This window comes from Hydrogenophaga sp. UC242_50 (assembly GCF_042697355.1).
GTDB lineage: Bacteria > Pseudomonadota > Gammaproteobacteria > Burkholderiales > Burkholderiaceae_C > Hydrogenophaga.
Genome location: NZ_CP170553.1, coordinates 2203237 through 2259635, shown reverse-complemented (window position 1 = coordinate 2259635; position 56399 = coordinate 2203237). Strand labels below are relative to the sequence as shown.

The following is a 56399-nucleotide window of genomic DNA, read 5'->3' as shown; positions in this document are numbered from 1 at the left end:
ACCTTCTGGCCGACCAGCGCGTTGAGCAAGGTGGACTTGCCCACATTGGGCTTGCCGACGATGGCGACATAACCACAGCGTTGCTCCGCCGGGTCCACGGGTTCCGCCGCTGGTGGTTCATCCGCCGCCGGATCACCGGTTGGAGCGGCGGCGTCGGCCGTGTCTTTGCCCAGGACCCTGGCCAGCATGGCGTCCAGATCGGGGTTGGAGGAAGGGGGGGTGGCAGGGGCGGACATGGATCAGGAAGGCTGGGTGGTGCGGCTCACCACGGGGGACTCGGTGGACGCGGCGGCGGCGCCCGGGCTGGCGGTCAGGTGCTGCAACATGGCCGCGGCGGCGGCCTGCTCGCCCGCACGGCGGGAAGCGCCAATGCCGCGCTCGCTGCGACCAGTTTCCGTCACGGTGCACTCCACATCAAAGGTCTGCTTGTGCGCTTCGCCGAGCGTCGGCCACGACGCGGTAGACCGGGAGTTTCATTTTGCGCGCCTGCAGCCACTCCTGCAATTCGGTTTTGGGGTCCTTGCCCATCGCACTCATCTGGGCGCTGAGCTCAACCCCGCTGTAGAGCCGGTGCACCAGCGCCGCGGCGACTTCGAAGCCCGCGTCGAGGTAGACGGCACCGATCACGGCCTCCAGGGCATCGGCCAGGATCGAGGGTCGCTTGTGCCCCCCCGAGCGTTTTTCGCCATCGCCCAGGCGCAGGCAGGCCGAAAGCCCCAGGCTGGAAGCGATCTGGAACAGGGTGTCCTGCTTGACCAGGTTGGCGCGCACCCGGGACAGGTCGCCTTCGGGCAGCTGGTTGAGCTTCTCGAACAGCAGGCCGGAAATCGCCAGGCTCAGCACCGAGTCCCCCAGAAACTCCAGGCGTTCGTTGTGATCGGCGGTGAAGCTGCGGTGGGTCAGCGCGCGCTCGAGCAGGCGCGGGTTGGCAAACGGGTGTTGAAGGCGCTTCTGCAGCGCCAGCAGTTCGGGGCTCAATGGGACCAGCGCCCGCCGGGACGCTGCCGGTCCGTCATGTTCTTCACTTCGAGCGACCTTCGTATTTCATCACCAGGTGCGCCGGCCCCACCAGGGGGATTTCGCGCGCGTAAGCGAAGGAGACCACGACGCGATCCCCCTCCTTGCCCACCGTGAGGTCCTTGCCGGCCACGGCGCGGATGTCGTCGATCTGCGCCGCCTTGTCGAAGATGCTGCGCACCTCGGCCACCGTGCTGCCAGCGGCAGCCTTGTCCACCGCCTTCTTCACGGCGAGGTATTCGATGTAGGTGGGGGCCACCTGCGCGAGGATGACACCCGTGTACGCCAGCAAGACACCGACGATGAGCAGGCCGAAAAAGGTCAAACCCTGTTGTTGTCGCTTCAGCTTCATGTGTTCATCCCCTTGAAACCAACCAGCAGGCTCACTCGAACGACCCGATGCGGCCGAGGTCCCCGAAGTTCATCCAGACAAAAAAGGCCTTGCCCACGATGTTCGCGTCCGGCACGAAGCCCCAGTAGCGCGAGTCCAGGGAGTTGTCGCGATTGTCACCCATCATGAAATAGTGGCCCTGGGGCACCTTGCAGGTAACGCCCTCGACGGTGTACCTGCAGGCGTTGCTGAAGGGAAACTCCGTGGTGCCCTGGATGAAGGCCGGACGGTCGTCGTCGTTGAGGGTGTTGTAGCTGCGCGCGTCCAGGGTCTCGCGGAACTGGCGCGCATAGCGCATGGTCTCGCTGTCGAAGAACTCGGGCTGCGCCACGCGCGGCACCGGCTTGCCATTCACCGTGAGCTGCTTGTTCAGGTAGGCCACCTCGTCGCCCGGCACCCCGATCACCCGCTTGATGTAGTCCAGGCTGGGTTGCGGCGGATAACGGAACACCATCACATCGCCCCGTTGGGGGGTGTGGTTCTCCATGATCTTGGTGTTGAAGACCGGCAAGCGCACTCCGTAGTGGAATTTGTTCACCAGTATGAGATCGCCCACGCGCAAGGTGGGGATCATGGAGCCAGACGGTATCTTGAAGGGCTCGAACAGAAAGGAACGCAGGACGAAGACTGCCAGGATCACGGGGAACAGGCCGGCCGTCCAGTCCAGCCACCAGGGCTGGGCCAGCAGCTTCTGCCGCGCGTTGTCCACGTCGCCTTCGATGTGCGTGAAGCCTTGCTTGAGCAGCGCCTCCTTGCGCGTGTTGTGCTCGAGCAGCAATTGCTGCGCCGCACGGCGGCGGCGGGGCAGGAAAATCAGCTTTTCGGCGATCCAGTAGACCCCTGTCACCGCCGTTGCCAGCATCAGCAGCACGGCGAAGTTGCCCTCCACCACACCGGTGTACCAGGCGACCGCGTAAGCGGCGAACGCCGCCAGGATCACCGCGGTGATCGATGCCATGGCCGCCGGCATCAGTCCTGCACCTGCAAAATGGCGAGAAAGGCCTCTTGGGGCACTTCGACCGAGCCGATCTGTTCATGCGCTTCTTGCCTGCTTTCTGTTTTTCGAGGAGTTTGCGTTTGCGGGTGATGTCACCGCCGTAGCATTTTGCCAGCACGTTCTTGCGCAGCGCCTTGATGGTTTCGCGGGCGATCACGTTGCCTCCGATGGCCGCCTGGATGGCCACGTCGAACATCTGGCGGCTGATGATCTCACGCATCTTCGCGGCCACCGCACGGCCCCGGTACTGGGCCTGGGTGCGGTGCACGATGATGGACAGGGCGTCGACCTTCTCGCCGTTGAGCAGGATGTCGACCTTCACCACGTCGGAGGCGCGGTACTCCTTGAATTCGTAGTCCATGGAGGCATAGCCCCGGCTGACCGACTTCAGCTTGTCGAAGAAGTCCAGCACGATCTCGCCCAAGGGCATGTCGTAGGTCAGCATGACCTGCTTGCCGTGGTAGGCCATGTTGATCTGCAAACCGCGCTTCTGGTTGGCCAGCGTCATGACCGCGCCCACGTACTCCTGGGGCATATAAAGATGCACCGTGACGATAGGCTCGCGGATTTCCTCGATCCGGCCCTGGTCGGGCATCTTGGACGGGTTCTCCACCATCAGGACCTCGCCATCGGGCTTGACCACCTGGTAGACCACGCTGGGCGCGGTGGTGATCAGGTCCTGGTCGAACTCGCGCTCCAGGCGCTCCTGCACGATCTCCATGTGCAGCAGGCCCAGGAAACCGCAGCGGAAGCCGAAGCCCAGCGCCTGCGACACTTCCGGCTCGTAGTGCAGCGACGCGTCGTTGAGCTTGAGCTTCTCCAACGCGTCACGCAAGGCGTCGTACTGGTTGGCCTCGGTCGGGTACAGACCGGCGAACACCTGGGGCTGCACTTCCTTGAAGCCCGGCAAGGCTTCGGTGGCCGGGCCGGCGTTGTTGGGCAGCTTCTTCTCCAGCGTGATGGTGTCGCCCACCTTCGCCGCCTGCAGCTCCTTGATGCCGGCGATGATGTACCCCACCTCCCCCGCTTCCAGGGCCTCGCGCGGCTCGTTGGCCGGCGTGAACACACCGAGGTTGTCGGCGTTGTAGACGGTGTTGGTCGCCATCATCTTGAAGCGCTCGCCCTTCTGCAGGCGACCGTCGACCACGCGCACCAGCATCACCACGCCCACGTAGGCGTCGTACCAGCTGTCCACGATCATCGCGCGCAGCGGCGCATCGGGCCGCCCCTTGGGCGCCGGAATGCGCGCGACCACCGCTTCCAGAATGTCTTCCACGCCCATGCCGGTCTTGGCCGAACAGGGAATTGCATCGGTGGCATCGATGCCGATCACGTCCTCGATCTCGCTCTTGGCGTTCTCCGGGTCGGCGTTGGGCAGGTCCATCTTGTTGAGCACCGGCACCACCTCCACACCCAGGTCGAGCGCGGTGTAGCAATTGGCCACGGTCTGGGCCTCGACCCCCTGGCTGGCATCGACCACCAGCAACGCGCCTTCGCAAGCCGAGAGCGAACGAGACACCTCGTAGGAGAAGTCCACGTGGCCCGGGGTGTCGATCAAATTGAGGTTGTAGACCTGACCGTCGCGGGCCTTGTACTTGAGCGCGGCGGTCTGCGCCTTGATGGTGATGCCGCGCTCCTTCTCGATGTCCATCGAGTCGAGCACCTGCTCGCTCATCTCACGATCGGACAGCCCCCCGCACAGGGAAATGATGCGGTCAGCGAGCGTGGACTTGCCATGATCGATGTGCGCGATGATCGAAAAATTGCGGATGTGATTCATCAGGAAAGCGGCTCAGGCACGAGAAAAACCGCAGGTTCACACAGGAACGGGCGGCCATAAAAAAGGGCGCGTCAGCTGCTGACGCGCCCGTAACCAACAATCAATGGCAACTGCGATAGTTGGGGTTTCATTGTAGGCAAAAAGCCTGGAATGCACACCTCCGAACCACCGCCGTTACCCTGTTGCAGCGCAGCAACGTCAAAGTTATGCACAGCTCATTCACAGGAAAACGGGACAACGTGTGAGGCAGCTGTGGATGACTTGGGAACATCCTGCCGGCACTTCCACATCGTGGATCGACGTGGCGCATGGGCACAGGAATCTGTTCAGAACAGGGGCTATTTTAGCGAATTCAGTCATGAGACCGACAAGTGTTGTAAGCGTTCACTAACAAAAAGAAAATTTTGGGTGCTGCGTACTGTGGAAAACCCCGTGTGGCGAATCGGCCACCGAAAAAAATAACCCCCAATCCCAATCGGGACAGGGGGTTATTGGCCGGAGGACGCGGCTCAGCGTGCTGCGCGGATCACCGCATACTGGGCCCACTCCCCGCGGCGGAACAGCACGTTGATCGGCTTGCTCTTCTCGACCTTGCCCAGGGCAGCTTCGACTTCCTTGACGCTGGCGGTCTCGGTGTTGGCGATCGCCACGATCACGTCGCCTTCGCGCAGCCCCGCACGCGCAGCGGGGCCTTCGGCCGAGGCCACACGCACACCGCCCTTGAGAGTGAGTTCCTTCTTCTCGGCCGCAGTGAGTTCTGCCAGGCTCAGGCCCAGCGCCTGCAGGGCATTGCTGGACTGAGGCTTGGTCGGCTCCGGTGCTGCGGCCTTGGCCTCCGGGCGCTCCGGTTCGAGCTCGGCCACGATGATCGAGAGCTCGCGCTGGCTGCCCCGGCGAAACACCGTCATGCTGCTCTTGTTGCCCGGCTTGGTGTTGCCCACGAGGCGCGGCAAATCCACGGACTTGTCGATCTCCTTGCCGTCGAACTTGACGATGATGTCGCCCGGCTCCACGCCGGCCTTGGCCGCTGGCGAGTTCGGCTCCACCCCGCGCACCAGCGCCCCCTTGGGCTGGCCCAAGCCGATGGACTCGGCCACGTCCTTGCTCACCTGATCGATCTGCACGCCGATGCGGCCACGCGTCACGCGCCCGGTGGCCCGGAGCTGATCGGAGACGCGCACCGCCTCATCGATGGGGATCGCGAACGAGATGCCCTGGAAACCACCCGAGCGCGAATAGATCTGGCTGTTGATGCCCACCACCTCGCCGCGCATGTTGATCAGCGGGCCGCCCGAGTTGCCCGGGTTGATGGCCACGTCGGTCTGGATGAACGGCAGGAAATCCCCCGTGTCGCGCTGCTTGGCACTCACGATGCCGGCGGTGACCGTGTTTTCCAGGCCGAAGGGGGAGCCGATCGCCATGACCCATTCACCGACGCGCAGGCGATTGATGTCGCCGATCTTGACGGCCGTCAATCCCGATGCCTCGATCTTCACCACGGCCACGTCGGTGCGTTTGTCCGCCCCCACGAGCTTGGCCTTGAACTCGCGCTTGTCGGGCAGGGTGACGATGAGTTCGTCGGCGCCATCGACCACGTGCGCGTTCGTCATGATGAGACCGTCCGCGCTCAGGATGAAACCCGAGCCCACGCCCCGGGGTTGCGCCTCTTCGGACGGTGGCCGCTCCTGGCGGGGGCCGCGCGGCGTCATGCCGGGAGGAATGGGAATGCCGAAGCGGCGGAAAAACTCCAGCATCTGCTCGTCCGGCGCCGAGCCGCCTGGGCCTTCCTTGCTGGCGCGCTCCAGGGTGCGGATGTTGACCACCGACGGCCCCACGAGGTCCACGAGGTCCGTGAAATCAGGCAGCCCACGCACGCTGGCCGCCGGTGGCACAGTGGGAACCTGGGCTGCCGCGGTGGACGAGGTCGCCAAGCCTGCAGCGCCGCTCACCACCAGCGCGGCCGTGGTCAGCATGCTCAGGAGCGGGATTCGCACGGTGTCGGAGCGCGTCATGGAAATCCTTTACAGGTACGCAAAAAAAGAGGATATGCCGAAAAACAAAAGGCCGCCGGGAACAAGGCCGGCCGCCGACGCGAAGCAGGCCATCTCCGGGCGGCCAGGCGACGCATCTACCGGGTTCGCTCCAAGGCGATGGCGAATCGGCGCAAGGTGGCCGCGGGCGCTTCCCCCATCACGGTCAACCAATGGTCGCCCACCCGGCGGTTGACCGAATTCGTGGCGCCCACCGTGGCGGAGGTCTCCTGCGTGTGGCGCTGCGCATCGAACGGCTCGACAAACAGGGACACCGACGCCAGGCCATCCGAGAACACCCATTGCATGGAGGCCTGGCCAGGACCTTGCGCCGCGGCTCCGGGCGTCTCGCGCGTGTGACAGCTCATGGCGGTGAAGCCAGGCACCGGCTCTTTCAGACGCCAGCCCTCCGCCTCCGCGGTGGTCTTTTTCAAGGTGGGCTTGTGGACCTCATAGCCTCGGGTGTCTTTCATGAGCTTCGAGAGCTTGTCCATGCTCACCGGGGCATCGAGCTGCAGCTCGGAGAAGGCCACCTGCTCCAGCACCGCGCCCTGCTCGCCCAGGGTCTGCAGCTTCACCACCAGCCCCGTCTGGCGCTCGGACCAGATGCGGTAGCCGAAGCGAAGGTCGTCGCGCGGCAGAATTTCCACCATGTCGGCCAGATGCCCGGCCACCCGCTGCACACCCACTTCCCGCGCGCTGTAGAACTGCGGGATCAGGTTGCTTGGCGTGCGCAGCAGCTCGGGGAACATGCCCAGCGAATCGCGTTTCTCGACGAACGCGGTTTTCGCCTCTGGCACAAAAGTGATGACCTCCTTGTTGCGGCGAATGGTCGTTCGCGGCGCGCCAGTCAGGGTATCGACCCGCTCCATCTGCTGCGCGCCATCGCACACATGCCAGATCTTCGAGGCCGACATGGCGCTTCCTGCGGACACCACCAGGGTACCGATGTAGGAGCGCTGGTTCGAGGCTTCGTGCATGCGCGTCAGCCATTCGTTGACACTTCGCACATGGGCCGAGGCCGGTGCGTTCTGCGCATGCACCGGCGCCATGAAGCCCGAAACCAGGGCGACAAGCGCAGCCGCACCCCAGCGCCGGATGACGGGCCTTCCATGTTGAAACCGCATCACGCTCACATCACCACGAAAAGGCAGGGTCAGGACTAGCGCCATGGTGCCTCAGCGTCCTGCGGCGTCGTAAGTGGCATTGCGGATGAAGCCGGTGGGCATCTGTAGCGCCGACATGCCGCCATTCTGGCGGTGTTCGGCCAACAACTCTTCCAGACGCGCGTCGCGGATCAAGGGGCCTTGCCCGGTGTTCACCACCACCGCGTTGGACGGAGCAGCCGCCGCGCTGACCGCCACGGGAGCCGCGGCTTGTTGCGTTGGCACTGGAGCCGAGGCCAGTTGAGGGCCTGCTGCACCGCCCGGGCCCGAGGGCGCACCGCTCAACACCGTCCAGCTCACGGCCATGACGGCCGCCAGCGAGGCCAGCCCGGCCACCATCTTCCAGCGAAAAACCGCGTCATTGGCCGCAGGCACCTGCACCAGCGCTGCGGGCGGGTTTTGCACCAGCAACCGCCCCTCGCCCACGGGCGCCGACTCCGATCGCAGCCGTTCACGCACCCCGGCCAGAAAGTCGCCGGGTGCCTGGGGCGGTGCGCAGCCACGCGGTTGCCACGCAACACATCGCCGATCACCTGGTAGGTGTGCCAACTCGCGAACACCTCCGCGCGGCCTTCATCGGCTGCGAGCAGCCCTTCGAGCAATGCGGCATCGAGCTCGCCATCCACCAGCGCGGACAAAGCCTGCTCCGGGGCAACGAGATCGATCTCTTTCTGAGGCCGAAGGTTCAAATTGACTTGTGCGGCATTCATGATGAATTTCCTGAAATTCCCTACTCGCGGGGCGATGGACAAGCTTTCAATGGCCTGCCCCGCCTCTTCTACCAGCGTTTGCCTGTCTGACGCTCCAGCATTGGCTTGATGCGCCCTGAAATGGCCTCGCGCGCCCGGAAAATCCGGGATCGCACTGTGCCGATGGGGCATTCCAGCGCTGCGGCAATCTCTTCATAGCTCATGCCCTCGATTTCCCGCAGGGTGATCGCCATGCGCAACTCTTCGGGCAGCGCGTCCATGGCGGCGTTGACCGCCTCGGCGATTTCCTTGCTGGCCAGCACCGCTTCGGGCGTTTCGGTGTCGGCCACTCCCGAATTTAGTTCGCGTTCCGGAGCGGAAGTTTCATCGTCTTCCCCGGATTTCATCTGAGACTGGAAGACCAGCGGATCGCGCTTGAGTTCCATGAGCTGTTTTTTGGCCGTATTGACCGCAATGCGGTACAGCCAGGTGTAGAACTGCGCGTCACCCCGAAACTGAGCGAGCGCGCGGTAAGCCCGGATGAAGGTCTCCTGGGCAATGTCCTGGACCAGGTCGGTGTCGCGGACCATGCGCCCGATCAGCCGCTCCACGCGGCGCTGGTACTTGATGACCAGCATCTCGAAGGCACGCTGCTCCCCCGCGAGCGTGCGCTGCACCAGCATGACGTCGCTGTCGGGTGGTGGTGGAGCGGTGTGGTCTTCGAGAGTCATGCGCGCGGAAATATAACCCAGGCCATTCGCCGGCTCATGCGCGGGCCGATATCAGCGCCCGGCGCAGGTCGTTCCAGAGCGCTGGATTGCGACCACGCTCCGCCCAGATCCAGCGCGCGGGCGCGTCTGCGGAACACAGGCGCAACAGCACAGCGCCCTGCCAGTCCATCACCCGCTCCACGCGCTGCAACGGCACGCCCTCGGGGCACGATTCGCTGTACCAGTGCCAGACACCTGCCGGCGTTTCGGGATCGCGCCTTTCCAGCGCACTCCATTTCAGCCGCCCCACGGGAGACCGTCGCCAGGTCCACAGGGCGCCCATCACCCATATGGACCACAGCGTGCCCCCCACCACGCCCGACCAGGAAGCACCGCGGGTCGGGTCGAGCCCATACCACAGGCCCAGGACAGCGGCACCCAGCACGGCCAGAAGCGCGAGCAGGACGCCATACAAACCACAACGCCCCACCGGAAACATCACCGATGGGGCGTTGTGCATGCGGATTCTTCGTGAAGATAGGCGCGATCAGAGCGTTCAGGCGCGCCGGAAAACCAGCGTTCCATTGGTGCCGCCGAAACCGAAGTTGTTTTTCACGGCCACGTCGATCTTCACGTCCCGCGCCGTATTGGCGCAGTAGTCCAGGTCACACTCCGGGTCCTGGTTGAAGATGTTGATGGTCGGTGGCACCTTCTGGTGGTGCAGCGACAGCACGGTGAACACCGACTCGATGCCCCCGGCGCCCCCCAGCAGGTGGCCGGTCATGGACTTGGTCGAGCTGACCACCATGTTCTTGGCATGGTCACCCAGGGCCGCCTTGATGGCGTTCGTCTCGTTGATGTCACCCAGCGGCGTGGAGGTGCCGTGGGCATTCAGGTAATCCACCTGATCGGCGTTGACCCCCGCGTTGCGCAAGGCTCCCAGCATCGCACGGCGTGGGCCGTCCATGTTGGGCGCCGTCATGTGACCCGCATCGGCGCTCATGCCGAAACCGGCCAACTCGGCGTAGATCTTCGCGCCGCGTGCCTTGGCGTGCTCGTACTCTTCGAGCACCATCACGCCCGCGCCCTCGCCCAGCACAAAGCCATCGCGGTCCTTGTCCCAGGGACGGGACGCGGTCTTGGGATCGTCGTTGCGGGTCGACAGCGCGCGCATGGCGGCAAAACCGCCAATGCCCAGCGGCGACACGGTGGCTTCGGAACCACCGGCGATCATCACGTCGGCGTCGCCGTACTCGATCATGCGGCCGGCCTCACCGATGCAATGCAGGCCCGTGGTGCAGGCCGTGACGATGGCGATGTTCGGCCCCTTGAAGCCGAACTTCATCGACACGTGTCCCGAGATCATGTTGATGATCGAGGCCGGCACGAAGAAGGGAGTGATGCGCCGTGGACCGCGGTTGGTCAGCTCGGTGTGCGTGTCCTCGATCAGCGGCAAACCGCCGATGCCCGAGCCAATCACGCAACCGATGCGCGTGGCCTGCTCCTCACTGAGCTGGTCACCCGTCAGGAGGCCCGAATCCGCCACCGCCTGCATCGACGCAGCCACGCCGTAATGGATGAAGGTGTCCATCGTCCGCGCTTCCTTGGCGGTGATGTACTCATCCAGGTTGAACCCCTTGACCTCTCCTGCAAATTTGCAGGCGAAGTTCGACGCGTCGAACCTCGTGATGAAATCAATGCCGGATTGTCCAGCCAGGAGGTTGGCCCAGGAATCGGCCACCGTGTTGCCCACGGGGCTGATGCAACCCAGACCGGTCACGACGACGCGGCGACGGCTCATCTGTGCTTCAGGCCTTCTGGTTGGCCAACGCGTAGTCGATGGCTTTCTGAACCGTGGTGATCTTTTCGGCTTCTTCGTCGGGGATTTCGATACCGAACTCGTCTTCCAGCGCCATCACCAGTTCAACCGTGTCCAGAGAATCGGCGCCCAGGTCGGCCACGAAGGCCTTTTCGTTGGTGACCTGTCCCTCTTCCACACCGAGTTGTTCGGCAATGATTTTCTTAACACGTGCTTCGATATCGCTCATAGGTCCCTCTGAGGGTGGTTGAAATACAGTCCGCCATTTTAGCCGTGCCGGGAAAGTGATCCCGGGTGGCCCGCCGGGCGGCTGACGCGGCGAGGAAAAGGGGTGAATGCTCCGGACTCAGGACATGAACATGCCGCCGTTGACGTGCAGTTCCTGTCCCGTGACATAGGCCGCCTGAGGGCTGCTCAGGTAAGCCACCGCGTGCGCGATGTCGGCGGGTTTGCCCAGATGCCCCAGAGGGATCTGGCCCAACAAGGCTTTTTGCTGTTCTTCGGGCAAGGCCGCGGTCATGTCGGTCTCGATGAAACCCGGTGCCACACAGTTGACCGTGATGTTGCGGCTGCCCAGTTCGCGCGCCAAGGCGCGCGTCATGCCCGCCACGCCGGCCTTGGCAGCAGCGTAGTTGGCTTGGCCGGCGTTGCCCGACGCACCCACCACGCTGGTGATGCTGACGATGCGGCCATAGCGCTGCTTCATCATCGGGCGAATGACGGCGCGGCTCATGCGGAAGACGGCCTTGAGGTTGGTGTCCAGCACCGCGTCCCAGTCGTCGTCCTTGAGGCGCATGGCCAGCATGTCGCGCGTGATGCCGGCGTTGTTCACCAGCACCTGCAGACCGCCGTGGGCCTTGACGATCTCGTCGATCAAAGCCTCGGCCGCAGCCGCGTCATTCACATCCAGCTTCGCGCCCCGGCAACCGGTAGTAGCGCCAGGCGCGGCCGACAGCGCCGCACCGATGCGCGCCGCGCCTTCGTCGCTGGTCGCGGTACCGATCACGATCAGGCCACGCGTCGCCAGTTCCTGCGCGATGGCCGCGCCAATGCCCCGCGAGGCGCCCGTGACCAGGGCCACCTGGCCCGCAAATTTGATTTCAGACATGGGAGTTCTCCAGACTTCAGGCCAGCAAGGCCTTGACCTCGGCCAGCGTGGCGGGGTCGAACAGGGCCGCACCGGTCAAGGACGGATCCACGCGCTTGACCATCGCGGCCAGCACCTTGCGCGGCCCGCATTCGACCAGGGTGTCGATGCCGCGGGCCTTGATCGCACCCACGCACTCGACCCAGCGCACCGGCCCGAAAGCCTGCCGGTACAGGGCTTCGCGGATGCGATCGGGGTCGGACTCCACCGCAACATCGATGTTGTTGATCACGGGAATCTGCGGCGCCGCAAACGGCGTCGCGGCAAGCTTTTCCTTCAATTTCTCGGCGGCCGGCTTCATCAGGCTCGAGTGGAAAGGCGCGGACACCGGCAAGGGCAGCGTGCGCTTGGCACCATGTGCCTTGAGCACCTCACACGCCTTGTCGACGGCGGCCTTGCTGCCCGCGATGACGGTCTGCACCGGGTCGTTGTAGTTCACGGCCTCCACCACTTCGGCGCTGCCGGCACCAAAACTGGACTGTGCCTCCAGGCAACCCGCCACCACGGCCGCGGCGCTCAGGCCCAGCACGGCCGCCATGGCCCCCGTGCCCGGTGGCACCGCCTCCTGCATGGCCTGCGCACGAAAGCGCACCAGCGGAGCGGCCTGTGCGAGGGTCAAGGACCCCGCAGCCACCAGCGCGGAATACTCGCCCAGCGAATGCCCCGCGACCGCCATGGGCAAAGCGCCACCTTCGGCGCGCCAGACGCGCCAGGCCGCCACGCCCGCCACCAGCATCACAGGCTGGGTGTTCACGGGTCATCGGCCAGCACATCGGCCGGGCCTTCGTGGATCAGCTTGCCCAGGTCTTCACCCATGGCATCCGAAGCTTCCTTCAGCGTCTCCTGAACGGCGGGGTGATCGCCCCACGCATCGAGCATGCCCACGGCCTGAGAGCCCTGGCCCGGAAACACAAACGCAAAATTCTTCATGGAGATATTCAGTTCAGACGAAAGCAGAGAAGGCGGTGCTCAGAAATCGAGCAGCACCGAGCCCCAGGTGAATCCGCCGCCAACGCCTTCGAGCATCAGCGTGTCGCCTTTTTTGACTTGTCCCTGTCGCACCGCGTGGTCCAGCGCCAACGGGATGGAGGCCGCCGAGGTGTTGCCGTGCTGGTCGACGGTTACAACCACCTTGTCCAGCGGCAGTTTGAGCTTGCGCGCCGTGCTGTGCATGATGCGGATGTTCGCCTGGTGCGGGATCAGCCAGTCGATGTCTTCCGTGGTCTTGCCGGCCTTGATGAGCGTGGCCCGCGCGGTGTCTTCCAGCACGCCCACTGCCAGCTTGAAGACCGCCTGGCCATCCATCTTGAGCAGTGGGTCGCCGAGGATCTGCCCGCCGGAGACGTGGCCCGGCACACACAGAATGCCCGTGTGCTTGCCGTCTGCATGGATGTCGGTGGCCAGAATGCCCGGCGTGTCCGAGGCCTCCAGCACCACGGCACCGGCGCCATCGCCAAACAGCACGCAGGTGGTGCGGTCGCTGAAATCGAGCAGGCGGCTGAAGATCTCGGTACCGACCACCAGGGCCTTGCGCGAGGTGCCCGAGCGGATCAATGAATCCGCGACGGTCAGGGCATAGATGAAACCTGTGCACACCGCCTGCACGTCGAAGGCCGGGCACCCGGCGATGCCCAGCTTGCGCTGCACGATGGTCGCGGTCGAAGGAAAGACCATGTCCGGCGTGGACGTGGCCACGATGATCAGGTCGATGTCGCCCGGCGCCACCTGGGCCGCGGCCAAGGCCTGTTGGCAGGCCTCGACGGCCAGATCACTGGCATAGACCCCGTCGGCCACGAAGTGACGCGCCCGGATGCCGGTGCGTTCGACGATCCAGTCGTCGCTCGTTTCCACGCCGCGCGGTGCCAGCAGCTCGACCATGTCGGCGTTGGTCAGGCGCTGGGGCGGCAGGCTGCTGCCAGTGCCGGTGATGCGGGCGTAGCGTGTCATGCGGGTGAGAGGCGAAATTTCAAAGGGTCGGAATGCTCTTGAGCTCGCTGGGCACGGACTCCGGAGCAATCAGCGGCTTGGCGTGGGCGATGCGCTCCCGCACGTTGTCCAGCAATTTGTTGTGGGCCGCATCATAAGCCCGGCTCAGCGCATGTTCGAACGCAAAGGCATCCGCCGATCCGTGGCTCTTGAACACCAGCCCTTTCAGGCCGAGCAGCGCCGCACCGTTGTACCGGCGGTGATCAACGCGATTTTTAAACGACTTTAAAACCGGATAGGCGACGATGGCCGCCATTTTTCGAAAAATGTTCTTCGAGAATTCTTCCCGGATGAAGCCACTGATCATCGAAGCCAGGCCCTCGCTGGCCTTGAGCGCCACGTTGCCGACGAAACCATCACAGACCACGATGTCCGTCGTGCCTTTGAAAACGTCGTCGCCCTCGATGTTTCCGAAGAAATTCAGATCGCCGGTGTTGGACGCATTTCGCAGCAGAACACCGGCTTGTTTGATGACTTCGCTGCCTTTGATGACTTCTTCACCCACGTTGAGCAGCCCCACTGTCGGCTCCTGCCGACCCGTGACCGCCGCCACCAGAGCCGAGCCCATCACGGCGAATTGCAGCAGGTGCTCGGCCGAACAATCGACGTTGGCGCCCAAGTCCAGCACCGTGGTCGCACCACCCCGGGCGTTGGGCATCTGGGTGGCGATGGCCGGGCGATCGATGCCATCCATGGTCTTCAACACATAGCGGGCGATCGCCATGAGCGCCCCGGTGTTGCCGGCCGAGACGGCCGCCTGCGCGGCACCGTCCTTGACCTGGTTGATCGCGCCCGCATCGAAGAGTCCTTCTTGCGGCGAAGCGCCACCTCCACCGGATCCTCCATGGTCACGACCTCGCTGGCCGGCACCACCTTGCAACGCACGTTGTTGAGCAGTTGGGGCCAGGCGCGAAACACCTCGGGCTTGCCCACGAGCAGAAGTTGCGCCTGGGGATGAGCAGCCAGAAAGGCCGTGCAGGCAGGCATGGTGACGGCCGGCCCGACATCCCCGCCCATGCAATCCACAGCGATGGTGATCATGACAACACCCCGGATCGAGCGCTTTGTGCACCCCAAGAACAAAAAAAGCCCGCATGCAGCATGCGGGCCTGTGCCTCACTGGCGAACCGGACCCCGTTCGCGACACCGCGGCGAGGCCCGTGGCGGCCCGCCATCAGGCTTCGGACTTGTTTTTCAGCACTTGGCGACCACGGTAGAAGCCGTTGGGGCTGATGTGGTGGCGCAGATGGGTTTCGCCGGTGGTGGGTTCCACGGCGATGCCGGGCACGTTCAGCGCATTGTGCGAACGGTGCATGCCGCGCTTGGAGGGGGACTTTTTGTTTTGCTGAACAGCCATGGTGGGCTCCTGAAATCGGTAGGGTCAAACGGAGTGGCACAAACGGAGACCTGAAATCGCTCCGTTCAACCGGTTGCGCGCCTGACCCGGGCACGTCAACGTGCGAATGGATACCAGCGCAAAGCCAAGCATTATAGCCCGAAGGCGGCAATGCCGCCAGCCCCGGGGCCATGGCGCGCCAGAGGCTCACTTTTTGAGCTTCGCCAGTTCGGCAAAGGGGTTCTTGCGGGGCGCCGCGGCCTCGGGAGCGTCCCCGGCCCCCGCCGTGCGCAGGGACACCGGCTCAGGGCAGGTGTCGTGCATGGGCACCAGGGGCAGTTCCATCAACAGCTCATCCTCCAGCACGTCGTGCAGATCGGGCCTGGGCTCCAGGGCCAGCAAGTCCTCTTCGCAGTCGTCATCCTGGGCTTCGGCCGTGGCCTCATCGGCCACGAAACGGAACCAGCGGTCCACGGTCAAGGGCGTGTCCACAGGCGCGAGGCAGCGCTGGCAAGTCAGCGGCACCCGGGCATCGGCCTGCAAATGCAGCCAGACATCGGGCGTGCCGCCGCTGGCCGCCGGCCGCATTTCGCCCTGCGCCCGCCAGCGCACGGGCGTGAGCGTCGCGCCATCGTCCAGGGCCGCTTCGGCCTGGACGCGGGGGAATGCCGAAAGCGGCTCTTCGTCCTGCAGGCTGGCGGCCGCCTGGGCGAAGGCACGCACGTCCAGGCGCCGAGGGTTCCAGGCCGTCTTGGGGGTGTCTTTCATCCGGGCAGTGTAAAAGAATGCGGGGAGAATACCGGGATGACCACCGCTTCCGATCCGTCATCCGACACCCCGTCCCGAGCCCTCATTCTGGGTTCCACATCGCGGTACCGCCATGAACTGCTGTCCCGGCTGGGCGTGCCCTTCGAAGCGATCGCCCCCAACGTGGACGAAACACCCCGGGCCGGGGAAAAGCCGGCGGATCTGGCACTTCGCCTGGCCATTGAAAAAGCCCGGAATGTCGCGCAACGACACCCCCAAGCCGTGGTGATCGGCAGCGACCAGGTCGCTGACCTGGCTGGCGAACCGCTTGGCAAGCCAGGCACCCATGAGCGGGCCGTGGCCCAGCTGAGGCGCATGCGCGGCCAGACCGTGGTGTTCCAGACCGCGCTGGCGGTGGTGTGCCAGGCCACGGGCTTCGAACACAGCGACATCGCTGCGGTGCGGGTGGTGTTCCGTGACCTGAGCGACGGCGAAATCGAGCGTTACCTGCGCGCGGAGCAACCCTACGATTGCGCCGGCAGCGCCAAGAGCGAGGGCCTGGGCATCGCGCTGCTGGAGCGCATCGACAACGACGACCCGACGGCCCTGGTGGGTCTTCCGATGATCCGCACCTGCCGACTGATTCGCGCGGCGGGGGTGAAGTTGTTGTGAGCGCCCACTCCGAATCACGCGGCACGCTCTACCTCGTGCCCACCCCCCTGGATTTCGGCGTGGCGCAGGCCACGCCCGTGGCGCCCTCCGAGTGGCTCCCCGCCGAGACGCTGGGCACCGCCCGGCGCCTGACTCACTGGATCACCGAAAACGCCAAGAGCACGCGCGCCTTTCTCAAGCGGGTGGACGCCCTCGCCAGCCTGGCCGCACCCTTGCAGGCGCAGCAGATCACCGAGCTGCCCAGAGCGGCCCACAAGAAGGGGGACCATGCCCCGCAGGCCGAAGGCGACGCACAGGCCCGTGAACTGCTGGCCCCCGCCCTGCTCGGGCACGACATCGGCCTCGTCAGCGAAGCCGGCATGCCCGCCATCGCGGATCCGGGAAGCTCCATCGTGCGCGCCGCGCACGCGATGGGCCTGCGCGTGGTGCCGCTCACCGGCCCCATCTCGCTCATGCTGGCGCTGGCCGCCAGCGGGCTGAATGGACAGAGCTTCGCGTTCGTCGGCTGACGTGCCCCAGGACGCCACCGAGCGCGCCAAACGGTTGCGGGAACTGGAAGCCCTGGCCCTGAAGACCGGGCAGACGCAGATCCTCATCGAAACGCCCTACCGCAACACCGCCCTCTTGCAGGCGCTGCTGCAAACGCTGCATCCGCACACTCGCCTGGCCGTGTGCGGGGCACTCACCTTGCCGCAGCAGGTCTGCCGCAGCGCGCTGGTGCAGGAGTGGAAGCGCAACCCCCAGACCCTGTCCGGCGAGTTGCCGCTGGACGCGCCCTGCGTCTTCCTGCTGGGCCGCTGAAGTCCGGGCTCAGACGCCCAGACGCTTCAGGTGCGCGCGCACCGAAGCGCTGAGTTCGGTGTTCGCCAAGGCCAGATCGATCGTGGCCTCCAGGAAGCCTTCCTTGCTGCCACAGTCGTAGCGCTTGCCGGCGTAGCGGAAGGCCTGCACCTTTTCCTTGCCGATCAGGGCCGCGATGCCGTCGGTGAGCTGGATTTCGCCCCCCGCGCCACGCGGTTGCTGGCGGATGCTCTCGAACACCGCCGGCGTGAGGATGTAGCGACCGGCCACAGCCAGGGTCGAGGGGGCCACGTCGGGCGCCGGCTTCTCCACCATCGCGAACACCTCGGCCAGCGCCTGGTTGGCGCCGTGCACGTCGACGACGCCATAACGGCGCGTCTCGGCGCGCGGCACGTCCTGCACCGCGAGCACCGTACCCGGGCTGGACTCGTAGGCCTGCACCATCTGCTGCAGCACGGTGGCACCGCCCTGCGCCTGGTCCTGGCCCATCATCAGGTCGTCGGCCAGCAGCACCGCGAACGGCTCGTTGCCCACCAAGCGCTCGGCGCAGAGCACCGCATGGCCCAGACCCAGCGCGCGAGGCTGGCGCACATAGACGCAGTCCATGTCGTCGGGTTTGATGGAATGCACCAGCTGGAGCAGGGCGGACTTGCCCGCGGCCTCCAACTCCATCTCCAGTTCGTAGGCGGTGTCGAAGTGGTCCTCGATGGCGCGCTTGTGGCGCCCGGTCACGAAGATCATTTCGCGGATGCCGGCGGCGTAGGCCTCCTCCACCGCGTACTGCATCAGCGGCTTGTCCACCACCGGCAACATCTCCTTGGGGATCGCCTTGGTGGCCGGCAGGAAACGGGTGCCCAGGCCACCCACGGGAAATACGGCTTTGCGGATCGTCATCTTGGTTTGGCTCGCATGTTCGTGAAGAAAGGCTCACCATGTTAACGGCGCACACGCCGACGTCCATCGAAAGGCTACACTGCAGCGGATTGAAAGCGGGGTTCCCCCCACTGGTTCAACCCACTCCCATCCGGCATGAGCATCACCCCCGTCATCCTTTGCGGAGGCTCCGGCACCCGTCTGTGGCCTCTGAGCCGCCAGAGTTTTCCCAAGCAGTTCGTGCCTCTGGTGGGCGACAAGAGCCTGCTGCAGCTGACCCTGGACCGCTTGGCCTGGTGCGACAACCCGGTGATCTGCGTGGCCGCCGAAGACCACCGTTTCCTGGTGGCCGATGCGATCGAAGCGGAAAACGTGCCCGGGCAGGTGCTGCTCGAACCGGCGGCGCGCAACACCGCCGCGGCCATGGCGCTGGCCGCCCTGCTCGCCCGCTCGAAGGACAACGCCGATCCCCTGCTGCTGTTCTGCCCCTCCGACCACCACATTCCCGATGCTTCGGCCTTCGCCCAGACCATCCGCCAGGGTGTCCCGGCCGCCAAGGCCGGCGCCATCGTCACCTTCGGCGTGATGCCCAGCTTCCCGAGCAGCGCCTACGGCTACATCCAGCAGGGCGATGAGCGCGCCGATGGCAGCCGCAAGGTGGCCCGCTTCATCGAAAAACCCGCACCGGCCGCCGCCCAGGCCTTGCTGCTGCAAGGCAACGTGCTGTGGAACGCGGGCATCTTTCTCGCGCGCGCCAGCACGCTGCTGGCCGCGCTCGCCCAGCACGCCGCCGACATCCTGCAGGCCTGCGAAAAGGCCATGGCCAGGACGCGCCAGGACCGGGTGGGCCAGATCCAGTTCGTTCGCCCCGACGCCGAATCCTTCCTCGCCTGCCGCTCGCAGAGCATCGACTACGCGGTGATGGAGCCGCACGACGACGTGGCCGTCGTGCCCTTCCAGGGCCAGTGGAGCGATGTCGGCAGCTGGAACGCGGTGGCCGAACTGAGCGACGCCGATGGCGAAGGCAACCGCATCACCGGGCAGGGCCACGCGCTGAACGCGCGAAACACCTTCATCCACGCGCCGGGCCGCACCGTGGTGGCGCTGGGCACACAGGACCTGCTGATCATCGACACCCCCGACGCCTTGCTGGTGGCCCAGCGGGACCACGCCGAGCAGGTGAAGGACGTGGTGGCCCACCTCTCGCAGCGCAAGGTGCCGCAGGCCGCGATGCACCGCCGCGTGGCGCGCCCCTGGGGCTGGTACGACAGCGTCGACATGGGCGAGCGCTTCCAGGTCAAGCGCATCGGCGTGAAGCCGGGCGCCTCGCTCAGCCTGCAGAAACACCACCACCGCGCCGAACACTGGATCATCGTCAAGGGCACGGCCGAAGTCACGCGTGGGCAGGAGGTGTACCTGCTGTCGGAGAACCAGTCGACCTACATCCCCATTGGCGAAGTGCACCGGCTGCACAACCCCGGCAAGATGGTGCTGGAGATGATCGAGGTCCAGTCGGGCAGCTACCTCGGCGAGGACGACATCGTTCGGCTGGAAGACATCTACGGCCGCCAACCCGACCCCGCCACCAAGAAGTAAAAAAATGAAAGTTCTGCTCACCGGCGGCGCCGGCTACATCGGCAGCCACACCGCCGTGGCCCTCATCGAAGCCGGCTTTGAACCGGTGTTGCTGGACAACTTCGCCAACAGCCACCCCGTGGTGTTGGACCGCCTCGCGCGCATCACAGGGCAGACGATGCCGTTCGAAGAAGGCGATGTGCTGGACACGCCCTGGGTTGAAGACGTGCTGCGCCGCCACCGTCCTGTGGGTGTGATCCATTTCGCGGGCGACAAGGCGGTGGGCGAAAGCGTGGCGTTGCCCCTGAAGTACTTCCACAACAACATCGGCGGCGCGGTCAGCCTGCTGCGCGCCATGGAGACCGTGCACGCGGAAGACCCTTCAATCGCGCCCACGCTGGTGTTCTCCAGCAGCGCGACGGTGTACGGCGATCCGGCCACCGTGCCGATCACCGAGGACTTCCCGCGCAGCCACACCAACCCCTATGCGCCACAGCAAACTGGTCATCGAAGACATGCTCACCGCCCTGTGCGCGGCCCGTCCGGCCTGGCGCGTGGGCACGCTGCGCTATTTCAACCCGGTCGGTGCCCACCCCAGCGGCCTGATCGGCGAGGACCCGGCGGGCATTCCCAACAACCTGATGCCCTACGTGGCGCAGGTGGCCGTGGGCCAGCGCGAACACCTCAACGTGTATGGCAACGACTACCCCACGCCCGATGGCACGGGTGTGCGCGACTACATCCACGTGCAGGACCTGGCCGCCGGCCACGTCGCCGCCATCAAGGCCCTGCTGAGCCGGGGCGAGAGCTTCACGGTGAACCTGGGCACGGGCAGCGGCCACAGCGTGCTGGACGTGGTGCGCGCCTTCGAACAGGCCAGCGGCCGCCCGGTGCCCTACCAGATTGCCCCACGCCGCGCGGGTGACGTGGCCCAGTGCTGGGCCGACCCGGCGCTGGCCTTGCGCCTGCTGGGCTGGCAGGCGAAGCACACGCTGGATCAGATGTGCGCCGATGCCTGGCGCTGGCAGAGCGGCAACCCCAACGGCTACAAGGGCTGAACCCGCCCCGGGGCCCTCACTTCAGCTGCACGCCGGCCGCACGGGCCGCCAGGAACATCCCTTCGCCCATGCTGGCGCCAAAGCGCTTGGCCAGGCGCAGGCCCACGTTCTCGCGGCGCGTGTAGTCCACGATCTCCTCGGCCTTGACGATCTCGCGCGCCACGTAGTCGAGGTTGCCCAGGCCGTCGGCCAGGCCGAGCGCCACCGCCTGCTGGCCATTCCAGACCAGGCCGCTGAAGGTGTCGCCGTTCTCCTTCAGGCGATCGCCACGGCCCTTTTTCACCACCTCGATGAACTGGGCGTGGATCTGGCCCAGCATGGTCTGGATGTAGGCCTTCTGCGCCTCGTCCTGCGGGCTGAACGGGTCCAGCATGGCCTTGTTGGCCCCGGCGGTCATGAGACGGCGCTCGATGCCGAGCTTGTCCATCAGGCCGGTGAAACCGAAGCCGTCCATCAACACGCCGATGCTGCCGACCAGGCTGGCCTTGTCCACGTAGATGTCGTCCGTCGCCGCGGCGATGTAGTAGGCGGCCGAGGCACAGGTTTCTTCCACCACCGCATAGACCTTCTTGTCGTGCAGGCCCTTGAGGCGGGTGATCTCGTCGTTGATGATGCCGGCCTGCACCGGGCTGCCGCCGGGTGAGTTGATCAGCAGCACCACGGCCTGCGCGCCCTCGTCCTCGAACGCGGAGCGCAGCGAGGCCACCACGTATTCGGCGCTGGCTTCGGCCCCGCTGGCGATCTCACCCTTGATGTCCACCACCGCCGTGTGCGGGGTGCTCACCGTGGTGGTGGTGTTGCTGGTGTAGGCGAACCAGGCAATGGCGCCGAACACCGCCAGCCAGAGCAGCCGGCTGAACATCTTCCAGCGGCGCGCGGACTGCTGCTCGCGGATGGTCGCGAAAACCAGTTTTTCCAGGGTGGCGCGCTCCCAGGCCACGCCCGGCGTGCGGTCGCTGGAGGCGTTGGCGGACGGGCCGGGGAAATCGTCGTTCATGGTCGAAGGCTCTCAGAATTCAAGGGGTTTGAGGTGGTATTGTGACCGCCAGTGGACCACCCCGTCGTGCTCCACCAGTTCGATCTTGACCAGCCCGCCCCGGCATGGCCCACCCTGGCAGGCACCGGTGTCGGGCTCGTACACCGCGCCGTGCGTGGCGCACAGCAACCAGCGGCCGCTGTCGTCGAAAAACCGATCGGGCTGCCAGTCCATTTCCATCGCCACGTGGGTGCAGCGGTTCAGGTAGGCGTGCGGCTGGCCGCGGTAGCGGATCGCGAACGCGCGGCAGGTCTGGCCCGCGTACACCACGTCGAACGACACGGCACGCCCCCCATCGACCAGATCCCGGCTGTTGCACAGCGCGTAGACCGGATCGTCGGAGGGGATGCTCATGGCCGGCTCAGGCGTGGGCGTTCAGCCAGTCGTGCAGTTCGCGCACCGAATGCGCCACGTGCAAGGGGTTGAGCACCGCGAAGCTGGCCGGCTCGTGCGCACCGTAGCTCACGCCCACGCTCGCGCAGCCGGCGTTGACGGCCATCTGCAGATCGTGCGTGGTGTCGCCGACCATCAGGGTGCGCTCGGGCGCCACGCCAAACTCGCGCATCAGCTCGTGCAGCATGCGGGGGTTGGGCTTGCCCGCGGTCTCGTCGGCGGTCCGTGAGCCATCGAACACGCCCTGCAGCTCCACCGTGTGCAGCACCTCGTTGAGGCCCGCCCGGCTCTTGCCGGTGCGCACCGTCAGCCAGTGGTGGCGGCGCTTGAGCTCGGCCAGCAGCGGCAACACCCCTTCGAACAGGCTCAGCTCGTGCTGCGCCGCCATGTAGTGGTGGCGGTAGCGCTGCCCGAGCTCTGGGTAGCGGTCGGGTGGCACGTCGGGCGCGGCGTGGGCCAGGGCCTGCATGAGGCCCATGCCGATCACGTAGCTGGCCGCCTCGCGGGTGGGCGCCACACCCCCGACATCCACCACCGCCGACTGGATGCAACGGGTGATGAGCGCGGTGGAATCGAACAGGGTGCCGTCCCAGTCGAAGGCGATGAGATCGAATTGGCGCGGGCGCATGGGGTCAGGCACAAAGGGTTTGCGCATGGTGGCGCAAGTGGTCTTCGATGAAACTGGCGATGAAGTAATAACCGTGGTCATACCCCTCGTGCCGGCGCAGCGTGAGCGGCTGGCCGGCCTGCGCGCAGGCCGCCTCGAACAGGTGGGGGTGCAGCTGGGCGGCCAGGAAATTGTCCGCCAGCCCCTGGTCGATCAGCAAGGGAGGCGCCTTGCGCCCGGCCTTCACGAGTTCGGTGGCGTCGTGCGCGGCCCAGCTGGCGCGGTCGTCACCCAGGTAGCCACCGAAAGCCTTCTCGCCCCACGGGCACTGCGTGGGCGCGGCGATCGGCGCAAACGCCGACACGCTCTGGTACAGCCCGGGGTGGCGCAAGGCCAGCGTGAGCGCTCCGTGCGCACCCATGGAGTCGCGAAAGAGGCCGACGCGGTCGTCCCGCGCGGGAAACTGCGACAGCACGAGCCCGCGCAACTCTTTCGTGACCCAGCTTTCCATGCGGAAGTGCGCCGCCCAGGGCGCTTGCGTGGCATCGAGGTAGAAGCCCGCGCCGTGGCCGAAGTCCCAGGCCGCGCTCGCGCCCTCGATGCCGGTGTCGCGCGGGCTGGTGTCGGGCGAGACCAGCATCAGGCCCAGCTCGGCCGCCACACGCTGCGCGCCGGCCTTGATGGCGAAAGTCTCCTCGGTGCAGGTCAGCCCCGCCAGGTAGAACAGCACCGGCACCGGGCCCTGCGCGGCCTGCGGCGGCACGAACACGCCGAACTTCATCGGCAGGCCGATCCCGGCCGAGGCGTGGCGGTAAAAGCCCTGCACGCCGCCGAAGCAGCGGTGCTCGCTCAAGGTCTCCAGCACCATCAGAACTCCACGACAGCGCGGATGGACTCGCCGCGCTTCATCAGCGCGAAGCCCTCGTTGATGTCGGCCAGCTTGAGCTTGTGGGTGATCAGGTCGTCGATGTTGATCTTGCCGTCCATGTACCAGTCGACGATCTTGGGCACATCGGTGCGGCCTCGCGCGCCGCCGAAGGCCGAGCCTTCCCATTTGCGGCCGGTGACCAGCTGGAACGGGCGCGTGCTGATCTCGGCACCGGCCTCGGCCACGCCGATGATGATGCTGCGGCCCCAGCCCTTGTGCGTGCACTCCAGCGCCTGTCGCATCACCTGCGTGTTGCCGATGCACTCGAAGCTGTAGTCGGCCCCACCGTCGGTCAGCTGCACGATGGCATCGACCACGTTCTCCACCTCCTTCGGGTTGATGAAGTGCGTCATGCCGAACTTGCGCGCCATCTCCTGGCGGGCGGGGTTGAGGTCCACACCGATGATCTTGTCCGCGCCCACCATCTTCGCGCCCTGGATCACGTTCAGGCCAATGCCACCCAGGCCGAACACCACCACGTTGGCGCCCGCCTCCACCTTGGCGGTGAAGATCACCGCGCCGATGCCGGTGGTCACGCCGCAGCCGATGTAGCAGACCTTGTCGAACGGGGCGTCCTCGCGGATCTTGGCCAGCGAGATCTCGGGCGCCACGGTGTAGTTGCTGAAGGTGCTGGTGCCCATGTAGTGGAAGATGGGCTTGCCGTCCAGGCTGAAGCGGCTGGTGGCATCGGGCATCAGGCCCTTGCCCTGCGTGCCGCGGATCAGCTGGCACAGGTTGGTCTTGCGGCTCAGGCAGAACTTGCACTGGCGGCATTCGGGCGTGTACAGCGGAATGACGTGGTCGCCCTTCTTGAGCGTGGTCACGCCCGGGCCCACGTCGACCACGATGCCCGCGCCTTCGTGGCCCAGGATGGCCGGGAAGATGCCTTCGGGGTCCGCGCCCGAGAGCGTGTAGTAGTCGGTGTGGCAGATGCCGGTGGCCTTGATCTCAACCAGCACCTCGCCGAATTTCGGCCCCTCCAGGTCCACGGTTTCAATGGTCAGGGGCTGGCCTGCTTTCCAGGCCACGGCGGCTTGCGTCTTCATGGTGTGCTCTGCTCGGAGGTTGTGAAATCGGTCACGAGGTTACCGCAGATCACACCCCCTCACCGGAGCGACATGACAAGACCCGAAACACCGCGGAACTGGCTTTGCCAGGCCGCAGGTGTTGCCCCCTGAGGGGGTAGCGCGAAGCGCTGCGGGGGGTCACTCTGTCTTCGCGCCGCCCTTGAACCATTGGCCGATCAAGGCGCGCTCTTCCTCGGTGAGCCCGGTCGCGTTGTTCATCGGCATCAGCCGCGTGACCACCGCCTGCTGGTACACCGCCTGCGCGTGCTGCTTGAGCGCATCGGGCGTGTCCAGCCGCACGTTCTTGGACTGCAGCGCCTCGCCATGGCACATCACGCAGCGCTGGTCGATCACCGGCTTGACCTGCGCATAGCTCACGGTGGCGGGCACCGCCACCGCCTGCACCGGCGCCGGCTTGAGCCAGACGATCAGCGCAATCAGCGCCACCACGCCAGCCACCGCATACGGCCAGGGGTGCTTGTTGCGGCCCAGCTTGTAACCGTGGCGCATCACGAAGAACTGGCGGATCGCCGCGCCGGCGAACATCATGCCGATGAGGATCAGCCAGTTCTGCGGGTGCGTGTAGGTGAAGCTGTAGTGGTTGCTCAGCATCGCGAACACCACCGGCAGCGTGAAGTAGGTGTTGTGCACGCTGCGCTGCTTGCCGCGCTTGCCGTGGATGGGGTCGACCGGTCGGCCGGCCTTGAGGTCGGCCACCACCGTGCGCTGGCCCGGGATGATCCAGAAGAACACGTTGGCGCTCATGGCGGTGGCAATCATCGCGCCCACCAGCAGGAAGGCCGCGCGCCCGGCGAACAGCTGCGTGGCGCAGCCAGGCCGCCACGCACACCAGCACCAGCACCAGCGCGCCCACCTTGGCGTCACCGTTCTCCTTCTGGCCCAGCGTGCGGCAGATCGCGTCGTACAGCAGCCAGAACACCACCAGGAAACCCAGTGCGGTGGCGATCGCCGCGGCCGGCGACCACTCGAACACCTTCGGGTCGATCAGGTAGACGCTCGGGCTCCAGAGGTAGGAGATGAGGAACAGCGCGAAGCCCGAGAGCCAGGTGGAGTAACTCTCCCAGTAGAACCAGTGCAGGTGGTCGGGCAGCTTGGGCGGCGAGACCGCGAACTTCACCGGGTGGTAGAAGCCGCCGCCGTGCAGGGCCCAGAGTTCGCCACTGACACCGTCCTTCTTGAGCTGCTCGTCCTCCGGCGGGGTGAGGCTGCTGTCAAGAAAGACGAAATAGAAAGATGAGCCAATCCAGGCAATGGCCACGATGACGTGCAGCCAGCGAAGCAGCAGATTGGCCCAGTCGAGCAGGTAAGTTTCCATGGCACCTCAAGGCAAGGTCAGGGCTTGCGACTCACCACCGCGGGCGCTCTGAGTCGTCTGAGGGCCGCGTTTGAGTGTTGTGGGAACACCCGCTCCGCTGCGACCGGTCGGCCAAAGTGTATACACTTTTTGAGAACATTCAAGAGGTCATGCGCGCATCGGCCGTGGTTTCGCAGACAAGCAACAACTGCGCCACCACCGAGGCGGCGATCACGGCCGGCGCCTTGCCCTGGATGCCCGGCAGGCCGATGGGGCAGGTGATTCGCGCCAGCTCCGCCTCGCTGAAACCGCGCTGGCGCAGGCGGCGCTGGAAGGTCGCCCACTTGGTCTTGCTGCCGATCAGCCCCACGAAGCCCAGATCGTCATGTTGCCGTTGCCGTTGCAGGCAAGCCGCCACGATGTCGAGGTCTTCGGCGTGCGAGAAGCTCATGATCAGCACGCTGGAGCGCGGCGCCAGGTCGCGCACCGCGAGCTGCACCGGTTCGGAGTACTCGGTGCGCACCCCGATCGGCAGGTCGTGCGGAAACACCTCGTCCCGGCTGTCGATCCACGTCACATCGAACGGCAGCGGCGCCAGCGCCTGCACCAGGGCGCGGCCCACGCTGCGCACCGCCGAACAGCGCCAGCGGCGCATGGCCAAAGGTCAGGCGCTGGCGCAGCGCCTCGCGGCAGGAGGCATCGACCAGTTCGAATTGCAGCACCAGGGCCCCGCCGCAGCACTGGCCCAGGCTGGGGCCCAGGGTGACCGCCTGCGACCAGGCGGCGGGCCGCTCGCTGGCCCCGCGCCCCAGCGCCTCGCGCGCATGCCGCATCGCGTCCCACTCCAGGTGCCCGCCACCGATGGTGCCGACCGCGCCACCCGCCGCGCCCGCGAACACCGCCATCCACGCACCGGTTTCGCGCGGCACGGATCCGCGCGTCGCGCCGACCGTCACCAGCACGGCGCGCTCCGTCGCCAGACGCAATAAAAAGGCTTCAAGGTCTGAGAGCATCTGTGGCGCCGCCGTCAAAAAAGAGGTATGGACACGCAATCGGAATCGAGGACACCCAGTATCCGCCCCTACTGTACCCACGCCCTACCGAAAACGCCCATACACTTCATCCGCCCCGCCATATGGTCCAGCCGAAGACCCCGCCCGACCCCCGATCCCTTTGCAGGTCAGCCACCATGAGAGACATCACCCCCGCTCCCCGTCCGGCCCCGCGCGCGGACGCCGCCGACCAGCCCCGCGCGCCCTGGGGCTGGCTCGGCCTGTGCACCGCCGCCCTGCTGGCCGCCTGTGCCGCGCCGCTGCCCCCACCGCCGCCACCGCCACCGCCCCCACCACCGGCTCCGGTGCCCGCACCGCCGCCGCCCGTGAGCGCCCTGCCCGCACCCGACTTCATTTCGCACGCCGCCTCGCCGCACGACTACCGCAAGGACGGCGCGCGCCACATCTACGAACGCAATGCCCACCGCATTTACAAGGGCCAGCTGCCGCCCCTGATGCATGCCGTGGGTGTGCTGCAGGTGCAGGTCGATGGCCGCGGCAATGTGCAGAACATCAACTGGATGCGCGCGCCCAGCCATGTGCCCGACGTGATGCGCGAGATCGAGCGCACCGTGCGCGCCGCCGCCCCCTTCCCCGCGCCCGTGCGCATGGGCAGCGTGACCTACACCGAGGTCTGGCTGTGGGACAAGAGCGGCAAATTCCAGCTCGACACGCTGACAGAAGGCCAGCGTGACAAGTAGGCCTCGATCCCTTCGAAAAAAAACCCGCCATCCGGCGGGTTTTTTTATGCCCGCTCAGCTGCCCCGGTAGGTGGAGTAACTCCAGGGGCTCACCAGCAGCGGCACGTGGTAGTGCTGGTCGGTGTGCGCCACGCCGAAGTCCAGCGACACGCGGTTGAGGAAATTGGGCTCGGGCAGCTTCACGCCCTTGGCCGCGAAATACCCCGTCACGTCGAACACCAGCCGGTAGGTGCCCACCTTCAGGCTGGCGTTGTCGTACAGCGGCCCGTCCGGGTTGCGCCCGTCCGCGTTCAGCGTGAAGCGTTTGACGAGCGTGGCCTTGTCGCCCTCGGTGGTGTGCAGTTCCACCACCATGCCGGCGGCAGGGCAGCCGTGCATCGTGTCCAGAACGTGTGTGCTCAAGCCCATGGTGTGTTGTCCTTCCAGTGTTTGATGGTCGACCGAAAGTGTATACACTTTTTGTTTTTCTGGATATGATGCGCCGCATGGAAACCTCCAGCACCCTGCACATCGTCGAGTCGCTCACGCGGGCCATCGTGGAGCACCGGTTGCACCCGGGCACCAAGCTGGCCGAGCAGAAGCTGGCCGACCACTTCGGCGTCTCGCGCACCCTGGTGCGCCAGGCCTTGTTCCAGCTCTCGCAGAACCGGCTGATCCGGCTCGAACCGGCGCGCGGGGCCTTCGTGGCGCACGCCCTCGGTGCAGGAGGCGCAGCAGGTGTTCGCCGTGCGCCGCATGCTCGAGGTGGAGATGACGCGCGCCTTCGTGAAGACCGTGACCAACGCCAAGATCAAGGCGCTGCGCGAACACGTGGCGCAGGAAAAGATGGCCGTCAACAACGAGGACGTGGCCGGTCGCACCGAGTTGCTGGGCGACTTCCACGTGCGCATGGCCGAGCTCATGGGCAACCAGGTGCTGTCCGAGCTGCTGCGCGAACTCATCTCGCGCTGCGCCCTGATCACCCTCATGTACCAGAGCAACCAGGCCGCCGAACACTCGAACGACGAACACGCCGACATCGTCAAGGCCCTGGCCGCGCGCGACGAGGAACTGGCGGTGCGCCTGATGAACGAACACCTGCTGCACGTGGAGGAAAACCTGACCTTCGACCGCAAGCTGCCGACCAACGACATCTCCATGGCCTTGTCATGACGCTTTACGACTCCACGCGCGATTACCCGCGCGATCTGGCCGGCCACGGCCGCGATGTGCCTCATGCCCGCTGGCCCAACGGCGCGCGCATCGCCGTGCAGTTCGTGCTGAACTACGAAGAAGGCGGCGAGAACAGCGTGCTGCATGGTGACGACGCGTCCGAGCAGTTCCTGTCCGAGATGTTCAATCCCGCGGCCTACACCGCGCGCCACATCAGCATGGAAGGCATCTACGAATACGGCTCGCGCGCCGGCGTCTGGCGCATCCTGCGCGAGTTCGAGCGGCGCGGCCTGCCGCTCACCGTGTTCGGCGCTGCGCCACCGCCCTGCAGCGCAGCCCGGACGTGACCGCCGCTTTCAAGGAGCTGGGTTACGACATCGCCTGCCACGGCCTCAAGTGGATCCACTACCAGAACGTGGACGAGGCCACCGAGCGCGCCCACATGGCGCAGGCCATGCAACTGATCGAACGCCTCACCGGCAGCCGGCCCCTGGGCTGGTACACCGGCCGCGACAGCCCCAACACGCGCCGCCTGGTGGCCGACTACGGCGGCTTCGAATACGACAGCGACTACTACGGCGACGACCTGCCGTTCTGGATGAAGGTGCGCAAGACCGACGGCAGCGACGCGCACCAGCTCATCGTGCCCTACACGCTGGACTGCAACGACATGCGCTTCGCGCTGCCCCAGGGCTACTCGCATGCCGACCCGTTCTTCCAGTACCTGAAGGACACCTTCGACGCGCTCTACGCCGAAGGCGACCCCGACGGCCTGGACCGGCCCAAGATGATGAGCATCGGCATGCACTGCCGCCTGCTCGGCCGGCCCGGCCGCATCACCGCGCTGCAGCGTTTCCTGGACCACATCCAGCAACACGACAAGGTCTGGGTCGCGCGGCGCCTGGACATCGCGCGCCACTGGACAGCCACCCACCCCTTGACGCCCCCTGAACATGCCGCCTGAGGCCGCCCCCATGCCCATCACCCTGGAACAACTCAACCGAGCGCCGCTGGCCGAAGCCACGCAGATGCTCGACGGCCTCTACGAACACTCGCCCTGGATCGCGGAACAGGCGCTGGCCCAACGCCCCTTCGCCTCGCTGGCCGCGCTCAAGCACGCCATGGTGACCGTGCTCAACCAGGCCGGCCGGGAGCCGCAGCTCGCGCTGATCCGCGCCCACCCGGAACTCGCGGGCAAGGCCATGGTGCGCGAGTCGCTCACCGCCGAGTCCACCAACGAGCAGACCAAGGCCGGCCTCACGAACTGCACGCCCGAGGAGTTCGCGCACATCCAGCAGCTCAACGCGCAATACAACGCGAAGTTCGGTTTCCCGTTCATCCTCGCGGTGCGCGGCCCGCGCGGCGTCGGCCTGAACAAGCGCGAGATCATCGCCACCTTCGAGCGCCGTCTGGGCCACCCGGTGGACTTCGAGCGCGCCGAGTGCCTGCGCAACATCCACCGCATCGCCGAGATCCGGCTGAACGACAAGTTCGGCTTCGAGCCCACCGTCGGCCACCGCGTGTGGGACTGGCACGAAGACCTCGCGCGCCACAGCGACCCCGGCTTCGCCGAACACGGCCAGCTCACCGTGACCTACCTGACCGACGCGCACCGCGCCTGCGCCGCCGACATCGCTGCCCGCATGCGCGACTGCGGTTTCGACGAGGTGCACATCGACGCCGTGGGCAACGTGGTCGGCCGCTACCACGGCAGCACGCCCGATGCCCCGGCCCTGCTCACGGGCAGCCACTACGACACCGTGCGCAACGGCGGCAAGTACGACGGCCGCCTGGGCATCTTCGTGCCCATGGCCTGCGTGCAGCAGCTGCACACTGCGGGCCGGCGCCTGCCGTTCGCCTTCGAGGTGATCGGCTTCGCCGAAGAGGAAGGCCAGCGCTACAAGGCCACCTTCCTGGGCTCGGGCGCGCTCACCGGCCACTTCAACCCCGCGTGGCTCGATCAGCTGGACGCCGATGGCGTGAGCATGCGCGACGCCATGCGGCACGCCGGCCTGCCCGCCACGCTGGAGGCCATCGGGGCGCTGGAGCGCGACCCCTCGAAGTACCTCGGCTTCGTGGAAGTGCACATCGAACAGGGCCCGGTGCTCAACGAGATGGATCTGCCGCTGGCCGTGGTCACCTCCATCAACGCCAGCGTGCGTTACCTGTGCGAAGCCGTCGGCATCGCCAGCCACGCCGGCACCACGCCCATGGACCGCCGGCGCGACGCCGCCAGCGCGGTGGCCGAACTCGCGCTCTACGCCGAGCAGCGTGCCGCCGCCGACGGCGACTCGGTCGCCACCATCGGCATGCTGCAGGTGCCCGGCGGATCGATCAACGTGGTGCCCGGCCGCTGCCTGTTCTCGCTCGATCTGCGCGCGCCCAGCAACGAACAGCGCGATGCGCTGGAGCGCGACATCCTCGCGCAGCTGCGCGGCATCTGCGAGCGCCGCGGCATCGGCCTGAAGACCGAAGAAACCATGCGCGCGGCGGCCGCGCCCAGCGCACCCGCCTGGCAGGCGCGCTGGGAAAAGGCCGTGGCCGCCCTGGGTGTGCCGCTGCACCGCATGCCCAGCGGTGCCGGCCACGACGCCATGAAACTGCACGAGGTCATGCCGCAGGCCATGCTCTTCGTGCGCGGCCTCAACAGCGGCATCAGCCACAACCCGCTGGAGTCCACCACCAGCGACGACATGGAACTGGGCGTGAACGCCTTCTCGCACCTGCTCGACCAACTCGCCACCGAACACCCGAACTGAACGCCATCATGACCACCGAACACCAACTGGATGCCTGGATCGACGCCCACTTCGACGAGGAGGTGCGCTTCCTGCAGGAACTCGTGCGCGTGCCCACCGACACGCCACCGGGCAACAACGCGCCGCACGCCGAGCGCACCGCCGAGCTGCTCGGCGCCATGGGCCTGAAGGCCGAACGGCACGCCGTGCCCGCCAACGAAGTGGAGGCCGCCGGCCTGCAGAGCATCACCAACCTGATCGTGCGCCGCCCCTACGGGCCGGGCAAGACCATCGCCCTCAACGCCCACGGCGACGTGGTGCCACCCGGCGAAGGCTGGACGCACGACCCCTACGGCGGCGAGGTGGTGGACGGCCGGATCTACGGCCGCGCCACGGCCGTGAGCAAGAGCGACATCGCCAGCTTCACCTTCGCGATCCGCGCGCTCGAATCGCTCAACGCGAAGCTGGCCGGCGGCGTGGAACTGCACGTGACCTACGACGAGGAATACGGCGGCGAGGTCGGCCCCGACTGGCTGCTGAACAAGGGCCTGACCAAGCCCGACCTGATGATCGCCGCCGGTTTCAGCTACCAGGTGGTGGTGGCCCACAACGGCTGCCTGCAGCTGGAGGTGACGGTGCATGGCGACATGGCGCACGCCGCCATTCCCGACAGCGGCACCGACGCGCTGCAAGGCGCCACCCACATCCTCAACGCGCTGTACGCGCTCAACGCCGACTACCTGAAGGTCACCTCCCAGGTCGAAGGCATCACCCACCCCTACCTCAACGTGGGCCAGATCAGCGGCGGCACCAACACCAACGTGATCCCCGGCAAGGTGGTGCTCAAGGTGGACCGCCGCATGATCCCCGAGGAAGACCCGGCCGAGGTGGAAGCATCGCTGCGCCGCACCATCGAACAGGCCGCGGCCAGCTTCCAGCCGCCGCGCGGCGGCCGTGAGCTCAAGGTGGACGTGCGCCGCATCCTGCTCGCGCGCGCCATGAAGCCGCTGCCCGGCAACCAGCCGCTGGTGCGGGCGATCCAGAAGCACGGCCAGGCCGTGTTCGGCGAAACCATCCCCGCCGTGGGCACGCCGCTCTACACCGACGTGCGCCTGTACGTGGAGCGCGGCATCCCCGGCGTGATCTACGGCGCGGGCCCGCGCACGGTGCGCGAATCGAACGCCAAGCGCGCCGACGAGCACCTGCAGCTCGACGACCTCAAGCGCGCCACCAAGGTGATCGCGCGCACCCTCTTCGAGCTGCTGCAACCCGCCTGAACCATCCATGAAACACCGCGCCCGGCGCGGTCTTGAGGGCTTGAACGCGTGACACAATGAACCCGCATTCAAGCTCTCTGGAGACAACATGACCCCTGCTGAACAAGCCCTGCGCGACGCCGCGTTCGAGTATCACCGCACGCCCTCGCGCGGCAAGATCGCCGTCACCCCCACCAAGCCCCTGTCCAACCAGCGCGACCTCTCGCTGGCCTACTCCCCCGGCGTGGCCTACCCCTGCCTGGCCGATCGAGGCCGACCCCGCGATGGCGGCCGAGTACACCTCGCGCGGCAACCTCGTGGGCGTGGTCACCAACGGCACGGCCGTGCTCGGCCTGGGCGACATCGGCCCGCTGGCCGCCAAGCCCGTGATGGAAGGCAAGGGCTGCCTGTTCAAGAAGTTCGCCGGCATCGACGTGTTCGACATCGAGCTCGACGAGAAGGACCCGGACAAGCTGGTCGAGATCATCGCCTCGCTCGAACCCACGCTGGGCGGCATCAACCTCGAGGACATCAAGGCACCCGAGTGCTTCTACATCGAGAAGAAGCTGCGCGAGCGCATGGGCATCCCGGTGTTCCACGACGACCAGCACGGCACAGCCATCATCTCGGCCGCCGCCCTGATCAACGGCCTGGAGCTGGTGGGCAAGGACATCGGCTCGGTCAAGCTCGCCGTCAGCGGCGCGGGCGCCGCCGCCATCGCCTGCCTGGACGTGATGGTGGGCCTGGGCGTGGCGCGCGACAACATCTTCGTCTGCGACTCCAAGGGCGTGGTCTACGAAGGCCGGCCCGGTGGCTACGACGAGTCGAAAGCGCGCTACGCGCAGAAGACCGACAAGCGCACGCTGGCCGACGCGGTCGACGGCGCCGACGTGTTCCTGGGCTGCTCGGCTCCGGGGGTGCTCACGGCCGAGATGATGAAGACCATGGGCCCCAAGCCCATCGTGCTCGCCCTGGCCAACCCCGAGCCGGAGATCCGGCCCGAGCTGGCCAAGGCCGTGCGGCCGGACTGCATCATCGCCACCGGCCGCAGCGACTACCCGAACCAGGTCAACAACGTCTTGTGCTTCCCGTACATCTTCCGCGGCGCGCTCGACTGCGGCGCCACGCGCATCACCGAAGAAATGAAGCTGGCCTGCGTGCGCCAGATCGCCGAGCTCGTGAAGAGCGAGACCAGCGAAGAAGTGGCGAACGCCTACGCCGGCCAGGACCTGAGCTTCGGCCCGGACTACATCATCCCCAAGCCGTTCGATTCGCGCCTGATCCTGCGCATCGCGCCGGCCGTGGCGCAGGCCGCCGCCGATTCCGGCGTCGCGACGCGGCCCATCACCGACATGGACGCCTACCGCCAGCAGCTGGGCCGTTTCGTGTACCAGACCGGCATCCTGATGCAGCCGATCTTCAACGCGGCCAAGGCCTTGCCGAAGAAGCAGCGCGTGGCGTATGCCGACGGTGAGGACGAGCGCGCGCTGCGCGCGGCGCAGATGGCGATCGACGACCAGCTCGCGCTGCCGATCCTGATCGGGCGCCCGGCGGTGATCGAGGCGCGCATCGCCAAGGCCGGCCTGCGCATGAAGCTCGGGCAGGACGTGCAGAACGTCAACCCGGAAGACGATCCGCGCTTCCGCCAGTACTGGGAGCACTACCACCAGATCATGGGCCGCCACGGCGCGACACCCGAGGTGCGCAAGGCCGCCGTGCGCCGGTCCAACACCATCATCGGTTCGCTGATGCTGTCGCTGGGGGATGCGGATGCGCTCATCTGCGGCCTGGTCGGCGGCTTCATGACGCACCTGGAGCGCATCGACAACGTGCTGGGCCGCCGCCAGGGCGCGGGCCTGTACGCCTCGGTCAACGCGCTGATGACGAACCGGGGCCCGGTCTTCATCGCCGACACGTACGTCAACGAAACGCCGTCGGCCGAGGAGCTGGCCGAGATCGCGTGGATGGCGGCGCAGGAAGTGCAGCGTTTCGGGCTGCCGCCCAAGGTGGCTTTCCTGTCGCACTCCAGCTATGGGTCGAGCAAGCGCGCTTCCGCTCGCAAGATGGCCGATGCGCGCGACCTGTTCGTGGCGGCGCACCCCGAGATCGAGTGCGACGGCGAGCTGCACGGGGACGCCGCGCTGCAGCCCGAGATCCGCGCCGCCTACCTGGCCGAGACCACGCTGACGGGTTCGGCGAATCTGCTGATCTGCCCGAACCTGGATGCGGCCAACATCCTCTACAACGTGATGAAGACGACCACCAGCGGCGGCGTCACCGTCGGCCCCATCCTCATGGGCGCGGCCGGCACGGTGCACATCCTCACGCCGGCGGCCACGGTGCGGCGGGTGCTCAACATGACGGCGCTGGCGGCGGCCAGTGGTGTGGTGAAGAACTGAGTCTTCTCGCTTGTGTTTGGGAAGGGGCGCCTCGGGCGCCCCTTTTTTCGCCTGCACCTCGCGGGCCCAGGGACGCCCGGCACTCTGCTCCGCGGGTGTCCCCCGCCCCGGCTTCGCCGGGGCTCCTCCTTTACCCCGCTGCGCAGAGCGCCGGGCATCCCTGGGCCGAAGTGATGTAGGCACACCCACCCTCGGTCTTTCAATCGCGAGCGCCTGGAGGTCGTTGGTGACGAGGGGGTGTGGCGCAGCGACGTAAAGGAGGAGGAGGACCGGCGCAGCCGGTCCGGGGGACAGTCGCGGAGCCACGCCCCCTCGGCGCCGGCGACCGGTGCCACAGGAAAGCGAATCACCCGTGAAACAAGCCAGCCGCCGGTCCGAAACCGGGTTTCCCCTAGGCCGAGCCCAATTCGACAGTACACATAATCTGTATACAGTTTTGCATGCATTGAAGCCGAACCACGCCCCTCAAGGAGACCCCCATGTCCACCTCCGTCCACCCGGTTGATGAAGTCCTGCCCCCCGGCAAACTCACCGCGCTCGGCCTGCAACACGTGCTCGTGATGTACGCCGGTGCCGTCGCGGTCCCCCTCATCGTGGGCCGCGCGCTCAAGCTCAGCCCCGAGCAGGTGGCGATGCTCATCTCCGCCGACCTCTTCTGCTGCGGCCTCGTCACGCTGATCCAGGCCCTGGGCGCCACCCAATGGTTCGGCATCAAGCTGCCCGTGATGATGGGCGTCACCTTCGCCTCCGTCGCCCCCATGGTCGCCATCGCCAACACCAACCCCGGCATCCAGGGCGCGGGCCTCATCTTCGGCTCCATCATCGGCGCGGGCATCGTCTCCATCCTCATCGCGCCCATCGTCAGCCGCATGCTGCGCTTCTTCCCACCCGTGGTCACCGGCACCATCATCGCGGTCATCGGCATCAGCCTCATGCGCGTGGGCATCAACTGGATCTTCGGCAACCCCGTCGGCGCCACCAGCCCCTTCGTCCCCAACACCGAGCACATCACCTGGCTGCACACCGTGAACGAGGCCACCGCCAAAGGCCTGGTGCCCGACATGCCCAAAGGCCTGTCCATCGCCAGCAGCGTGCCCAACCCCGCCTACGCACAGCCCGCCCACATCGCCATCGCCGCCATCGTGCTGGCCGCCATCCTGCTCATCGCCAAATACGCGCGCGGCTTCATCGCCAACATCTCGGTGCTGCTGGGCATCGTCGTCGGCGCCGTGGTCGCCGCCGCCACCGGCCTCATGACCTTCGAGAAAGTCAAACACGCCAACTGGTTCGATGTGGTGCTGCCGTTCGAGATTGCCATGCCCATCTTCGACCCCATCCTCATCCTGACCATGAGCCTGGTCATGATCGTGGTGATGATCGAATCCACCGGCATGTTCCTCGCGCTGGGCGACATGACCGACCGCAAGATCGACCAGAAGGCCCTGACCGCGGGCCTGCGCACCGATGGCCTGGGCACGCTCATCGGCGGCATCTTCAACACCTTCCCCTACACCAGCTTCTCGCAGAACGTGGGCCTGGTCGGCGTCACCGGCGTCAAGAGCCGCTTCGTCTGCGTGGCCGGCGGCGTCATCCTCATCGTGCTGGGCCTGCTGCCCAAGATGGCGGCGCTGGTCGAGTCCCTGCCCACCTTCGTGCTGGGTGGCGCGGGCCTGGTGATGTTCGGCATGGTGGCCGCCACCGGCATCCGCATCCTGGCCGGCGTGGACTACAAGGGCAACCGCAACAACCTCTTCATCGTGGCTGTCTCGATCGGCTTCGGCATGATCCCGCTGGTCGCACCCAACTTCAAGATGTGGATGCCGCACGCCATCCACCCCCTGATCGAGTCCGGCATCCTGCTGGCCTCCATCAGCGCGGTCGCGCTCAACCTGTACTTCAATGGCAGCCGGGGCGACACCAGCGCCGCCATCGAAGCGGCCAAACACGCCGAGGCGCACTGAGCGCTTCGCCCGCGCCCTTTCGACAAGGCCCCTTCGGGGGCCTTTTTCATGCGCGCACCGCGCCCGGACATGGTGCAAGCCCCGATGTGGTGCGCACCATTCAGGGTTAGTCTCGATGACGCACCGAACGTCTCGAACAAGAATCTGTATACAAATTCTGTGCTCAAAAGGCGCCCCGGCGCCTTTTTGCCGCCCACGCTTTGCTGGCACCTTTATTGCTGATGACAAGGCATGCCCGGGTGACAGCTGAGCAACCCCCTGCAACCCCGCCCATCACAGGAGAACCCATGAACAAGCGCCACCTCATCAAGATCACCGCTGCCCTGGCCGCGGCCGCCGCCTTCGGCAGCAGCGCCCACGCGCAGACGCCGATCAAGTTCCAGCTCGACTGGCGTTTCGAGGGTCCTGCCGCGCTGTTCCTGCAACCCGCCGCCAAGGGCTACTTCAAGGCCGCCGGCCTGGACGTGACGATCGACTCCGGCAACGGCTCGGGCGGCACCGTCACCCGCGTGGCCTCGGGCAGCTACGACCTGGGCTTCGCCGATCTGGCCGCGCTGATGGAATTCCACGCCAACAACCCGGAAGCGCCGAACAAGCCGGTGGCCGTGATGATGGTCTACAACAACACGCCGGCCGCGGTGCTCGCGCTCAAGAAGAGCGGCATCACCAAGCCCGCCGACCTCAACGGCAAGAAGCTCGGTGCCCCGGTGTTCGACGCCGGCCGCAAGGCCTACCCGATCTTCCAGAAGGCCAACAACCTCTCCAACGCGAACTGGACTTCGATGGACCCGCCGCTGCGCGAAACCATGCTGGTGCGCGGCGACATCGACGCCATCACGGGCTTCTCGTTCACCTCGCTGCTCAACCTCGAGGCGCGCGGCGTGAAGACCGAGGACGTGGTCATCATGCCCTTCGCCGATCACGGCGTGAAGCTGTACGGCAACGTGATCATTGCCTCGCCCAAGATCATCAAGGAGAACCCGGCTGCCGTGAAAGCCTTCCTGACCGCCTTCGCCAAGGGCGCCAAGGAAGTCATGGCCAACCCGGCCGCCAGCATCGATACCGTGAAGGCGCGCGACGGCATCATCAACGTGCCGCTGGAAACCCGCCGCCTGGTGCTGGCCATCGACTCCGTGGTCGCCAGCCCCGACGCGCGCAAGGAAGGCTTCGGCCAGGTCAACCCCGGCCGCCTCTCGCTGATGGCCTCCCAGGTGTCGGACGCCTACGGCACCAAGACCCGCATCGACCCGGCCACGATCTGGAACGGCTCCATGCTGCCCTCGGCCGCCGAACTCAACGTGCTGCCCCCCGCCAAGAAGTAAGAACGGCCACCGGCCGCCAGCCCGCGGCCCCGGCCAGCCACCCCACGGCGGCTGGCCTTTTTTTCAGGAAGACGACCCCATGCAAGACCCCTCCAGCGACCAGCCCTTCGTCGATTTCGACCAGGTCTGGCTGGCCTACAACGAAGACCTGCTGGCCCAGAACGTCTTCGCGGTGGAAGACATCAACCTCAAGGTCAAACGCGGCGAGTTCATCGCCATCGTCGGCCCCTCGGGTTGTGGCAAGTCCACCTTCATGAAGCTCACCACCGGGTTGAAGATGCCCAGCATGGGCAAGATCCGCATCGACGGCCAACCCGTCACCGGCCCGCTGAAGATCTCGGGCATGGCCTTCCAGGCGCCCTCGCTGCTGCCCTGGCGCACCACGCTGGACAACGTGCTGCTGCCGCTCGAAATCGTCGAGCCCTACCGCAGCCAGTTCAAGGACCGGCGCAAGGAATACGAGGAACGCGCGAAGAAGCTGCTGGCCAGCGTGGGCCTGGGCGGCATGGAGAAGAAGTTTCCCTGGGAGCTCTCGGGCGGCATGCAGCAGCGCGCCAGCATCTGCCGCGCGCTGATCCACGAGCCCAAGATGCTGCTGCTCGACGAGCCCTTCGGCGCGCTCGACGCCTTCACCCGCGAGGAACTCTGGTGCACGCTGCGCGACCTGTGGGAGGCGCAGCGTTTCAACGTGATCCTGGTCACGCACGACCTGCGCGAATCGGTCTTCCTGGCCGACACGGTGTACTGCATGAGCCGCAGCCCGGGCCGCTTCGTGGTGCAGCGTGAGATCCCGATCCCGCGCACGCGCGACCTGGAGGTGACCTACACCAAGGAGTTCTCCGACATCGTGCTCGAGCTGCGCGGCCACATTGGCGCCATGCGCAAGGCCGGCACCGTCATCAACCAATAAGGAAGCGGGAGTCAAAGAACATGCAACAAAAACACCTGGAACGATGGTCGCCGTTCCTGCTGCTGCTGGCCATCGTCATCCTCTGGGAAATCATCACCCGGGGTTTCGGCGTCTCGGAATTCATCTTTCCGAGCCCTTCACGCATCTGGGAGCAGACGCTGGAACACAAGGTCACCATCCTGGGCCACGCCTGGCGCACCTACTGGGTGACCATGGCCGGGTTCGGCATCGCCATCGTGGTCGGTGTGCTGCTGGGCTTCCTCATCGGCAGCTCGCGCCTGGCGTATGCGGCGGTCTATCCGCTGATGACGGCGTTCAACGCCCTGCCCAAGGCGGCCTTCGTGCCGATCCTGGTGGTGTGGTTCGGCATCGGCGTGGGCCCGGCGATTCTCACGGCCTTCCTGATCTCGTTCTTCCCCATCATGGTGAACATCGCCACCGGCCTGGCCACGCTGGAGCCTGAGCTGGAGGACGTGTTGCGCGTGCTGGGCGCCAAGCGCTGGGACGTGTTGACCAAGGTGGGCCTGCCGCGCTCGATGCCGTATTTCTTCGGTTCGCTGAAGGTGGCGATCACGCTGGCCTTCGTGGGCACGACGGTGTCGGAGATGACGGCGTCGAACGAGGGCATTGGTTATCTGCTGATCTCGGCGGGTTCGTCGATGCAGATGGGTCTGGCCTTCAGCGGTCTGCTGGTGGTGGGCGTGATGGCGATGGCCATGTACGAGCTGTTCAGTTTCATCGAGAAGCACACCACGGGTTGGGCGCACCGCGGCTCGCAGAGCGCATGAGTCCGGAACAGGTGGCGAAGCACCTGCGCCGCGCCAACGGGGTGGCACGGCGTGCGGCGGGCATGGGCCGGCATCCGTTCGGGGCCTTGCTGGTGGCGCCGGATGGGGAGACGGTGTTGGCCGAGCAGGGCAACATCGACACGGTGAACCACGCGGAGTCGACGCTGGCCCGCGTGGCGGCCGACAACTATCCCGGCGAGTACCTGGCGCGCTGCACGCTGGTGACGACGTTCGAGCCTTGTGCCATGTGCACGGGCACGCTGTATTGGGCCAACATCGGGCGCGTGGTCTATGGCGCGAGCGAGGAGGCCTTGTTGGCGTTGACGGGCAGCCACGAGGAGAACCCCACTCTGTCGCTGCCCTGCCGGGAGGTTCTTGCGCGGGGGCAGAAGGTCATCGAGGTCATCGGGCCTGTGCCCTCGCTGGAGGCCGAGATGCTGGAGCCCCATCTGGGGTTCTGGGCGTCTCGCTGAGTTTTTCTCCGGCCGACGGCGGCCATCGGCGAGAGGGGAATGGCTCCGCGGATGTCCCCGGGTCGGCTGCGCCGCCCTCCTCCTTTACTCCGCTGCGCCATTCCCCCCTCGCCGATGGCCTAAGGGCGTTCGGTCTGTTTTCGCGCCAACGTCACGTCGGCCTCGTGAGCGGGTGGCGTTCTGCGCAGCGGGGTAAGGAGGAGACCCGGCGAAGCCGGGTCGGGGGACACCCGCGGAGCAGAGCGCCGCCCGCTCACGAGGCCCGCGAGGCAGCAGCGAGAAAGACTACCGATGCACCTCCACCTCCCCAGCAGAGGAAAGCAGGGCCATCAACCGCCGGCGAATCAGAATCCCGGGCCGATCGGAGTCCATTGAAAACTCCACCCCACGCCGCCGCAGATCCACCACCGCGTCCGGGTCGGTGGACTCGAGAATGTCCTTGTCCTCCCGCGTGATCTCATCGTCGAAGTCGATCAGCATCTGCGCCGGACAATCCGCCTCCGTGTCGTTGCGAAACAGCCATTGGCACAACTGCATGCGCCCATCGTCGATCGGCGTGAACGCATTGATGATCACGTGGCGCACCCCACTCGGGTACTCGATGTCCAGCCGCCGCGAAAACGGCTGGTAGTAGGCGTTGCGCATGTGCCGCTGCGTGATCGCCTCCTTCACCCCGCTGATGCGCTGGAATTTCTCCGGGTTCACCGCGTCGATCACCGTCTCGGCATAAAACCCGGCCTCGTTCTCCACCAGCTCGTACTTGCTCGGCGCCGGCGACGCCGCCACACCGAAAGTCGCGCGGTGCACGAAACTGAAGTGCGAGTTGTCGAACGAATTCTCCAGCGCGCGCACCGGGCTCGTGTGCCAGGTCTCGTAGAACTGGAAGATCGTGCGCCAGCCCTCCGCCTCGAACTCCGGAATCGCGGGAATCTCCGCCACCGGATCCTCCAGCGCCACCCACGCATAGCCATGGCGCGCCGTGCAGTGGTAGGCCGTCGTGCCGTAGTCCTTGGGAATCTCGCGCTCCGGCGGGTACTGCGGAATGTTGATCACGCGGCCGTGCCGGTTGTAGACCCAGCCGTGGTAACCGCACTGGAGGTTGCCGTTCTTGCACCAGCCCTTGCTCAGCTTCGCGGTGCGGTGGCAGCAACGGTCCTTGAGCGCGGCCGGCTCGCCGTGTTCGTCGAGAAACAGAACGATGTGTTCGCCCAGCAGGGTAAAGGGCTTGGGGCCGTCGGCCAGCATCGACAGCGGCATGACGGCGTGCCAGTAACGGCGGAAGACGGGTTGTTGGGTGACCAGCATGGTGAAGGCGCTCCTGAAAGAAATGGCTTGAGGGTGGGGTCTCAAGAGCAATTTCCCGCCCCGCATTGCACGGGGTTGAACGCTTCTACTCTGGCCCTGCATGCTAGCAAAAGGCAGGCCACATCGGGTTGGCATGCCTCGTGCATACCCGCACCTCGCAGAGTAGAAGCGTTCAGCAGATGGTGCCCCCACACCGCCCGCCCGGAAATTGCTCTTGTACGTCTCCCGTGCGCACTCACATGGCCTGCGGGAGTGGAACAAGCCCACCGTCCGGAGCCTTGCCATGCAACGCCGTCACTTCCTCGCTTCCTCTTCCGCCGCCGCCGTCTCGGCCCTCGCCGCCCCCACCGTCTGGGGCCAGGCCTCACCCAAGCTCACGCCCGTCAAGTTCACGCTGGACTTCCGCATCACCGGCCAGACCTCGCCCTTCTTCCTCGCCCAGAGCAAGGGCTACTACAGGGACGAAGGCCTGGACGTGAGCATCGACGTGGGCTCCGGCTCGGTCGCCTCCATCACGCGCATCGCCAGTGGCGTCTACCAGATGGGCCTGGGCGACATCAGCTCGCTGATCGAGTTCCAGGCGACCCAGAGCGGCACGCCTTTGGTGCAGGCCGTGTACCAGTACTACAACCGCGCACCGTTCGCGATCATTGGCCGCAAGGACCGGGGCATCACCACCGACTTCCGCAGCCTCGAAGGCAAGAAGATCGCGGCCGCCGCCGTCGAGTCCACGCGCCGCGCCTGGCCCATGGTGGCGCGCAGGCTGCGCGTGAAGAACGACCTCTTCCAGTGGTCCACCACCGACTTCGCCTCGCGCGACAACGTCGTCGTGCGCGGCGACGTGGACGGCGCCACCTACTTCCACGACTCCGCCGTCTCGCTGTTCGCGCGCATGAAGCTCGACGAACTCTCCATCCTCGAATACACCAGCGCCGGCGTGAACCTGTACGGCAACGCCATCCTCGCGAGCAACGCCATGATCACGCAGAACCCCGCCGCCGTGGCCGGCTTCCTGCGCGCCACCAACCGCGCCATCCAGGAGAGCATGGCCGATCCGGTCGCCGCGATCGCCGCCACCAAGCTGCGCGAGCCCATCCTCAACGAAGCCGTCGAACTCGAGCGCTGGCGCATCACGCAGCGCTACATCGCCGCGGCCGACACGCGCAGCCACGGCCTGGGCGATGTCTTCAAGCGCACGCTGGAACAACAGGTGGACGAGGTCGTCGACGTGTTCGGCCTCAAGGCCCGCCCCAGCGTGGAAGGCGTGTTCAACCGCGCCATGCTGCCGGCCGCCGGCGACCGGGTGCTCAAGGCATGACGACGGCCACCCTGAACGAGCGCGACGGCGCCTACCTGCGCCAGGCCATCGGCTGGGCGCGCGTGGCGCGCGAGCGGGGCAACCGCCCTTTCGGCGCGGTGGTGATCGCCGGCGACGGCCGCGTGCTCGCCGAGGCCTGGTGCAACACCGGCGAGACCGGCGACTGCACCGGCCACGCCGAGACCAACGCGGTGCGCCAGCTCAGCCCGGTGGTGGACCGCGAGACGCTCTCGCGCGCCACGCTCTATTCCTCGGCGGAACCCTGCGTGATGTGCGCGGGCGCGATCTTCTGGAGCAACATCGGGCGCGTGGTGTTCGGCATCGACGCGGTGAGCCTGCGCGTGTTCCGCGGCGAGCGCGCCGAGCAGCGCGATGCCGAGCTGTCGTGCCGCGATGTGTTCGCGGCCTCGCCGCACCGCATCGAGTGCATCGGCCCCGCGCTGCTGGACGAGGCGAGCGAGCCGCACCAGGGCTTCTGGAAAACCTGAGCGCACCGGAGCGCCCCGTAAACTCCCCGCATGCCCTGGCACGCCCAACTCGACCTGAACTACCGCCGCGACGACGCCCAGCGCACCGTGCTGCAGCACGCCCACACCGGGCCGCTGCGCATCCTCAAGAGCCTGTACCCCGAAGGCGAGGGCATCTGCCACAACGTGGTGGTGCACCCGCCCGGCGGGCTGGTGGGCGGCGACGTGCTGGACCTGCGCGTGCGCGCGGGCGCCCAGGCGCACGGCCTGCTCTCCACGCCAGGTGCCACGCGCTTCTACCGCTCGGACGGCCCGGCCGCCACGCAGCAGGTCACGCTCGCGCTGGAGGCCGGCGCGCGGCTCGAATGGCTGCCGCTCGAAGCCATCGCCTACCCGGGCTGCCTGGCGCACAACACCCTGCGCGCCACACTCGCCGAAGGCGCCGAGCTGATCGGCTGGGACGTGTGCGCCCTCGGCCTGCCCACCGCCGGCCAGCCCTTCGATCGCGGCCACCTCACCCAGCACCTGGAGATCCCGGGCCTGTGGCTGGAGCGTTCGCACATCGACGCGGCCGACACCCGCCTGCTCGAATCGCCCCTGGGCCTGGCCGGCCAGCGCTGCCTGGGCACGCTGTGGCTGGCCTGCGGCAGCCCGCTCGCGCGCGAGCGGCGCGAGCACCTGCTGGAGACCGTGCGCGCGCACCTGGACGGTGACCTCCAGGGCGTGCAGGCCGGCGCCACCTGCCCTAATCCGCAGATGCTGGTGCTGCGCGCGGTGGCGCCGCTGGTGGAGCCCTTGATGGCGCTGTTCCAGCGCGTCTGGGGCGGGCTGCGCACCGAGGCCTGGGGCCTGTCGGCGGTGCCGCCGCGCATCTGGCGCGTCTGACCCGCCCCAGGCTGGGGCGGCGACCGTTCGTCTGCTGCCCGAAAAGCACCGGAATCGCCACCCTCTTCTCCCCCTCATGGTGCGTGGCGCTGGGCAGAATCCTGACATTGCCCCTTTTGCGTCCGCTCATGCCTTCCGCACCCAACCAGCTCCACGACGCCCATGCGCTCGTGATCGAGGGCAACCTGCAATCGCGCTCCATCCTCGTCGCCCAGCTGCGCGACCTGGGCGTGGGCACGGTCGTGCAGTGCTCGCGCCTGACCGACGGGCGCCGCAAGCTCGAGATGGCGAGCTTCGACGTGGTCATCTGCGAACAGCGTTTCGAGCGCGAGTCCGGCTCCGGCCAGGACCTGCTGGACGACCTGCGGCGCAACCAGCTGCTGCCCTTTCACACCGTGTTCGTGATGCTCACGGCCGAGGCCTCCTACGCCAGCGTGGCCGAGGCCGCCGAGTCGGCGCTGGACGCCTACCTGCTCAAACCCCACACCGCCTCGCGCCTGGCCCACCGCATCGTGCAGGCGCGTGTGCGCAAGCAGTCGCTGCAGGACATCTTCAGCGCCATCGACGCGCAGGACTTCGAGCGCGCCGCCAACCTGTGCCAGACCCGGTTCGAAGCGCGCCAGTCCTACTGGCTGTACGCCGCGCGCATCGGCGCCGAGCTCATGCTGCGCGGCGGCCGCGTGGACGAGGCCCAGACCCTGTATCAGGCCGTGATCGAGGCCAAGACCCTGCCCTGGGCCCGCCTGGGGGTGGCGCGGGCCCAACTGGAAAACGGCCAGCCGGCCAAGGCCGTGACCACGCTGGAGAGCCTGATCCGCGACGACGACGCCTACGCGGACGCCTACGACGTGATGGGCCGCGCCCAGTTCGAGCTGGGCAACTTCCAGAGCGCGCTCACCACCTACGAGATCGCCACGCGCCTCACGCCCTCGTCCATCAGCCGCCTGCTCAAGCACGGCATGCTGGCCTACTACACCGGCGAGCGCAGCGAAGGCGTGGAGCTGCTCGACCGCGCCACGCGCCTGGGCCTGGACTCCAAGATGTATGACGCGCAGGCCCTGTTGCTGCTGGCCTTCGCCCGGCTCGACAACAACGACGCGCGCGGCCTGCAGCGCACGGTGGACCAGCTCACCCGGCTGCGCGACCGCAGCCACGCGCCCGCGCGGCCACACCGCCTGCTGCGCCATGGCCGAGAGCCTGCTCGCGCTGCAGCAGCAGAACACCACGCGCGCCGTCGACGACGTGCGCCGCCTGACCGACAGCGTGCTCACGCCCGACTTCGATTTCGAATCCGCCTGCAACCTGCTCGCCCTGATGGGCCGGCTCGCGATGCGCTCCCTGCCCATGCAGGACGCCGAAGGCGCGGTGGACCGGCTCGCGCTGCGTTTCGGCACCAGCCGCGCCATGACCGAGCTGCTGGCCTGCGCGGCCGGCAGCGATGCGGGGCATGCCGAGCGCATCCGCGCCGCCCACGGCCAGGTGCTGCGCATCTCGCAGGACGCCATGGCCCTGAGCCTCAAGGGCGACCCGCAGGGCACGGTGCAACAGCTGCTCGAAGCCGGTGAACGCACCGGCAACGCCAAGCTGATCGAGTCCGCGCACCAGGTGCTGCAGCGCCACAGCGAGCGCATGGACAGCTACCCGGCGCTGCAGGAACGCGTGGAGGCGCTGCGCGCGCTCTACCGCACCACCGCGCCCATCACCCGCCTGGGCGAGCACACCAGCAGCGGCCAGACCCCGCCGGGCGGCGTCTCGCTGTCGGCCGGCTACAAGCCGCCCAGCCCCGAAAGCCTGACCGGCACCACCGCCCAGCCCGCCGCCTGAGCGCGCCTCAGAGCTCGCAGAACAGGCGCACCACCTGTTCGCGGAACCAGCGGTTGTCCGGGTCGCTCTCGAAGCGGTGGCTCCAGTGCAATGAGACGGTGAAGTTGCAGTCCACGAACGGCGGCTGCACCATCACGCAGCCACCCGAGGCGACAAAGCCGCGCGCGATGTTGCCCGGCATCACCACGCAGAGGTCGGTCGCGCTCACGATCGAGGGCAGCACCATGAAGTGCTCGGTGGTCAGGCGCAGGCGGTCCTGCAGGCCGGTCTGCTCCAGGATGCGCAGCGTGTCGCCGTGCGAACGCACACCCACGAACTCCAGCTTCTGCAAGGCCTTGAGCTGCGCCGCCCCCTTCAGGCGCTTCAAGGGTGCATGCATGGGATGGCCGGCGCGCATCAGCACCACATAGCGGTCGCGCAGCAGCTCGGTGCGCTGCGTGTCCTTCACCAGCGGCAGGAAACCGAAGGCGAAATCGATCACCCCGGTGTCCAGCGCATCGGCCAGCTGCGCGTGGGCCACCGGGCGGCTGGCCACGCGCACACCGGGCGCGAGCTGTTGCAGGCTGACCATGAGCTCGGGCAGGAAGCGGTTCTCGCCGATGTCGCTCATGTGCAGGCGGAACAGCCGGCGCGAACGCTGCGGGTCGAAGCCGGTGGACTCGTTGATCGCCTGCTCGACGATGGCCAGCGCGTTCTGCACCGCGCCCGCCAGGCGCTCGGCGCGCGGCGTCGGTTTCACGCCGCCGGGCGTGCGCACGAAGAGCGCGTCCTCCAGCAGCAGCCGCAGGCGGCCCAGTCCGTGGCTCGCGGCCGGCTGGGTCAGGCCCACCTGCTCGGCGGCGCGGCTCACGCTGCCGGCGCGGTAGATCGCCGCGAACAGGCGCAGCAGGTTCAGGTCGATGTCGTTGATATGCATGGCATTGATATTCGATATCCCCTTGATCTTATTGCCGAATATGTCACAGACCGTGAAACTCCGCGACTCAACAACAAAACCCACCGGAGACAAGATGAACAAGAGGACCACCCTGACCTGGCTGGCCGCGGCCGCCGGCCTGTGCGCCCTGGCCGCCCTGCCCGCCCACGCGGCAGACCCCACCGAGATCCGCATCGGTTACGCCATTTCCAAGACCGGTCCCTACGCGGGCGGCGCCAGCACCACCGTGCTGCCGAACTACCAGCTGTGGCAGCAGGACCTGGAAAAGTCGGGTGGCATGCTCATCAACGGCAAGCGCGTGCCGGTCAAGTTCGTCGAGTACGACGACCGCAGCAGCTCCGAAGAAGGCGTGCGCGCCGTCGAGCGCCTGGTCAACCAGGACAAGGTCGACTTCATCCTGCCGCCCTGGGGCACGGCGATGAACCTCGCGGTCGCGCCCATCCTGGACCGCCACGGCTACCCGCACCTGACCACCACCATGATCACGGACCGCATTCCGCAGCTGCGCGAACGCTGGCCCAACACCTTCTTCTTCACGCTCACCTCCACCGACTACGCCAACGGCGTCATCGACCTGCTCACGCGGCTGCGCAGCGAGGGCAAGATCAAGGGCGACGTGGCCATCGTCAACGTGGCCGACCAGTTCGGCGTGGAATTGTCCAAGGCGGCGCGCGACGGCCTGAAGAAGGGCAACTTCAACGTCGTCTACGACCAGAGCTACCCGCTGGGCTCGCAGGACCTGCAGTCCATCCTGAACGAAGTCAAGCGCCGCGACCCCGAGGTCTTCCTGGCCTTCAGCTACCCGCCCGACACGCTGGCGCTGACCGACCAGGCGCGCGCCGTGGGCTTCAACCCCAAGCTGTTCTACACCGCCATCGGCACCGTGTTCCCGGTCTTCAAGGACCGCTTCGGCGCCAACGCCGAAGGCGTGCTGGGCCTGGGCGGCGTGAGCCCCGAACTGCCGGTGACCAAGGCCTACCGCGCCCGCCACCTGGAAGTCTTCAAGAAGGAAGCCGACTACAACGGCAGCGCGGTGACCTACGCCACGCTGCAGGTGCTGCAGCAGGCGATCGAGCGCGCCAACAGCATCGAGCGCAAGGCCGTCTCGGCCGAAATCGGCAAAGGCGGCTTCAACACCGTGATCGGCCCGGTCACGCTGAAGAACCGCATCTGGAGCGAGGCCTCCTCGGTCGGCCAGTGGCAGAACGGCCAGTTCCAGCCGGTCTCGCCCGCCAATGCCATCGGCGTCAAGCCGGTCGCGCTGCCCAAGCCGGCCTGGAAACAGTAACGCGTCACACCGCCCACACGGCACCGCCCGAACCACGCGCAGACGTGGCGGGCGGCTCGCCTTTTTTTCTTTCTCCCACGGTAACGCTCCATGGCATTGATCGACGCCCTGCTCAACGGGCTCACACTGGGCGGCGTGTACGCCCTGATCGCGATGGGCCTCACGCTGCAATACGGGGTGGCCCGCATCATGAACCTGGCCTACGGCCAGATGCTGATCGCCGCCGCCTTCGCCGCCTACGCCCTCTTCACCACCTTCGCGCTGAGCCCGCTGCTGGGCCTGCTGCTGATCGCGCCGGCCGCCTTCGCCCTGAACTGGCTGCTCTACCAGCTGCTGCTCACGCCGCTGGTGCGGCGCGCCAAGACCAGCGAAGCGCTGGAGGTGGACAGCATCCTGGCCGACCTTCGGCCTGCTGTTCGTCATCGAAGGCATCGTGCTGGTGATCTTCGGCGGCAACTACTACAACTACGACTACCTGGGCCAGGTGATCACGCTGCTGGGCTCGCCGCTCAAGGCCAATCGGCTGCTGGCCCTGGGCTTCGCGGTGGTGATCGGCGTCGGCCTCTACCTCGTGCTGCACCACACGCGCCGGGGCACGGCGCTGCGCGCGGTCGCGGTCTCGCCCACCTCGGCGCAGCTGGTCGCGATCGACGTGCGCAAGGCCGCCGCCTTCGCGTTCGCGCTGGGGGGTGGCCTGGTGGCCGCCAGCGGCACGCTGGTCAGCATGTTCTTCACCATCAACGCGTCCATGGGCGTGGTCTTCACCATGAAGGCCCTCATCGTCGTGATCATGGGCGGCGTGGGCAACCTCATGGGCTGCCTGGTGGCGGGCCTGCTGCTGGGCCTGACCGAAAGCCTGGTTGCGCACCTTCGTGGCGCCCGGCCTCACGCTCGCGGTCACCTTCGGCCTGTTCCTGCTGGTCCTCATCATCCGCCCCACGGGCATGTTCGGAAAGGCCGGGGCATGAAGCGCGGCGACATCGTGTTCGTCACGCTCGGCGTGGCGGGGCTGGCGGCCTGCGCGCTGCTGCCCTTCTTTGGCAGCGGTTACGCCATGTCGATGGCGATCAACCTGCTGATCTTCACCGTGCTGGCCACGGCCTGGGCCCTGTTCTCGGGGCCCACGGGTTATGTCTCGCTGGCCACGGTGGCCTTCTTCGGCCTGGGCGTGTACGTGGCCGCGGTGTTCGGCGAGGCCTGGCCCTGGCCGGCGGTGCTGGCCACGGCCGCGCTCGCCGCGCTGGCGGTGGCGCTGCTGGTGGGCCTGCGCACGCTGCGGCTGCGCGGCGTGTACTTCGTGATCTTCACCTTCGGCCTGGCCGAGCTGATCCGCCAGGTCGTGACCTGGTACGAGGCCAACCACTCGGGCTCGGTCGGGCGCTACCTGTTCCTGGACATCGAGCAGAAGCACATCGTCTGGCAGCTCACCGCGCTGGCCGCGCTGGTCTACCTCGCGGGCTGGCTGGTGAAGCGCTCGCGCGTGGGCCTGGCGCTGCGCATGATCGGCGACGACGAGATGGTCGCGCGCCACTGCGGCGTGCACACCACCTTCGCCAAGCTGCTGGTGTTCGGCATCAGCGCCATGTTCATGGTCCTGGCCGGCGCCATCGTGGCGCCGCGCTGGACCTACATCGACCCGACGATCGCCTTCAACCCGGTGGTCTCGTTCCAGGTGCTGATCATGGCCCTGCTCGGTGGTGCCGCGCGCCTGCACGGCCCGGTGCTCGGCGTGATCCCGCTGGTGCTGCTGTTCGAGTTCCTCTCGGCCAACTTCCCGAACTACTTCAGCATCCTGCTGGGCTGCACCTTCCTCGTCATCGTGTACCTCGCGCCGCGCGGCATCGTGGGCCTGATGGACCGTCTGCAGGGAGGCAAGGCATGAGCACCCCCCTGTTGCAGGTGAACGGCCTGGTCAAGCGCTTCGGCGGCCTGGTCGCGGTCAATGGCGTGGACTTCTCGGTGGCCCAGGGCGAGATCGTCGGCCTGCTCGGGCCCAACGGCTCGGGCAAGACCACGGTGATCAACCTGATCTCGGGCGCGCTGCCGCCCACGGCGGGCTCGGTGACCCTGCACGGCCAGGAACTGACGGGATTGCCGGCCTTCCGCGTGGCGCGCGCCGGCGTGGCCCGCACCTTCCAGCTGGTGCGCGTGCTGGGCTCGATGGACTGCGTGGAGAACGTGCAGGCCGGCCTGGCCTTCGGCACGCAGAACCTGCCGCAGCGCGCCTCGCGCGCGCAGGCCCTGAAGCTGCTGGAGCGCGTGGGCATGGCGGACTTCGCCCACACCACCGCCAGCGAACTCACCTACATCAACCAGAAGCGGCTGGAGCTGGCGCGCGCGCTCGCGCTGCAACCGCGCCTGCTGCTGCTGGACGAATGGCTGTCCGGGCTGAACCCGTCCGAGCTGGTGGACGGCATCGCCCTGTTGCGCTCGCTGCGCGAGGAAGGCATCACCATGCTGATGGTCGAACACGTGATGGAGGCGATCCGCGCGCTGTGCGACCGCTGCGTGATCATGAACGCGGGCAGCCGCATCGCCGACGGCCCGCCGGCCGCCGCGCTGGCCGAACCGGCCGTGGTGCGCGCCTACCTGGGAGACGACGATGCTTGAAGTCAGCCAGGTCAGCGCGAGCTACGGCCACCACGTGGCGCTGCAGGGGGTGGACCTGCGCATCGGCGCGGGCGAGGTGGTGGTGATGCTGGGCGCCAACGGCGCCGGCAAGTCCACCCTGCTCAAGTGCATCGCGCGCCTCATTCCCTCCCTGCCGGGCAGCCGCATCGCGCTCGACGGCCAGGACCTGCTGGCCCTGCCCGCCCACGCGGTGGTGGAAGCCGGCATCGCCCTGGTGCCCGAGGGCCGGGGCATCTTCGGCGAGCTGAGCGTGCGCGAAAACCTGCAGCTCGGCGCCCACGCGAAGCGCGCGCGCGCCGGCGAGAAGGAGCAGCTGCAGCGCGTGCTGTCCATCTTCCCCAAACTGGAACAGCGCATGGGCCAGATGGCGCAGACCATGAGCGGTGGTGAACAGCAGATGGTGGCCATCGGCCGCGCGCTGATGTCGCAGCCGCGCGTGCTGCTGCTCGACGAGCCCTCGCTCGGGCTCTCGCCCATCATGACGGGCGAGCTGTTCCGTGCGCTGGCGCAGATCCGCACCCTGGGCGTGAGCGTGCTGCTGGTGGAGCAGAACGCCCGCCGCAGCCTGCGCATCGCCGACCGGGGCTACCTGCTGGAGAACGGCCGCATCGTCGGCCAGGGCTCGGCGCAGGACCTCGCGCAGGACCCGGCCGTGCAGCGCGCCTACCTGGGTGGCGCGGCCGCTGGAGCCACCGCATGAGCGCCACACCGCACCTGCGCTCGCGCCCCGAGACCGTGGTCTGGGGTTTCCTTGCCCCCGACGTGCCGCCGGTGCTGCGCATCGCCTCGGGCACCACGGTGGACATCGACACCGTCAACGCGCTGTGCGTGCCGCCCGACGCGCCCGAGGCCTTCTTCGAGCGGCACCGGCTCGAACTCACCGACGCCGCGCGGGACATCTGCGACATCGTGAAAACCGTGCCCAAGGGCGTGGGCCCGCACGTGCTCACCGGCCCCATCCACATCGAAGGCGCCGAACCGGGCGACGTGCTGGAGGTGCGCATCCACGAAGTCGAGCCGCGCGCACCGCACTACGGCGTCAACTTCACGCGACCCGGCGCCGGCAGCCTGCCCGATCTGCTGCCCGAACCACGCACCCAGGTGCTGCCGATCGACATGGCGCGCCGCACCGCCCGCTTCCGAGAGGGCCTGGACATCCCGCTGCGGCCCTTCATGGGCATCCTGGCGGTGGCGCCCACCTCGCGCGTGTCGTCGATCCCGCCGGGGCGCTTCGGCGGCAACATCGACCTCAAGCACCTGGTGCCCGGCGCGCGCCTGTACCTGCCGGTGCAGGTGCCGGGCGCGCTCTTCTTCACCGGCGACGGCCACGGCGCGCAGGGCAACGGCGAGGTCAACCTGACCGCGCTGGAAACCTCCATGACCACCCGGCTGGAGTTCGTGCTGCATCCCCGCCGCGCGCTCGCCTGGCCCATGGCCGAGACGCCCAGCCACTACATCGTGATGGGCCTCAACGAAGACCTCGACACCGCCGCCGCCGACGCGGTGCGGCGCGCGGTCGAGGTGCTGCAGGCCTTCGCGGGCGTGGACACGGGCGAGGCCTACGCGCTGGCCAGCCTGGTGGTGGACTTCGAGGTCACCCAGCTCGTGGACGGTGTCAAGGGCATCCACGGCTGCATCCCCAAATCGCTGCTCGCCCCCACGGCCGAGGCCTGGTGGGGACCCATGCCATGACAACCCCCGAACCCCGGACAGAAAGGACCCCCGTGTCGGACTTTGAAGGACAACATTGCGTGCTCACCGGCGGTGCCGGCAGCATCGGCCTGGCCGCCGCCCGCCAGCTGCTCGCGCGCGGCGCCTCGGTGCACCTGGTGGACCGCGACCCGGCCCTGCTGGAAGCCGCGCGCCAGGCGCTCGCGGCCGAAGGCCACGGCGAGCGCGTGGGCACCAGCGCCGCCGACGTGAGCGACAGCCGCCAGACGCAGGACTACCTGGCGCAGGCCGTGGCGCGCGCGGGCGCGATCGATTTCCTGTTCTGCAACGCCGGCCTCAACGGCGAGATCGTGCCCATCACCGCCTACCCCGAGGACGTGTTCGACACCGTGATGGCGGTCAACGTGCGCGGCACTTTCCTGGCGCTCAAGCACGGCCTGCCCCTGATGCGCGACGGCGGCAGCGTGCTGATCACCTCCAGCGTGATGGGCGTCACCGCCGACCCCGGCGTGAGCGCCTACGCCACCTCCAAGCACGCGCTGATCGGCCTGATGCGCGTGGCCGCCAAGGAAGTGGCGCCGCGCGGCATCCGCGTCAACGCCATCGCGCCCGGCCCCACGACCAACGGCTTCCAGAACGACATCGAGCGCCGCCTGAGCGACGTGGTGGGGCGCGACGCCACGCAGATGCTCAACGAGGCCATCCCGCTGCACCGCCACGCCCAGCCCGAGGAAATCGCGCGCATGGTGGTGTTCCTGGCCTCGGCTGGCAGCAGTTTCTCCACCGGCGGCGTGTTCATGGCCGACGGCGGCATGCACATCTGACCCCATGCAAAACGAAAGGACCCCACACCATGCCCGAACTCGCCACCCATGAATTCTGGAAAGACCTCAAGCCGATCGAGAAGGTCTTCCAGCCCGATGCCCTGCCCGAGGTCTACATCCCCAACGCGCCGACCGAGGACGAGCGCCTCTACGTGCCCTTCACCGAGACCGTGTCCTCGCGCCCGCTGTGGATCTCGCCGAGCCAGAACAAGTGGTGCGACATCCTGATGGCCAGGAAGGCCGGCCTGGTCAACCGCCACTACCACCCGCATCAGGTTTTCGCCTATACGATTTCCGGCAAATGGGGTTATCTTGAGCACGAATGGACCGCGACCGCGGGCGACTTCGTCTACGAGACCCCGGGCGAGGGCCACACGCTGGTGGCCTACGAGCACAAAGACCCGATGAAGGTGTTCTTCATCGTCGAAGGCCCGCTGATCTGGCTGGACGATCAGGGCGAGTCGAACGGCTACTTCGACGTGCACCAGTACATCGCCCTGTGCCGCGCCCATTACGAGAAGGTCGGCATCGGTGCCGCCTTCGTCGACACCCTGTTCCGCTGACCCTGGAGAGCCCGCACCGTGGAAGTTTCATTCAGCCAGGAAATCGAATCGCTGCGCCTGGGGGACGGCCAGACCTTCCACGGCGAAGGCATCCTCGCCATCACCAAGGCCTTGCTGCAGTCCGGCGTGGCCTACGTGGGCGGCTACCAGGGCGCGCCGGTCTCGCACCTGCTCGACGTGATGGTGCAGGCCAAGCCCTACATGGACGAGCTCGGCGTGCACGTGGAAGCCTGCTCCAACGAGGCCTCGGCCGCGGCCATGCTGGGCGCGTCCATCCACTACCCGCTGCGCGGCGCGGTCACCTGGAAGTCCATCGTGGGCACCAACGTGGCGGCCGACGCGCTCTCCAACCTGGCCTCGCCCGGCGTCACCGGCGGCGTGCTGGTGGTGGTGGGCGAGGACTACGGCGAAGGCGCCAGCGTGATCCAGGAGCGCACGCACGCCTACGCGCTCAAGTCGAGCATGGTGCTGCTGGACCCGCGGCCCGACCTGGAGCGCATGGTGCACATGGTCGAGCAGGGTTTCCGCCTGTCCGAGGCCTCGAACATGCCGGCGCTGATGGAGCTGCGCATCCGCGCCTGCCACGTGCGCGGCAGCTTCACGGCCAAGGACAACGTCAAGCCCGCGCTCTCGCGCCACAACCTGATCGAGGAGCCGGCGAGCTTCGACTACAACCGCCTGGCCCACCCGCCCGTGACCTTCCGCCACGAGAAGCTCAAGAGCGACGAGCGCATTCCGGCCGCGCGGCGCTACATCGTCGAGCACGGTCTGAACGAGCACTTCGACGGCGCGCACCAGGACCTGGGCCTGATCGTGCAGGGCGGCCTGTACAACACCCTGATCCGCGCGCTGCAGCAGTTCGGCCTGGCCGATGCCTTCGGGCGCAGCGCCATCCCCATGCTGGTGCTCAACGTCACCTGCCCGCTGGTGCCGCAGCAGCTCACCGACTTCTGCGTCGGCAAGCGCGCGGTGCTGATGCTGGAAGAGGGCCAGCCCGAGTACATCGAACAGGAGCTCGCCACCCTGCTGCGGCGCGGCGACATCCAGACGCCTCTGCACGGCAAGGACATGCTGCCCAACGCGGGCGAGTACACCGCCGAAGTCATGGCCAACGGCCTGGCGCACTTCATCGGGCGCTACCTGCAGGACCCGGCCACCCAGGCCGTGACCGACGCCGCGCGCGCCTGGCTGCAGGGCAACCAGACGCGCCGCCAGGAAGCCGCGCAGCAGCTGCAGGCGCCGCTGCCCGCGCGCCCGCCCGGCATGTGCGTGGGCTGCCCCGAGCGGCCGGTGTTCTCGGCCCTCAAGCTCGCGCAGCAGGACGTGGGGCCGGTGCACATCGCAGGCGACATCGGCTGCCACGCGCTGGCGCACCTTCGAGCCCTTCTCGTTCGGCCACTCCATCCTGGGCTACGGCATGAGCCTGGCCAGCCGCGCCGGCGTGTCGCCGGTGATGAAGCGGCGCGTGCTCTCCGTCATGGGCGACGGCGGCTTCTGGCACAACGGCCTGCTCACCGGCGTGCAGTCGGCCCTGTTCAACGGCGACGACGCGGTGCTGCTGATCTTCAAGAACGGCTACACCTCGGCCACCGGCACGCAGGACATCATCTCGACCCCCGGCGACGAGGCCAAGGAAGCCGCCGCCGACAAGCTGCAAAGCCTGGCCCACACCAACCAGACCATCGAGACCACGCTCAAGGGCCTGGGCGTGCAATGGATGCGCACCGTGCACACCTACGAGGTGGACACGGTGCGCGCCACGCTCACCGAGGCCTTCACCACCGAGTTCCAGGG

The 56399-nt window shown here is 67.1% G+C and carries 47 protein-coding genes and 13 pseudogenes (2 of these 60 only partly in view); 30 read left to right on the top strand and 30 right to left on the bottom strand.

The window, feature by feature from the left end; translation table 11 throughout:
• The 9 genes and pseudogenes from era to ACFJGX_RS11540 all read right to left on the bottom strand — a co-directional run.
• A protein-coding gene (gene era, locus ACFJGX_RS11580; protein ID WP_382321214.1) for a GTPase Era crosses the window boundary here: on the bottom strand, nt 1-236 show its 5' portion. It extends 793 nt beyond the left edge of the window; only the first 236 of its 1029 coding nucleotides appear in the window; the start codon lies at nt 234-236; its stop codon lies beyond the left edge, outside the window.
• A 3-nt stretch (nt 237-239) separates the two neighbouring features.
• Nucleotides 240-978, bottom strand: a pseudogene (gene rnc / locus ACFJGX_RS11575) (ribonuclease III).
• A 43-nt stretch (nt 979-1021) separates the two neighbouring features.
• The gene (locus tag ACFJGX_RS11570; RefSeq protein ID WP_382155902.1) at nt 1022-1369 is read right to left on the bottom strand and encodes a DUF4845 domain-containing protein; all 348 of its coding nucleotides are present in this window, start codon (nt 1367-1369) and stop codon (nt 1022-1024) included.
• Between the two features lie 31 nt (nt 1370-1400).
• Nucleotides 1401-2378, bottom strand: a complete 978-nt coding sequence (lepB, locus tag ACFJGX_RS11565; RefSeq protein ID WP_382328408.1) for a signal peptidase I — start codon at nt 2376-2378, stop codon at nt 1401-1403.
• A pseudogene (lepA, locus tag ACFJGX_RS11560) lies at nt 2378-4185 on the bottom strand (translation elongation factor 4). Before lepA ends, lepB begins: the two are co-directional and overlap by 1 nt.
• A gap of 509 nt (nt 4186-4694) precedes the next feature.
• Complete coding sequence (locus ACFJGX_RS11555; protein ID WP_382325694.1) at nt 4695-6158, bottom strand: DegQ family serine endoprotease; 1464 nt, start codon at nt 6156-6158, stop codon at nt 4695-4697.
• Nucleotides 6159-6313: 155 nt separating this feature from the next.
• Complete coding sequence (locus ACFJGX_RS11550; protein WP_382328406.1) at nt 6314-7195, bottom strand: MucB/RseB C-terminal domain-containing protein; 882 nt, start codon at nt 7193-7195, stop codon at nt 6314-6316.
• A gap of 198 nt (nt 7196-7393) precedes the next feature.
• Nucleotides 7394-7786, bottom strand: a complete 393-nt coding sequence (locus ACFJGX_RS11545) for a hypothetical protein (RefSeq protein ID WP_382328868.1) — start codon at nt 7784-7786, stop codon at nt 7394-7396.
• Nucleotides 7678-7983 carry a hypothetical protein gene (locus tag ACFJGX_RS11540; protein WP_382328671.1) on the bottom strand — a complete coding sequence of 102 codons (306 nt, stop codon included), beginning with the start codon at nt 7981-7983 and terminating at the stop codon, nt 7678-7680. The genes ACFJGX_RS11545 and ACFJGX_RS11540 overlap by 109 nt, the downstream gene beginning before the upstream one ends.
• Between ACFJGX_RS11540 and ACFJGX_RS11535 the strand changes: the two genes are divergently transcribed.
• The gene (locus ACFJGX_RS11535) at nt 7873-8181 is read left to right on the top strand and encodes a hypothetical protein (RefSeq protein ID WP_382328866.1); all 309 of its coding nucleotides are present in this window, start codon (nt 7873-7875) and stop codon (nt 8179-8181) included. The genes ACFJGX_RS11540 and ACFJGX_RS11535 overlap by 111 nt on opposite strands.
• Here the strand turns inward: ACFJGX_RS11535 and rpoE are convergent.
• The 10 genes and pseudogenes from rpoE to ACFJGX_RS11485 all read right to left on the bottom strand — a co-directional run bounded on the left by rpoE (nt 8160) and on the right by ACFJGX_RS11485 (nt 15836).
• A complete protein-coding gene (rpoE, locus tag ACFJGX_RS11530; protein WP_382155888.1) occupies nt 8160-8801 on the bottom strand; it encodes an RNA polymerase sigma factor RpoE in 642 nt (213 codons plus the stop codon). The genes ACFJGX_RS11535 and rpoE overlap by 22 nt on opposite strands.
• A gap of 34 nt (nt 8802-8835) precedes the next feature.
• Nucleotides 8836-9300, bottom strand: coding sequence for a hypothetical protein (locus ACFJGX_RS11525; RefSeq protein WP_382321222.1), 465 nt, complete (start codon nt 9298-9300; stop codon nt 8836-8838).
• 36 nt (nt 9301-9336) lie between these two features.
• On the bottom strand, nt 9337-10581 hold the full coding sequence (fabF, locus tag ACFJGX_RS11520) for a beta-ketoacyl-ACP synthase II (RefSeq protein WP_382155882.1): 1245 nt from the start codon (nt 10579-10581) through the stop codon (nt 9337-9339).
• Between the two features lie 7 nt (nt 10582-10588).
• Nucleotides 10589-10828 (bottom strand): acyl carrier protein, encoded by a 240-nt coding sequence (acpP, locus tag ACFJGX_RS11515; RefSeq protein ID WP_066269448.1) that lies wholly within the window; start codon nt 10826-10828, stop codon nt 10589-10591.
• 117 nt (nt 10829-10945) lie between these two features.
• Nucleotides 10946-11707 carry a 3-oxoacyl-ACP reductase FabG gene (fabG, locus tag ACFJGX_RS11510; protein ID WP_382321225.1) on the bottom strand — a complete coding sequence of 254 codons (762 nt, stop codon included), beginning with the start codon at nt 11705-11707 and terminating at the stop codon, nt 10946-10948.
• A gap of 16 nt (nt 11708-11723) precedes the next feature.
• Nucleotides 11724-12676: pseudogene (gene fabD, locus ACFJGX_RS11505) on the bottom strand (ACP S-malonyltransferase).
• Nucleotides 12677-12715: 39 nt separating this feature from the next.
• A complete protein-coding gene (locus tag ACFJGX_RS11500) occupies nt 12716-13693 on the bottom strand; it encodes a beta-ketoacyl-ACP synthase III (RefSeq protein WP_382155868.1) in 978 nt (325 codons plus the stop codon).
• Between the two features lie 19 nt (nt 13694-13712).
• Nucleotides 13713-14773, bottom strand: a pseudogene (plsX, locus tag ACFJGX_RS11495) (phosphate acyltransferase PlsX).
• Nucleotides 14774-14906: 133 nt separating this feature from the next.
• The gene (gene rpmF, locus ACFJGX_RS11490) at nt 14907-15089 is read right to left on the bottom strand and encodes a 50S ribosomal protein L32 (RefSeq protein ID WP_005794249.1); all 183 of its coding nucleotides are present in this window, start codon (nt 15087-15089) and stop codon (nt 14907-14909) included.
• 186 nt (nt 15090-15275) lie between these two features.
• Nucleotides 15276-15836, bottom strand: a complete 561-nt coding sequence (locus tag ACFJGX_RS11485; protein ID WP_382321229.1) for a YceD family protein — start codon at nt 15834-15836, stop codon at nt 15276-15278.
• A gap of 36 nt (nt 15837-15872) precedes the next feature.
• On the opposite strand from ACFJGX_RS11485, the gene ACFJGX_RS11480 reads away from it, so the two are divergent.
• Entirely contained in the window at nt 15873-16487 is a 615-nt protein-coding gene (locus ACFJGX_RS11480; RefSeq protein ID WP_382321231.1) for a Maf family protein, read from the top strand.
• A pseudogene (locus tag ACFJGX_RS11475) lies at nt 16484-17288 on the top strand (SAM-dependent methyltransferase). The gene ACFJGX_RS11480 and the pseudogene ACFJGX_RS11475 overlap by 4 nt, the downstream one beginning before the upstream one ends.
• 9 nt (nt 17289-17297) lie before the next feature.
• Here the strand turns inward: ACFJGX_RS11475 and galU are convergent.
• Complete coding sequence (gene galU / locus ACFJGX_RS11470) at nt 17298-18182, bottom strand: UTP--glucose-1-phosphate uridylyltransferase GalU (RefSeq protein WP_382321235.1); 885 nt, start codon at nt 18180-18182, stop codon at nt 17298-17300.
• 135 nt (nt 18183-18317) lie between these two features.
• Here galU and ACFJGX_RS11465 point away from each other — a divergent pair, with 135 nt between their 5' ends.
• Together ACFJGX_RS11465 and galE are read left to right on the top strand one after the other, a co-directional pair.
• Nucleotides 18318-19757, top strand: a complete 1440-nt coding sequence (locus ACFJGX_RS11465) for a mannose-1-phosphate guanylyltransferase/mannose-6-phosphate isomerase (RefSeq protein WP_382321237.1) — start codon at nt 18318-18320, stop codon at nt 19755-19757.
• Nucleotides 19758-19761: 4 nt separating this feature from the next.
• A pseudogene (galE, locus tag ACFJGX_RS11460) lies at nt 19762-20794 on the top strand (UDP-glucose 4-epimerase GalE).
• Between the two features lie 16 nt (nt 20795-20810).
• On the opposite strand, the gene ACFJGX_RS11455 reads toward galE, so the two are convergent.
• From ACFJGX_RS11455 to xdhC, 7 genes and pseudogenes are all read right to left on the bottom strand, one after another.
• Nucleotides 20811-21791, bottom strand: coding sequence for a S49 family peptidase (locus tag ACFJGX_RS11455; RefSeq protein ID WP_382321239.1), 981 nt, complete (start codon nt 21789-21791; stop codon nt 20811-20813).
• Nucleotides 21792-21803: 12 nt separating this feature from the next.
• Complete coding sequence (locus tag ACFJGX_RS11450) at nt 21804-22184, bottom strand: Rieske 2Fe-2S domain-containing protein (RefSeq protein WP_291114379.1); 381 nt, start codon at nt 22182-22184, stop codon at nt 21804-21806.
• A 7-nt stretch (nt 22185-22191) separates the two neighbouring features.
• The gene (locus ACFJGX_RS11445; protein ID WP_382328404.1) at nt 22192-22851 is read right to left on the bottom strand and encodes an HAD family hydrolase; all 660 of its coding nucleotides are present in this window, start codon (nt 22849-22851) and stop codon (nt 22192-22194) included.
• A 4-nt stretch (nt 22852-22855) separates the two neighbouring features.
• The gene (fghA, locus tag ACFJGX_RS11440) at nt 22856-23695 is read right to left on the bottom strand and encodes an S-formylglutathione hydrolase (RefSeq protein WP_382328669.1); all 840 of its coding nucleotides are present in this window, start codon (nt 23693-23695) and stop codon (nt 22856-22858) included.
• A 2-nt stretch (nt 23696-23697) separates the two neighbouring features.
• Nucleotides 23698-24804, bottom strand: coding sequence for an S-(hydroxymethyl)glutathione dehydrogenase/class III alcohol dehydrogenase (locus ACFJGX_RS11435; RefSeq protein ID WP_382321241.1), 1107 nt, complete (start codon nt 24802-24804; stop codon nt 23698-23700).
• 159 nt (nt 24805-24963) lie between these two features.
• Nucleotides 24964-26161 (bottom strand): annotated as a pseudogene (locus ACFJGX_RS11430) (urate hydroxylase PuuD).
• A gap of 139 nt (nt 26162-26300) precedes the next feature.
• A pseudogene (gene xdhC / locus ACFJGX_RS11425) lies at nt 26301-27153 on the bottom strand (xanthine dehydrogenase accessory protein XdhC).
• 176 nt (nt 27154-27329) lie between these two features.
• Here xdhC and ACFJGX_RS11420 point away from each other — a divergent pair.
• Nucleotides 27330-27893 carry an energy transducer TonB gene (locus ACFJGX_RS11420; protein ID WP_382155830.1) on the top strand — a complete coding sequence of 188 codons (564 nt, stop codon included), beginning with the start codon at nt 27330-27332 and terminating at the stop codon, nt 27891-27893.
• Nucleotides 27894-27947: 54 nt separating this feature from the next.
• Here ACFJGX_RS11420 and uraH read toward each other — a convergent pair whose 3' ends face one another.
• Nucleotides 27948-28301, bottom strand: a complete 354-nt coding sequence (gene uraH / locus ACFJGX_RS11415; protein ID WP_291121102.1) for a hydroxyisourate hydrolase — start codon at nt 28299-28301, stop codon at nt 27948-27950.
• Nucleotides 28302-28369: 68 nt separating this feature from the next.
• Between uraH and ACFJGX_RS11410 the strand changes: the two are divergent.
• The 10 genes and pseudogenes from ACFJGX_RS11410 to ACFJGX_RS11365 all read left to right on the top strand — a co-directional run bounded on the left by ACFJGX_RS11410 (nt 28370) and on the right by ACFJGX_RS11365 (nt 40892).
• Nucleotides 28370-29045: pseudogene (locus tag ACFJGX_RS11410) on the top strand (GntR family transcriptional regulator).
• Nucleotides 29042-30009 (top strand): annotated as a pseudogene (gene puuE, locus ACFJGX_RS11405) (allantoinase PuuE). The pseudogenes ACFJGX_RS11410 and puuE overlap by 4 nt, the downstream one beginning before the upstream one ends.
• A gap of 10 nt (nt 30010-30019) precedes the next feature.
• Nucleotides 30020-31804 carry a 2-oxo-4-hydroxy-4-carboxy-5-ureidoimidazoline decarboxylase gene (gene uraD / locus ACFJGX_RS11400; RefSeq protein ID WP_382328402.1) on the top strand — a complete coding sequence of 595 codons (1785 nt, stop codon included), beginning with the start codon at nt 30020-30022 and terminating at the stop codon, nt 31802-31804.
• Between the two features lie 8 nt (nt 31805-31812).
• Nucleotides 31813-33060: a M20/M25/M40 family metallo-hydrolase gene (locus ACFJGX_RS11395; RefSeq protein ID WP_382321252.1), complete on the top strand. Its 1248-nt coding sequence runs from the start codon at nt 31813-31815 to the stop codon at nt 33058-33060.
• A gap of 88 nt (nt 33061-33148) precedes the next feature.
• Nucleotides 33149-35438: pseudogene (locus ACFJGX_RS11390) on the top strand (NADP-dependent malic enzyme).
• A gap of 479 nt (nt 35439-35917) precedes the next feature.
• Nucleotides 35918-37399: a nucleobase:cation symporter-2 family protein gene (locus tag ACFJGX_RS11385; protein ID WP_382328400.1), complete on the top strand. Its 1482-nt coding sequence runs from the start codon at nt 35918-35920 to the stop codon at nt 37397-37399.
• A gap of 287 nt (nt 37400-37686) precedes the next feature.
• Complete coding sequence (locus tag ACFJGX_RS11380; RefSeq protein ID WP_382321257.1) at nt 37687-38721, top strand: ABC transporter substrate-binding protein; 1035 nt, start codon at nt 37687-37689, stop codon at nt 38719-38721.
• A gap of 79 nt (nt 38722-38800) precedes the next feature.
• Nucleotides 38801-39631, top strand: coding sequence for an ABC transporter ATP-binding protein (locus ACFJGX_RS11375; protein WP_382155806.1), 831 nt, complete (start codon nt 38801-38803; stop codon nt 39629-39631).
• 20 nt (nt 39632-39651) lie between these two features.
• Complete coding sequence (locus ACFJGX_RS11370) at nt 39652-40419, top strand: ABC transporter permease (RefSeq protein WP_291120841.1); 768 nt, start codon at nt 39652-39654, stop codon at nt 40417-40419.
• Nucleotides 40416-40892, top strand: a complete 477-nt coding sequence (locus ACFJGX_RS11365; protein ID WP_382321258.1) for a nucleoside deaminase — start codon at nt 40416-40418, stop codon at nt 40890-40892. Before ACFJGX_RS11370 ends, ACFJGX_RS11365 begins: the two co-directional genes overlap by 4 nt.
• A 285-nt stretch (nt 40893-41177) precedes the next feature.
• Here the strand turns inward: ACFJGX_RS11365 and ACFJGX_RS11360 are convergent, their stop codons facing one another.
• Complete coding sequence (locus ACFJGX_RS11360) at nt 41178-42197, bottom strand: Rieske 2Fe-2S domain-containing protein (protein WP_382321260.1); 1020 nt, start codon at nt 42195-42197, stop codon at nt 41178-41180.
• Between the two features lie 283 nt (nt 42198-42480).
• Between ACFJGX_RS11360 and ACFJGX_RS11355 the strand changes: the two genes are divergently transcribed.
• The 5 genes from ACFJGX_RS11355 (at nt 42481) to ACFJGX_RS11335 (ending at nt 46691) form a co-directional block, all read left to right on the top strand.
• A complete protein-coding gene (locus ACFJGX_RS11355; protein ID WP_382321262.1) occupies nt 42481-43515 on the top strand; it encodes an ABC transporter substrate-binding protein in 1035 nt (344 codons plus the stop codon).
• Nucleotides 43512-44003 (top strand): nucleoside deaminase, encoded by a 492-nt coding sequence (locus ACFJGX_RS11350; RefSeq protein WP_382321264.1) that lies wholly within the window; start codon nt 43512-43514, stop codon nt 44001-44003. The genes ACFJGX_RS11355 and ACFJGX_RS11350 overlap by 4 nt, the downstream gene beginning before the upstream one ends.
• Nucleotides 44004-44033: 30 nt before the next feature.
• On the top strand, nt 44034-44867 hold the full coding sequence (locus ACFJGX_RS11345; RefSeq protein WP_382321267.1) for an urease accessory protein UreD: 834 nt from the start codon (nt 44034-44036) through the stop codon (nt 44865-44867).
• A 128-nt stretch (nt 44868-44995) separates the two neighbouring features.
• Nucleotides 44996-46432: a tetratricopeptide repeat protein gene (locus ACFJGX_RS11340; RefSeq protein WP_382328398.1), complete on the top strand. Its 1437-nt coding sequence runs from the start codon at nt 44996-44998 to the stop codon at nt 46430-46432.
• The gene (locus tag ACFJGX_RS11335; protein WP_382328396.1) at nt 46371-46691 is read left to right on the top strand and encodes a hypothetical protein; all 321 of its coding nucleotides are present in this window, start codon (nt 46371-46373) and stop codon (nt 46689-46691) included. Before ACFJGX_RS11340 ends, ACFJGX_RS11335 begins: the two co-directional genes overlap by 62 nt.
• A gap of 7 nt (nt 46692-46698) precedes the next feature.
• Here ACFJGX_RS11335 and ACFJGX_RS11330 read toward each other — a convergent pair whose 3' ends face one another.
• Nucleotides 46699-47607, bottom strand: coding sequence for a LysR family transcriptional regulator (locus tag ACFJGX_RS11330; protein WP_382155780.1), 909 nt, complete (start codon nt 47605-47607; stop codon nt 46699-46701).
• Nucleotides 47608-47701: 94 nt separating this feature from the next.
• Between ACFJGX_RS11330 and ACFJGX_RS11325 the strand changes: the two genes are divergently transcribed.
• From ACFJGX_RS11325 to ACFJGX_RS11285, 9 genes and pseudogenes are all read left to right on the top strand, one after another.
• The gene (locus tag ACFJGX_RS11325) at nt 47702-48916 is read left to right on the top strand and encodes an amino acid ABC transporter substrate-binding protein (RefSeq protein ID WP_382155778.1); all 1215 of its coding nucleotides are present in this window, start codon (nt 47702-47704) and stop codon (nt 48914-48916) included.
• Nucleotides 48917-49006: 90 nt separating this feature from the next.
• A pseudogene (locus ACFJGX_RS11320) lies at nt 49007-49183 on the top strand (branched-chain amino acid ABC transporter permease); the annotation flags it as partial.
• A 166-nt stretch (nt 49184-49349) separates the two neighbouring features.
• Nucleotides 49350-50798 carry an ABC transporter permease gene (locus tag ACFJGX_RS11315; protein ID WP_382328394.1) on the top strand — a complete coding sequence of 483 codons (1449 nt, stop codon included), beginning with the start codon at nt 49350-49352 and terminating at the stop codon, nt 50796-50798.
• Entirely contained in the window at nt 50795-51526 is a 732-nt protein-coding gene (locus tag ACFJGX_RS11310) for an ABC transporter ATP-binding protein (RefSeq protein ID WP_382321276.1), read from the top strand. Before ACFJGX_RS11315 ends, ACFJGX_RS11310 begins: the two co-directional genes overlap by 4 nt.
• Entirely contained in the window at nt 51519-52247 is a 729-nt protein-coding gene (locus ACFJGX_RS11305; protein WP_382321279.1) for an ABC transporter ATP-binding protein, read from the top strand. Before ACFJGX_RS11310 ends, ACFJGX_RS11305 begins: the two co-directional genes overlap by 8 nt.
• Complete coding sequence (locus tag ACFJGX_RS11300) at nt 52244-53239, top strand: acetamidase/formamidase family protein (RefSeq protein WP_382321281.1); 996 nt, start codon at nt 52244-52246, stop codon at nt 53237-53239. Before ACFJGX_RS11305 ends, ACFJGX_RS11300 begins: the two co-directional genes overlap by 4 nt.
• Nucleotides 53240-53271: 32 nt before the next feature.
• Nucleotides 53272-54042: an SDR family NAD(P)-dependent oxidoreductase gene (locus tag ACFJGX_RS11295; protein ID WP_382321283.1), complete on the top strand. Its 771-nt coding sequence runs from the start codon at nt 53272-53274 to the stop codon at nt 54040-54042.
• A 29-nt stretch (nt 54043-54071) separates the two neighbouring features.
• Nucleotides 54072-54605: a 2,4'-dihydroxyacetophenone dioxygenase family protein gene (locus ACFJGX_RS11290; RefSeq protein ID WP_382155761.1), complete on the top strand. Its 534-nt coding sequence runs from the start codon at nt 54072-54074 to the stop codon at nt 54603-54605.
• An 18-nt stretch (nt 54606-54623) separates the two neighbouring features.
• Nucleotides 54624-56399, top strand: a pseudogene (locus ACFJGX_RS11285) (thiamine pyrophosphate-dependent enzyme) (it continues 391 nt past the right edge of the window).

Excerpts from the sequence above, each read along its gene's own strand:
- ACFJGX_RS11570 (WP_382155902.1), bottom strand. The coding sequence starts at position 1,369 with ATGAAGCTGAAGCGACAACAACAGGGTTTGACCTTTTTCGGCCTGCTC.
- lepB (WP_382328408.1), bottom strand. The coding sequence starts at position 2,378 with ATGCCGGCGGCCATGGCATCGATCACCGCGGTGATCCTGGCGGCGTTC.
- ACFJGX_RS11555 (WP_382325694.1), bottom strand. The coding sequence starts at position 6,158 with ATGCTGACCACGGCCGCGCTGGTGGTGAGCGGCGCTGCAGGCTTGGCG.
- ACFJGX_RS11550 (WP_382328406.1), bottom strand. The coding sequence starts at position 7,195 with ATGCACGAAGCCTCGAACCAGCGCTCCTACATCGGTACCCTGGTGGTG.
- rpoE (WP_382155888.1), bottom strand. The coding sequence starts at position 8,801 with ATGACTCTCGAAGACCACACCGCTCCACCACCACCCGACAGCGACGTC.
- ACFJGX_RS11525 (WP_382321222.1), bottom strand. The coding sequence starts at position 9,300 with ATGCACAACGCCCCATCGGTGATGTTTCCGGTGGGGCGTTGTGGTTTG.
- fabF (WP_382155882.1), bottom strand. The coding sequence starts at position 10,581 with ATGAGCCGTCGCCGCGTCGTCGTGACCGGTCTGGGTTGCATCAGCCCC.
- acpP (WP_066269448.1), bottom strand. The coding sequence starts at position 10,828 with ATGAGCGATATCGAAGCACGTGTTAAGAAAATCATTGCCGAACAACTC.
- fabG (WP_382321225.1), bottom strand. The coding sequence starts at position 11,707 with ATGTCTGAAATCAAATTTGCGGGCCAGGTGGCCCTGGTCACGGGCGCC.
- ACFJGX_RS11500 (WP_382155868.1), bottom strand. The coding sequence starts at position 13,693 with ATGACACGCTACGCCCGCATCACCGGCACTGGCAGCAGCCTGCCGCCC.
- rpmF (WP_005794249.1), bottom strand. The coding sequence starts at position 15,089 with ATGGCTGTTCAGCAAAACAAAAAGTCCCCCTCCAAGCGCGGCATGCAC.
- ACFJGX_RS11485 (WP_382321229.1), bottom strand. The coding sequence starts at position 15,836 with ATGAAAGACACCCCCAAGACGGCCTGGAACCCTCGGCGCCTGGACGTG.
- ACFJGX_RS11480 (WP_382321231.1), top strand. The coding sequence starts at position 15,873 with ATGACCACCGCTTCCGATCCGTCATCCGACACCCCGTCCCGAGCCCTC.
- galU (WP_382321235.1), bottom strand. The coding sequence starts at position 18,182 with ATGACGATCCGCAAAGCCGTATTTCCCGTGGGTGGCCTGGGCACCCGT.
- ACFJGX_RS11465 (WP_382321237.1), top strand. The coding sequence starts at position 18,318 with ATGAGCATCACCCCCGTCATCCTTTGCGGAGGCTCCGGCACCCGTCTG.
- ACFJGX_RS11455 (WP_382321239.1), bottom strand. The coding sequence starts at position 21,791 with ATGAACGACGATTTCCCCGGCCCGTCCGCCAACGCCTCCAGCGACCGC.
- ACFJGX_RS11450 (WP_291114379.1), bottom strand. The coding sequence starts at position 22,184 with ATGAGCATCCCCTCCGACGATCCGGTCTACGCGCTGTGCAACAGCCGG.
- ACFJGX_RS11445 (WP_382328404.1), bottom strand. The coding sequence starts at position 22,851 with ATGCGCCCGCGCCAATTCGATCTCATCGCCTTCGACTGGGACGGCACC.
- ACFJGX_RS11435 (WP_382321241.1), bottom strand. The coding sequence starts at position 24,804 with ATGAAGACGCAAGCCGCCGTGGCCTGGAAAGCAGGCCAGCCCCTGACC.
- ACFJGX_RS11420 (WP_382155830.1), top strand. The coding sequence starts at position 27,330 with ATGAGAGACATCACCCCCGCTCCCCGTCCGGCCCCGCGCGCGGACGCC.
- uraH (WP_291121102.1), bottom strand. The coding sequence starts at position 28,301 with ATGGGCTTGAGCACACACGTTCTGGACACGATGCACGGCTGCCCTGCC.
- uraD (WP_382328402.1), top strand. The coding sequence starts at position 30,020 with ATGCCCATCACCCTGGAACAACTCAACCGAGCGCCGCTGGCCGAAGCC.
- ACFJGX_RS11395 (WP_382321252.1), top strand. The coding sequence starts at position 31,813 with ATGACCACCGAACACCAACTGGATGCCTGGATCGACGCCCACTTCGAC.
- ACFJGX_RS11385 (WP_382328400.1), top strand. The coding sequence starts at position 35,918 with ATGTCCACCTCCGTCCACCCGGTTGATGAAGTCCTGCCCCCCGGCAAA.
- ACFJGX_RS11380 (WP_382321257.1), top strand. The coding sequence starts at position 37,687 with ATGAACAAGCGCCACCTCATCAAGATCACCGCTGCCCTGGCCGCGGCC.
- ACFJGX_RS11375 (WP_382155806.1), top strand. The coding sequence starts at position 38,801 with ATGCAAGACCCCTCCAGCGACCAGCCCTTCGTCGATTTCGACCAGGTC.
- ACFJGX_RS11370 (WP_291120841.1), top strand. The coding sequence starts at position 39,652 with ATGCAACAAAAACACCTGGAACGATGGTCGCCGTTCCTGCTGCTGCTG.
- ACFJGX_RS11365 (WP_382321258.1), top strand. The coding sequence starts at position 40,416 with ATGAGTCCGGAACAGGTGGCGAAGCACCTGCGCCGCGCCAACGGGGTG.
- ACFJGX_RS11360 (WP_382321260.1), bottom strand. The coding sequence starts at position 42,197 with ATGCTGGTCACCCAACAACCCGTCTTCCGCCGTTACTGGCACGCCGTC.
- ACFJGX_RS11355 (WP_382321262.1), top strand. The coding sequence starts at position 42,481 with ATGCAACGCCGTCACTTCCTCGCTTCCTCTTCCGCCGCCGCCGTCTCG.
- ACFJGX_RS11350 (WP_382321264.1), top strand. The coding sequence starts at position 43,512 with ATGACGACGGCCACCCTGAACGAGCGCGACGGCGCCTACCTGCGCCAG.
- ACFJGX_RS11345 (WP_382321267.1), top strand. The coding sequence starts at position 44,034 with ATGCCCTGGCACGCCCAACTCGACCTGAACTACCGCCGCGACGACGCC.
- ACFJGX_RS11340 (WP_382328398.1), top strand. The coding sequence starts at position 44,996 with ATGCCTTCCGCACCCAACCAGCTCCACGACGCCCATGCGCTCGTGATC.
- ACFJGX_RS11335 (WP_382328396.1), top strand. The coding sequence starts at position 46,371 with ATGGCCCTGAGCCTCAAGGGCGACCCGCAGGGCACGGTGCAACAGCTG.
- ACFJGX_RS11330 (WP_382155780.1), bottom strand. The coding sequence starts at position 47,607 with ATGCATATCAACGACATCGACCTGAACCTGCTGCGCCTGTTCGCGGCG.
- ACFJGX_RS11325 (WP_382155778.1), top strand. The coding sequence starts at position 47,702 with ATGAACAAGAGGACCACCCTGACCTGGCTGGCCGCGGCCGCCGGCCTG.
- ACFJGX_RS11310 (WP_382321276.1), top strand. The coding sequence starts at position 50,795 with ATGAGCACCCCCCTGTTGCAGGTGAACGGCCTGGTCAAGCGCTTCGGC.
- ACFJGX_RS11305 (WP_382321279.1), top strand. The coding sequence starts at position 51,519 with ATGCTTGAAGTCAGCCAGGTCAGCGCGAGCTACGGCCACCACGTGGCG.
- ACFJGX_RS11300 (WP_382321281.1), top strand. The coding sequence starts at position 52,244 with ATGAGCGCCACACCGCACCTGCGCTCGCGCCCCGAGACCGTGGTCTGG.
- ACFJGX_RS11290 (WP_382155761.1), top strand. The coding sequence starts at position 54,072 with ATGCCCGAACTCGCCACCCATGAATTCTGGAAAGACCTCAAGCCGATC.